The organism is Micromonospora tarensis (assembly GCF_016803395.1).
GTDB classification, from domain to species: Bacteria; Actinomycetota; Actinomycetes; order Mycobacteriales; family Micromonosporaceae; genus Micromonospora; species Micromonospora tarensis.
Genome location: NZ_JAEVHL010000005.1, coordinates 1 through 57,671 on the forward strand (window position 1 = coordinate 1; position 57,671 = coordinate 57,671).

The following is a 57,671-nucleotide window of genomic DNA, read 5'->3' on the forward strand; positions in this document are numbered from 1 at the left end:
ACTCGCGGGCGGCGCGATGATCGGCGTCGCGGACGCCGCGTTCGCGGCGCTCGGCCAGGTGCCGGACCCGGACGACGCGGCCGACCTGGCCAGGATGCGGGCCACCGCGGTCGAGGCGCTCGGCGCCGCCGCGTTCGACGTGGAGTACGCCGTGGGTCAGCTCCTCGAACCGCAGGCCGCCTTCCCGCCCGACCAGCGCTGACCGCGGGCGACCCCACCGGCCGGTCAGGTGCCGGCCGGCTTCCGGTACGCCCAGGTGGCGCGGCAGGCGACCAGCGACGCCACCAGGATCAGGCTGAGCACGGCCGCGCCGCCATCGGTCACCCACGAGGGCAACAGGCCCGGCACGCCGAAGCGTTCCCGGGTCACCTCGAACACCTCCGGCGGTATCGCCACCACGCCGCCGCCTGCGTCACGTTCACCAGCAGGACCACCCAGAACAGCCAGCCCCGCCGGCCGCGGGCCAGGAGCCCGAGGCGACGACGCCGGCGGCGGTGATCAGTCGACGATCAACCACAACGAGATGGCGGAGAGCCCTAAGCCGCGCCGGGTGAGGTCGCGGAGCGGGCGGCGGCGATCGTCCGCCCACGCTCCGACTCGGGGAAGCGGTCGAGCATGACGCGCAGCTCGTCGGCGCTCACGTTCGCGCCGAACAACTCGCTGCCCGGCTCGAGTCGTACCCCCTCGGCGAGCGGGCCGGCGACGACCGGATCGAAGCCGAGCGCGTCGACCAGGGCCGCGGCCTCGGTGAGATCGGCGGTGTCGTCCCCGGCGACCGCGATGGCCTTGCGGCCGGTCGTGCCAGCGGGTCGCGCCTCGTCCTCGAGATCGTGGTAGCCCATGTGGTTGAACGCCTTGACGACGCGGGAACCGGGCAGGAACGCCCTGACGATCTCGCTCGACGAGGTGCGTGGGTCGGTCAGGTCCGCGCGGATGCCGTCGATCTCCCACCAGTAGTTCATCGCGTCGACGACGAGCTTGCCGCGGAGCGCCTCGGCGGGGATGCTGCGGTACTTGCCCAGTGGCAGGGCGAGGATGACGATGTCGGCGTTGGCTGCCGCGTCGGCCCCGGTGGTGGCCACCGCGCCCGGCGCGAGGACCTCGACGGTGAGGGCGATCTTCGCCGGGTCGCCGGATCCGGCGACCAGCACCCGGTAGCCGGCGGCGACGGCGAGCCGGGCGAGCACGGTGCCCACCTTGCCGGCCCCGAGGATCCCGAGGGTCTGGGGCCGGCTCCGGTCGTTGTCGTTCATGTCGTCCTCTCGGTGCTAATGGGCTGATCAGGCCAGGATGTCGCGGACCATCGGGATCACCTTGGAGCCGTACAGCTCCACGGCACGCATCCGGGCGCTCGCCGGCTGCGCTCCGGCCGAGTAGATGAGGTCGAACCGGCCGACATCGAGGCTGCGGATCGCGCGGGCCATCCGGCGGGCCACGGTCTCCGGAGATCCGATGTAGAGGGAGCCGTGCTCCACCTCGGAGTCGAACTCCTGGCGGCGGATCGGTGGCCAACCCCGCAGCTTGCCGATTCGGTCTCGCATGATCCGGTAGTGCGGCCAGTAGGTCTCCTTGGCCTCCTCGTCGGTGTCGGCGATGAAGCCGGGCGAGTGCATCCCGACCGGGTGCGCGGTCGTGCCGAGTTGGTCGGCCGCCCGGCGGTACAGGTCGATGTAGGGCGCGAACCGCTCGGGGGCGCCACCGATGATGGCGAGCATGAGCGGAAGGCCGTACTGGGCGGTGCGGACGACCGACTGCGGGGAGCCGCCGACGCCCACCCAGGTGTTCAGGTGACCGGATTCGGTCTTCGGGAAGACGTCGGCGTTCTCCAGCGGGGCGCGCAGGGTGCCGCTCCAGGTGACCGGCTTCTCGTCGAGCAGCTTGACGAACAGCTCGATCTTCTCCTCGAACAGCGTGTCGTAGTCGCGCAGGTCGTAGCCGAAGAGCGGGAACGACTCGGTGAACGAGCCACGACCGAGGATGACCTCGGCCCGGCCGTTGGACAGCGCGTCGACGGTGGCGAACCGCTGGAACACCCGGACCGGGTCGTCGGAGCTGAGCACTGTCACGCCGGAGGCCAGCCGGATCCGGGAGGTGCGGGTGGCGATGCCGGCCAGCACCGTCTCCGGCGTCGACACTGAGTATTCGGGCCGGTGGTGCTCGCCCAGCGCGATGACGTCGACGCCCAGCTCGTCCGCGAGCACCGCCTCGTCGACGACCTGTCGGATCGCCGCCGCGTGCGAGACGAGCTTGCCGGCGTCGTCCTGCGGCACGTCGCCGAAGGTGTCGAGGCCGAACATGAGATCAGACATGGGTGGGCTCCTTCGCGAGCAGTTCCCGGACCCGCGGCGCCACCGCACTGCCCAGCAGTTCGATGGTGCGTGCGCGTGCCTCGCGGGGCAGGTGCATGATGTCGTACTTCAGGTCGAAGCGGCTCAGCCGCAGGTCACGGGCGACTGTGACGATCTTCTGCGCCACCGTCTCCGGTGATCCGACGAAGAGCGCGCCGTGGTCGATTTCGGCCTCGTAGCGCGCACGGTCCGGTTTGTAGAAGCCGCGCTCCTTGGCGAGCGCCGCCGCGACCGGCTGCCAGTAGCGCCACCACGTCTCCACCGCCTCCTCGTCGGTCTCCGCGACCAGGCCGAGTGAGTGCTGCCCGATCGGCTGCGGGGTATGCCCGAACTGTTCGAGCGCCTTGGTGTAGAGGTCGACGTGGCCGGCGAAGCGCTGGGGGCGCCCGCCGATGATCGCGAGCATCAGCGGTAGTCCGTGCCGGGCGGCGCGGACCACTGAGTTCGGGCTGCCCCCGACGCCGATCCAGGTCGGGATGCCGCCGGGCCGCATCCGTGGGTGCAGGCGCTGCGCGGTCAGCGGGCTCCGGACGGTCCCGGACCAGGTAACCGGTTCGTCCCGTTGGAGTCGCAGGAAGAGATCCAGCTTCTCCTCGAACAACCGCTCGTAGTCGGCCAGGTCGTAACCGAACAGCGGGAACGACTCGGTCGCCGAGGCGCGCCCGAGGACCAACTGGGCGCGGCCGTTCGAGACGGCGTCCACTGTCGCGAACTCGTGGTAGAGCCGTACCGGATCGTTGGTGCTGAGCACCGTGACCGAGGTGCCGAGGCGGATCCGCTCGGTCGCGGTCGCGGCGGCCGCGAGCAACACGGGCGTCGCGGAGTCGTTGTGGCCCTCCCGATAGTGCTCACCGACGCTGAACACGTCGAGCCCGACCGACTCGGCGAGCCGTGCCTCGTCCACCAGGAGCCGGACGGTCTCGGCGTCGCTCAACACCCGACCGCCGTCGGTCGCCACCTCCCCGAACGAGTTGAGCCCCAGTTCGAAGTCTGTAGCTGCCATGGTCTCCTCCTCGGTGCGTTCAACCGGTGACCCGCGGAGCGGACCTATCGGTTGACATGTCAATGATGCTAACTTGGCGATTGACGCGTCAATTCCCGGGAGAGTGCGATGACGGAGGCCACACCCGTCCGGCGGGCAGGGCGTCAGCTGCCGACCGCTGACGAGCTGCGGATCTGGCGGGACTTCATCGAGACGACGGCGGCGCTCGGCTCCCGCCTCGAGTCCCGCCTACAGAGCGACTCCTCGCTGTCGACCGGGGACTACGCCGTGCTGCTCGCGCTCAGCGAGGCGGAGGGGCAGGCGATGCGCTCCTCGGAGCTCGCCGCGCACATCGGCTGGGAGCGCAGCCGGCTCTCCCACCACCTGGGGCGGATGGAACGTCGCGGCCTGATCCGCCGCCAGGAGTGCCCGACCGTTCCCCGGGGGGCGGAGGTGCTGCTCACGGCGGCCGGCGCCGAGGCGTTCGGCGGAGCCACCTTCCCGCACCTGCGCGCCATCCGGGAACTGTTCGTGGACGCCCTCACGCCGGATCAGCTCGTCGCGGCCGGCGAGATCGCGGCGGCGCTGCGGACGCGTCTCGACGTCCTGCGCAGGGAGTGATCGCCCGCGCATTGATAACTGTGAGTGCGCGGGCGATTGCCGAGAGCTACAGCCGGGTGGTCCAATCCTCCAGAAAGCCGGCTCACCGCCCGGGAGGTACGTCCCATGACCGAGACCGCCACCGCCGAGACCGTCAGACCAGAGCGGGCGCACCCCGGACGGACCGAGTCGGTGCTGCCGGAACTGCGGGAGATGTGGTGGGAGACGGGGGTGCGGGCGCGGGCGGAGGCCGGCGTCTTCGCCGTCTTCGCGGAGTTGCCCAGGCTGGTCTGGACCGCCCTGGGCATCAGTTGGCGCGCGGACCGACTCCGTACCGGCGTGGTGGCCGCCGCGACGGTCGGCGCCGGGGTGATGGCGGCCTTCGGGTTGCTGGCCACCCAACGGGTGCTGGTGGAGTTGTTCGCCGGCGGGCCGACCGCCGACAAGGTACGGGCGGCGCTGCCCGCCCTGGCCGTGCTGGCGGTGACAGTCGCGCTCCGCGCCGGCATGGGCATCGCCACCGGGTACGCGCAGAACGGGCTGACGCCCCGGGTCAGCCGCGAGGTGGAGCGCGGCCTGTTCGAGGTGTCGACGGCGGTCCGGCTGGAGGCGTTCGACGCCGACGCGTTCGCCGACGACATGGAACGCGCCTCCCGGGGGACCGAGTCGACGATCGGGCTGGTGCAGGCGTCGATGAACCTGCTCGCCGGGCTGGCCGGGCTGCTCGCCGTGGCGGCGGCCGTCGTCATCATCCATCCGTTGCTGCTGGTGGCGCTCCTGGTCGCCACGGTGCCCAACGCCTGGGCGTCGCTACGCTCCGGGCACCTGCGGTACCAGACGTACACCGCCGGGTCGGTGCGCCGGCGTCGACTGTGGTTGCTGCACAAGCTGATGGCCGAACGCGCCTCGGCACCGGAGCTGCGCTCGTACGGGCTGCGCGGGTTCCTGCTCGACCAGTACGACCGGGTGATGCGGGTGGAGACCGACATCCAACTCGCGCTCGCCCGCCGGGTCACCACGACCACCACCGTCGGGGCGATCATCGGTGGCCTCGCCACCGGCACCGTCTACGTCCTGCTCGGGCTGCTGCTCCTGGACGGGCAGATCCCGCTCGCCGCCGCGGCGACCTGCGTGATCGCGGTGCAGTCCGCGCAGCGGTCGCTCTCCATCGCCACCTTCCAGGTCGACCACGTCTACACCGAGGGCCAGCACTTCGGCGACTACACGGGCTTCATGACCCGGGCCGCCGCGTACCTGCCCGACGCCACCCGGCCCGGGGCGGGCGCCCGCACCGAACGGCTGCGGGAGTTGACCGTCCGGGAGGTGCGGTTGTGCTACCCGGACCGGGACACCCCGGCCGTGGACGGCGTCACGTTGACCATCACCGCCGGGCAGACGGTCGCGTTCGTCGGGGAGAACGGCTCGGGCAAGACGACCCTGGCCGCGATGATCGCCGGCCTCCGCGCCCCCAGCGAGGGCACCATCGAATGGAACGGCCGACCGCTGTCGGACTGGGACGTCGGCGGGCTGCGCGCCCGGATCGCGGTGGTGACGCAGGAATACCACAAGTGGCCGTTCACCGCCGCCACCAACATCGCCATCGGCGACGTCGACACCGAGGCCCGGCAGGACCGCATCGAGGCCGCCGCCGCCCGCGCGGTCGCCCACCAGATGATCAACGAGCTGCCGCACGGGTACGAGACGCTGCTCGACCGCACCTTCGCGCGCGGCCAGGACCTCTCCGGTGGGCAGTGGCAGCGGATCACCGCCGCCCGCGGGTTCCTCCGCGACGCCGAACTGCTGATCATGGATGAACCGTCCTCCGCGCTCGACCCGCGCGCCGAGGACGCCCTGTTCCAGGCGATCCGGGACCGAAGGGGGCGAGGCACCACGATCCTCATCACGCACCGGCTGGCGAACGTCCGGCACGCCGACCGGATCTTCGTCCTGCACCAGGGCCGGCTGGTCGAGGCCGGAACCCACGACGGCCTCGTCGCCGCCGGCGGGCGGTACGCGGAGCTGTTCGCCCTCCAGGCCGCCGGCTACGACACCAGCCGGGCCGAGGACCGCACGCCGCCCCCGACTCCCCGTTGACGACCAACGCCAGGGCGGCCCTGTCCGTGCGCCGGCAGCGCCCGGCGCTTCGGCCGTTCGCGGCGTACCGGGGGGAGGTTAGGCTGCGGTCTATGTCGGGGGCGTGGTGGCGTGGTCGACCGGCGGACACCGCCCTGGTGCTCGCCGTCGGTCTGGTCGCCCTCGTCGGCCTGGTGGTGCAGTCACACGGCATCGACACCACCGCCGAATGGGCCGCGCTGCCGGTGGTGTTGGCCTCCTCCGGTGCGCTGCTCGTCCGCCGTGGCCATCCGGTGCCGGTGGGCGTCGTGGCGCTCGCCGCGGTCGGCGCGTACGGGGCGTTGCTGCATCGGCCCGGCCCGATCATGCTGGTCTTCGTCGTGGCGCTCTACACAGTTGTCGACGAGGGATTTCTCTGGGTCGCCATCGGGCTCGGCGTCGCCTCGGTGATCGCCTTCGCCGTCGCGGACAACGACAACCGGTCTCCGGGCAGCATGAACGGGGCGACCCTGCTGCACGCCGGTTGGCTGGTCGCGGTCATCGTCGGGGTGACCCGTAACCGCCGGGCCTATCTCGCGGAGGCGCAGGCTCGGGCGGTCGCCGCCGAGCGGCGGACGGAGGAGGAGGCCGGCGCCGGGCCACCGAGGAGCGGCTACGCATCGCCCGCGAGCTGCACGACGTCCTCGGCCATCACCTTTCGCTGATCAATGTGCAGGCCAGTGCCGCGCTGCACCGGCCGGACCCGACCCGCTCCGAGCAGGCGCTCACCGCGATCAAGCAGACCAGCAAGGAGACGCTGCGGGAGTTGCGGGCGACGCTGGGCGTGCTGCGGCAGGAGGGCGCGGCAGGTGTGGTGGCCGCACCCGGCCTGACCCGCCTGCGGGAGTTGGTCACGACGGCCGGTCGGGCCGAGCTGGAGATCCGCGCCGAACTCGCCGAAACCCGATCGCTGCCGCCGGAGGTCGACCTGGCGGTGTACCGGATCGTCCAGGAGGCCCTCACCAACGTGGCGCGGCACGCGGGCGCCACCGCCGCGGTGGTCCGGGTCCGGCCCGACCAGGACGACGTGCTCGTCGAGGTCGAGGACGACGGCACCGGCCAACCGGGCGCGCCGGGCAGCGGCATCATCGGTATGCGTGAGCGGGCACGAGCGCTCGGCGGTTCGTTGACCACGGGGCCGCAGCCGGGCGGCGGCTTCCGGGTCAGCGCCCGACTGCCGCTGCGACCCGAACCGACACCGGCGGGGGAGCAGCCGTGATCCGGCTGCTGCTCGTCGACGACCAGACGCTGGTACGCGCCGGCTTCCGGTCCATTTTGGACGGCGAGGACGGCATCGAGGTGGTCGGTGAGGCCGCCGACGGGGCCGAGGCGGTGCGGCTGGCCGGGCAGCTGCGGCCGGATGTCGTCCTGATGGACATCCGGATGCCCGTGCTGGACGGCCTCGCCGCCACCGGGCAGATCATCGCGACCTCGGCGGCCCGCGTGATCATCCTGAGCACGTTCGACCTGGACGAGTACGTCTACGGTGCGCTGCGGGCCGGGGCGAGTGGCTTCCTGGTCAAGGACACCGAACCGGCGGAGTTGATCCACGGGGTGCGGGTGGTGGCCCGGGGTGACGCGCTGATCGCACCGTCGATCACCCGCCGGTTGATCGCCGAGTTCGCGGCCCGGGCCGGGCAACCGGACCCGGGGCCGCGACTGAGCGTGCTCACCGAGCGGGAGCGCGAGGTGCTGACGTTGGTCGCCGCCGGCCTCTCCAACGACGAGATCGCCGCGCGGTTGGTGTTGAGCCCGGCCACCGCCAAGACACATGTCAGTCGGATCATGACCAAGACACAGGTGCGGGACCGGGCGCAGTTGGTGATCCTCGCCTACGAGTCCGGGCTGACCGTGCCCGGCTGGCTGGCCCGCGCCTGACCGACCCGCCCCGGGCACCGTCACATCGGCGTCACCCGGTGTCGTGGCGGATCAGGCGGCGAGCCGGCGGGCCCGCACCAGGGCCAGCCCACCGAGGACCACGCCGAGCAGACCGACGGCCAGGGCCACGAAGGCGCCGCCGCGCCCGTTGCCCGTGCCGACGCCACCGTCGGAGGTGGCCACCACCAGCCCGCCGAGCGCCATCCCGATCAACCCTGTCGCCAGGGCCAACCCGGCTCCGAGGCCGGCGCCGAACCGACCGGCGGGACGGGCCAGTGCCAGCCCACCGATGACGCTGCCGACCAGCCCCAGCAGGACGGCGCTACTGGCACCGAGCCGTCCGGAACTCATGGCGAGAGCGGCGGCAGCGTGCGGCTGGGCCGAGGCGTGTGCTGCCGGTGCGGCTACGGCGGTGACGAGCAGGTGACGGACGGACATCGTGGATCCCCTCGGTCGCTGTGACGGGTACAGGCCGCAGCGTAGGGACCGGACAGCTCGTGGGTCGTCAGGCCGGAGATGGCAACGGTTCTACCGCCCTGGAGGTACGCGCGCGTGCTGTCGTACCTCGGCAGTTGTGGCAGCCCGTCGCGGACGCCCGCGCTCGGCCCGGCATCCGGTCGTCCGGCGCACGGCGCTCGGGCCGATCGGTCGGAGCCGCTGGGTCACCGCTGCCAGGCGTCGATGGCGCGTACGCCGTCACGCACTGTCCGGTCCAGCATGGTGGGGTTGCCGCTGGTGCCCTCCCAACCCTGGTCGTCGAGGACGGTGACCACGGTGTCGACCCGGGCCACGGCGATCTGGCTGGACGCCTTACCGCCGGTGCGTTCCCCGTTCAGGCTCGTCTCGGCCCACGTCCGGGTCAGCAGCAGCGCCTCGTCGCCGACGCCGGGCAGGGTGGTGCTCCGCACGGTGACGGGACCCGACCGGTCGTAGGAGGGACAGGCCGCGACGGCGCTCCGCAGGCGGGTCAGGTACGCCGAGGCGCCGTCCCCGTCGAAGGTGAAGATGGTTTGGTGGATCATCCCCTGCGGCACGTTGCTGGCCGGCTCGTCGGCCAGCTGGTAGGTGACTGTCATCGCGGCGCTCGCGGTGACCTGTCGGCCCCCGGTGCCGAACTCGTTGCCGCACAGCTTCGGTAGGGCGTCCCCGACCGGTGTCGACCGTCGGGGAGACTTGCGCAGCTCGGTGGGGAGCTCGACGAATGCCGATGTCGGGATGGTCGCCGGCGTGCTGCCGCTCGGGGCCGGCGGGTCCGTCGGGGTCGCCGACGCCGGGGCGGAGGCCGGCACCGCGCTGGTCGGGGCCGCGGCGGGCGGATCCTCGGTAGCGGTGCAGGCGGCGAGTGCCACCGTGCCGAGCAACGGGATCAGCGCGATCAGGCGTCGCGGACGGGCGGTCCGTGTTGATCGGTCTCGGCTCATGGTCACCCCTCGGCTGTCTCCGGGCAGTTCCCTGCGACGAGCAGTCCGAAACGACCACGCACCGCCGTCGGACGCTGACCCGACCGGCGGAAAACGGGGTGTCGCCACCCCGGACAGGGCGTTAGGATCCCCGGATGACCAGCGTGATCGCCCAGTGCACCGGATCGTCGTGTGACGTCCAGGTCGGTGCGCGGCGACGCCGGCGATCCGTCGCCCGCCCGCGCTGACCATTCTCCTGCGACCGGCGGATCGAGCCGCCGGTCATCTGCTGGTCGTCCTCGGTCCGCCCGCATCTCCCCAGCCAACGGCTCGCGTGACGGCGCGGGTCCGAGCGAGATCGGCGTACTCATGGATCTTGAAAAGTTGCTGTCCGGCCGGCTGGCGCCGGCGTTCGCCGCGGTGGCCGGCGGCCCGGTCGACCCGCTCGTGCGGCGGTCTGCACGCGCGGACTTCCAGTCCGACGCGCCGCTGGCGTTGGCCCGGCGGCTGGGCCGGCCGCCGCGCGACGTCGCCGCCGCCGTGCTGGAGCATGCGACGCTCGACGACATCTGCGTGTCGGCGGAGGTCTCCGGGCCGGGTTTCCTCAATCTCACCATTGCCGACCGGGTGCTGGCCGACCTGACTCTCGGGCTGGCCGGCGACGCCCGGCTCGGCGTGCCGTCGACGGCGGCGCCGCAGACCGTGGTGGTCGACTATTCGGCGCCCAACGTGGCCAAGGAGATGCACGTGGGGCACCTTCGCTCCACCGTCATCGGGGACGCGGCGGCGCGGCTGCTCGACTGGCTCGGGCACCGGGTGGTGCGGGTCAACCACCTGGGGGACTGGGGGACACCGTTCGGCATGCTGATCGAGCACCTGGCCGACCTCGGCGAGGCCGAGGCGGCGCACGAGTTGTCGATGGGCGACCTGGACGCCTTCTATCGGGCGGCCCGGGTCAAGTTCGACGGCGACGTGGCCTTTCAGGAACGGTCCCGGCTACGGGTGGTCGCCCTCCAGGGCGGTGACGAGCGGACGCTGCGGTTGTGGCGGCTGCTGGTGGAGCAGTCCGAGCGGTACTTCCTGACCGTGTACGACCTGCTGGACGTGACGTTGTCCGAGGGCGACTTTCGGGGCGAGAGCGCCTACAACAACCTGCTCGCGGGCGTCGTCGACGACCTGGAGCGACTGGGGCTGCTGGTAGCCAGCGGCAGCGCCGACTGTGTGTTCCCGCCCGGCTTCGTCGGCCGGAACGGTGAACCCCTGCCGCTGATCGTGCGCAAGAGCGACGGTGGCTACGGTTATCCCGCCACCGACCTGGCCGCGCTGCGGCAGCGCGTCGACGACCTGGGCGCTACCCGGTTGCTGTACGTCGTCGGGCTGCCGCAGCGGCAGCACTTCGCGATGGTGTTCGCTGCCGCCCAGGCGGCCGGTTGGCTGGGCCCGCCGGCGCAGGCCGAGCATGTGGGCTTCGGTTCGATCCTCGGCGCTGACGGCCGGATGCTGCGCAGTCGGGCGGGAGAGTCGGTGAAGCTGGTCGGGCTCCTGGAGGAAGCCATCACGCGCGCCAGCGACCTGGCCCGGAGCAGGAACCCGGAGCTGGGCCCCGAGGCCGTCACGGAGATCGGTCGTGCCGTCGGGATCGGCGCGATCAAGTACGCCGACCTGTGCACGGATCGGGCCAAGGACTATGTCCTGGACTGGGAGCGGATGCTCGCCCTCGACGGCAACACCGCGCCCTACCTCCAGTACGCGTACGCCCGGTCCGGTCGGTGCTCCGGCGGGCCGGGACGGACGCGCGGCTGGATGTGCCCATCGTGCTGGCGCAGCCGGCGGAGCGGGCGCTGGCGGTCGAGTTGCTCGGCTTCGGCGCCACGGTCGTCGAGGTCGAGCGGAGCCTTGAATTCCATCAACTAGCCGGTTATCTGCACCGGCTCGCGACGGCGTTCAGCGCGTTCTACGAGCGCTGCCCGATGTTGCGGGCGCCGGACGAGCTGCGCCGGAGCCGGCTGCTGCTGGCGGAGTTGACCGCTCGGACCCTGCGGCTGGGGCTGGGCCTGCTCGGCATCCGAACCCTTGAGCGGATGTGACGAGCCGGTCGTCCGCCCGGTCAGCGGGTTCGCTTCGTCGCTCGCTTTCGAGGCGGCGTCAGCAGGTCGGCGATCTGCGCGATCGCGGCGGGCACCAGGCGGTAGTACGCCCAGACGCCGCGCTTGTCGCGTTCGAGCAGGCCGGCCTCGGTGAGGATCCGAAGGTGGTGGCTCACGGTCGGCTGGGAGAGGTTGAGCGCCGCGGTGAGGTCACTCACCGAGGCCTCACCGTCCGGTGCGGACTGGATCAGACTGAGCAGTCGCAGTCGCGCCGGGTCGGCGAAGGCCTTCAGCACCCCGGCCAGCCGCTCGGCGTCGGCCCGCTTGATCGGGTCGCCGGTGAGCGGCGAGATCGCAGGCATGGCAGTTTTCGCAGTTCCCACGCCTGCCATAGTGACACCAAAACCATCAATAAGTCGGCAGAACCGACACCAGTCCTCCGATGGCGTCCGGATGGCCGGGGCGGACAGCCGAACGTGAGTCTCACCCCGACGGTCGTGGCGGCGTAGCGGCCGTGTGGGGCTCCGCCGCGCCCCACACGGCCCTACACCGACGTACACGCCGTCGAATCAGCTGAGCCTCCGGGTCAGCGCCGGGGTTTCGGCGCGACGCGCGGCTGCACGTACGGCGGCCCAGCGAAGATCAGGTCCGACTTCAGCTCGTGGTACGCCCGCTTGGGCTGGTAGTTCTCGTCGTAGATCGTGGCCAGACCCTCCGGCGGGTCGTCGAACCAGCCCGGCACCCACGAATGGTTGTCGCTGAAACCCCAGACCGTGTACGACAGGCAGCTCCGGACGGCGAGGCACGCCTTCATCAGCACGCTGAAGTTGGCGGCCGACGCCTGTAGGCGGGGGTTGATCTCCTCCGCGTTGCCGGCCTGGACCGCCGCCGTCAGCTGGCTGCGGACGTCGACCTCGGTGAACGCGGTCGCCACGCCGAGCCCGGCGAACTTCTTCAGCGCGGCGGTCACCTGGAGGGTGTCGAAGTTGCCGTACTGGGTGCCCAGGTGGCCCTGGGAGCCGACGCCGTCGATCGGCACACCCCGGGCGCGCAGGCTCTTGGTCATGTCGTACACGAACTGGGTCTTGTCGTCGGCCGGGTTGCCCGAACCGAACGCCTCGATGTTGTAGTCGTTGTAGAACAGCAGCGCCTTGGGGTCGGCGGCGCGCGCCCAGCGGAACGCGTCGGCGATGTAGCCGGGCCCGAGGTGCTCCGCCCAGAAGCCCTTGTAGTGCAGCGTCGACGGGGTGTCCCAGGGGTCACTGACCGCCTCGTTGACCACGTCCCACTGCCAGATCTTGCCCTTGTAGCGGTTGACGACTGTGGTGATGTGCTTGCGCAGCAGCTCGCGCAGCTCCTGCTTGCTGATCGAGCCGTCGGCGACGCCACTGGTCAGCCACGCGGGCAGCTGGTTGTGCCAGACCAGCACGTGGCCCCGCACGCTCTGCCGGTTGCGCTTCGCGAAGTCGACGAGCTGGTCGGCCGGCCCCCAGTTGTAGCTGCCGCGGGTGGGCTCCAGGCTCTCCCACTTCATCACGTTCTCGGCGGTGACCGAGGAGAACTCGGACGTGACCAGCTTGCGGTACTGCGGGTCGCTGGCGTCGTTGAGGGCATCCATGTTCACCGCGGTGCCGACGTGCAGGCCGTGGCGCAGGCCGAGGGTGGCGAGGCTCTGCGCGGTGGGGTCGTACGGCCGGCTCGCGGTGGCCGGCACCGTGTTCAGCGCCGCGACGGTCGCGACGGCGACCGCGCCGACGGTCGTCCACTGTCGTAACTTCATGTGCCTTCCTCTCGATCAATAGATTGATGTCGATCTAGAAGGTGAGGGTCAGGTGCTGGCGAAGATGGGCATGGGTTGCGGCCGGGCGTCGCAAGGGCGGACGGTCGCGGGTGACGCCGGTAGTTCCGGCTGGAAACCGGAAACCTGCTCGAAACGTTAAGGGTGTCGATGTCCGGGCGTCAACGCTGAAAACTTCCGGAAATGAGTCAACTGAGCTGGGTGACCCCGACTGAGTGATCGGCGAAACTTTCGGGGGTCAGCGACGGTGGTCCACCGTCGGGGCCTGCCGCAGCGCGACGCCGGCCCACGGCGAAGTCACCGGGCGCACGCCGGCCCGGCACGGTCGACGCCATGGCCGACCGTGCCGGGCCGGGAAGTCCCGGGGAAGACCGGTCAGCGCAGACCGGCGAAGAGATCGTTCTCGGGAGTCGGCGCGTCCGTGCGGTCCCGGACCCGCAGGAAGGTCTCCACGCCCATCAGCTCGATGAACCGTTCCTGGCCGAGCTGGAGGAAGAAGATGTTCTCGGTCTGGCTGGCGTGCGCGGCCAGCGCCTCGAACTTCTGCGCGCCGTAGTCGCTGGTGTCGACCCAGGTGGTGATCTCGTCGTCCGGGAGGCCGAGCTGCGGACCCGCCTCCTCCGGCTCGGCCCACTCGACGCCGAGTTCCTTCATCACCCGGCCGAACTCCGCGAACGCCGTCCGGGGCACTGTGGTCCAGTAGACCTTCGCCGGAACGTCGGTCTGCTCGACCGCGGCCATGGTGATCCGATGGGCCTGGATGTGGTCCGGGTGGCCGTAGAAACCGTTCTCGTCGTACGTGACGATCACGTCGGGCTGGTACCGCCGGATCAGCTCCGCGAGTCGGGCCGCCGCCTCCGCCACGGGCGTGGTCCAGAACGAGCCGGGCAGGTCGTTGGTGGGCCAACCCATCATGCCGGAGTCGGCGTAACCGAGAGTCTCCAGGTGGGTGACCTTCAACGCCGCGCAGCTGGCCTCCAACTCGGTGTGGCGCATCGCCACCACGGCGGCCGGGTCGTGCCCCTCCTCGCCCGGCTTGACCCCGCCGGGGCCGTCACCGCAGCGCCCGTCGGTGCAGGTCACCAGGACGGTGGTAACCCCCTCCGCGGCGTAGCGGGCAAGGACGCCGCCGGTGCTCGTCGCCTCGTCGTCGGGGTGGGCGTGCACCGCCATCAGGGTCAGAGGTCGCTCAGCCATGCCATCACCCTACGCATCCCGCCCAGCGCGGTATGCGTCGAGTGGTTGTTGGCCGAACAGCGCTCAGCTCCGCCACCGGTGCCTAGATTCGGCTCTGGTCGGCACGTGGGGTGAATCGGGGCAGAGGAGACGTCGATGGCAAAGGCCGCTGCGGGGTTCGCTGAGGTGCGACAGATCGACGCCGGGCTGCTCAACGTGGGCTACGTGGACGCCGGCCCACCCGACGGAGAGCCGGTGATCCTGCTGCACGGTTGGCCGTACGACATCCACAGCTTCGTCGACGTCGTGCCGGCGCTCACCGCCGCCGGCTACCGGGTCGTCCTGCCATACCTGCGGGGTTACGGCTCGACCCGGTTCCTCGCCGACGACGCCATGCGCAACGGCGAACCGGCGGCCATGGCGCTCGACCTCATCGCCCTGATGGACGCGCTGAAGATCGACACCGCGAAGCTGGCCGGGTTCGACTGGGGCGCCCGAACGGCCGATGTCGTGGCCGCGCTCTGGCCCGAGCGCTGTCGAGGGCTGGTCTCGGTGAGCGGCTACCTGATCGACGGCCAGGCGTCGGGCCGGGTGCCGCTGCCGCCGAAGGCGGAATTCGCCTGGTGGTACCAGTACTACTTCGCCACCGAGCGCGGCCGGGAGGGGTACGACAAGAACCGGCGCGACTTCGCCAAGCTGATCTGGCAGACCGCGTCGCCCAGGTGGACGTTCGACGACGCGACGTTCGAGCGCAGCGCGGCGGCGTTCGACAACCCCGACCACGTCGACATCGTGATCCACAACTACCGGTGGCGACTGGCCCTCGCCGACGGCGAGCCCCGGTACGACGAGATCGAGCAGCGCCTGGCCGCGAAGCCGAAGATCAACGTGCCGAGCATCTCCCTGGAGGGGGACGCCAACGGCGCGCCGCACCTGGAGCCCACCGTCTACGGCAAGCAGTTCGCCGGTCAGTACGAGCACCGGATGGTTGGCGGCGGTGTCGGGCACAACCTGCCGCAGGAAGCGCCGCAGGCCTTCGCGGACGCGGTGATGCAGGTCTGAGTCGTCAGCCGCGGCGGCCCGGGCGCTGAGCCGTGGGGCGTTCCACGCGTACCGGATCGCCACGGACGAGGCCGTCGTGGACGCGCCACCGGGTGGTGCTGACGGCACGCCGGGTCGCCTCGTCGCCGTCCTCGACGCGGTCGCGCAGCAGGCGCAGGGCGATCCGGCGGTTCAGACCGAACTGCCGCTCCTGGTCCACCACGACGACGATGCCCGACGGGCGGTGCGTCGCGCGTACCGCCGTACTGGCCTTGTTCCGGTGCTGGCCGCCCGGCCCGCCGGTCCGGCAGGCGACGATGTCCACGTCCGCCTCCCGAAACGTCGTCGGCTGGGCGTCGGGCTGCGGTGGCTGGGCGGTGACGTACCAGTTCTTCCGCCCGGTGCTGGCCCGGTAGGGGCTCGGCGCCTGCCAGCACAGCGTGCCGGTCCACGAGCCCGCGAACGCCCCGGCGTCGGCCCCCGAGATCCGGATGAGCACCGACCGGTAGGTGCCGGAACTCTCGCCGGGCACCGCCTGAACCTGCTCGATGGTCAGACCTCGCCGGGTGCCGTCCGCCCGCAGGCGGTGCAGCAGCCGGGTCAACGCCCAGGCGCACTCCCGCGGTCCACGACCGGCCGACAGCAGCAGGAGCACGGTCACGACCGGCCCCGCCTGCCGCGGTGGCCCCGCCGGTCCGGCCGGTACGCCGACCCGGGGTCGGGCGTCTTGTAGGTGACCAGGGGGATCGTGCTGACCACCGGCGTGGCCAGTCGGTGCTGCACCAGGTCGGCGATCACCTGCTCGACGCGCTTGTACGCGGTGGGCGCCTCTTCGAAGAGCAACTGCCGGTCGCCGCAGACCACAAGCGAACCCACCGGGGTACGGCGCAGCTCCTCTACCGTGTGCTTGGCCCGGCCCCGACGCAGGGCGTCGCGCGCGACATCTTGCGACCGGCGCCGTGCGCCACCGAGTGGTTCGCCTCCGGCCCCGCGTGGGCGGCCACCAGGTAGGACGCCGTGCCTCGGGTGCCGGCGACGAGGACATCGCGGCCGTCACCCGGCGCCGCGCCCTTGCGGTGCAGGTAGCCCCCGTCGCGGACCTCGACCAGGTTGTGGCACTGGTCGACGATCGGGTCGGTGGGCGCGGTCCCCAACGCGTACGCGACCCGGGCGGCCAGCACCCGGCGGTTGAGCGATCCCCAGCGCACGGCGTCGTCGTGCATCGCCAGGTACGCGGCGGGGTCGGGAGCCGGCCCGGCGCCGTGCACCTCGGTGTGTGCCCGCAAGATCCGTTCGCCCAGGCCACGAGAGCCGCTGTGCACGATGAGCAGCAGATCGCCCGCGGTGAGCCCCAGTCGACTCGCGTGACCCGGGTCGAGGATGGTGTCGACGCGGGCCAGCTCCACGAAGTGGTTGCCCCGGCCGACCGTGCCGAGACCGTCCAGGTGGCCGGCCGGCACCGCGCCCTCCACCAGGGCCCAGGCGGGGTCGTCGGCGTCCCGCACCGGGTCGAGCGCCTGGTCGAGGTCGGGGAACCGGGTGGCGAGCCGCTCCGGTACGGCACGCTTGAGCCTGATCGGGAACACGGCGATGCCGCAGCCGATGTCGGACCCGACCAGGAACGGGTACAGCACGGCCGACGCCATGGCGGCGCCGATGGGCGCGCCCTTGCCGGGGTGCAGGTCCGGCATCGCGGCGACGTGCCGCATGCCGTCCAGGGCGGCGACCTGCCGGCACTGCGTGAGCGCCGCGGACTCGATCCAGCTCGCGGCAGAGGCGAACACCGTGACGGTGGCCGGGGTGGACGGGGGCAGGGACTCCCGAGGGAGGTGCTGCTGGGACAAGACTGCTCACTTCTCGAGCGGGACGTGGGAACGGACGGCGTCACGGCCCCCGGGAGGCGTCACCGGTGGCGCGGAAGCAGCGGAAGGTGCCCGTCAGTACGTCATGGGCGTCACTCTCGCGGAGTACGCCAGGCACGACAAGCGATTTTCCTTCGCGACATACGCTGCCGCGATGAGTAGGTGTCAGGCCGGTCTGGTCGCGCGTCCGTGCGCGCAGGGTGCGGAGGGGCTGTTGCTGGTGGCCGGGAAACGGAACCGGCGCAGCTGCTCGATCTGGAAGCCGGCCGCCCGGATGGCGCCCACGGTGTCCCGGCTGGTGTGGCAGCCGGCGAACAGCTTCGGCCACAGCGTCGCGTCGACGAGTCGTTGGGCACGGTGCAGACGGCTGGCTTCCGCCGCGGCGACGTGCTCGAAGAACCGCAACTCGCCGCCGGGCCGTAGCACCCGGCTGACCTCGGCCAGCGCGCCGGCCTGGTCGGGCACGGTGCACAGCACCAACGCCAGCACCGCCGCGTCGAACTCGCCGGTTCCGGCCGGCAGCGCCTCGGCCAGGCCGTCGACGACGGTGACCGAAACCGGCGCGGACCGGGCGGCGCGCTCGGCGGCGGCACGGAGCCGTCGTTCCGGTTCGACCGCGACGACCTCGCGCACCTCCGGCGGATAGTGCGAGAACATCCGCCCGTTGCCGGCACCGATCTCGATCACCCGGCCGGAGAGGCCGGCGACCAGGTCGCCTCGGAACGCCGCCGTGCCGGCCCGGTCCATGGCGACGCTGAGCCGTTCGTAGACCCGGGCGAACACCGGGTGGGACACCGCGGCCACGTCGACCTCCAAACAGGTGGGTGCGCTCCGTCGAACTGTTTCGTAGCGATTGTCCTGCACCGGCGCTCGGTTTCCGTCTTACTGGTGGCGAACACGATTCGGCCCGGCAGACAGGACGTGGTACGACCATGAAGATCGTCGTGATCGGGGGCAGCGGCCTCATCGGTACCAAGCTCGTGGGCATCCTCGGTGCCCAGGGCCACCAGGCGGTGCCGGCATCGCCGAAGACCGGCGTCAACACGCTGACCGGCGAGGGGGTGGCCGACGCGCTCACCGGCGCCCAGGTCGTGGTGGACGTGTCGAACTCGCCGTCGTTCGAGGACGCCGCGGTGCTGGAGTTCTTCCAGACGTCCACCCGGACGCTCCTCGCCGGCGCGTTGGACGCCGGGGTGGGCCACTACGTGGCGCTCTCCATCGTGGGGTCTGACCGGATCCGGGACAGCGGGTACATGCGGGCCAAGGCCGCCCAGGAACAGCTCATCGTCGAGTCCGAGATCCCGTACTCGGTGGTACACGCCACCCAGTTCTTCGAGTTCCTCCAGGGCATCATCGACGCCGGTACGGACGGCGACACCGTGCACCTCGCGCCGGTGCTCATCCAGCCGATGGCCGGGGACGACGTCGCGGCGGCGGTGGCCGAGGTCGCGGTGGGTACGCCGGTGAACGGCGTGGTCGAGATCGCCGGCCCGGAGCAGTTCCGCCTCGACGAACTGGGCCGATCCGTCCTCGCCGGGCAGCACGACCCGCGCCCGGTGGTGGCCGACCCCGACGCCCGGTACTTCGGCGCCAAGCTGGGCGAACGTTCGCTCGTTCCGGCCGACGGCGCCCGCCTCGCCGCGACCAACCTCGACGACTGGCGGACGCGGGCGAAGCGCGGGGCGTGAGCCGGCGCGCTACGTCGGCGGCGCGGGCGGGTCGGGTCGCCGGTCGAGGCACCGCGCCAACTCCCGCACGGCCTCGGTGAACGGCTCGTCGGACTCGCCCGGCCAGTGCCCGTGGATGGGCGGGGCGACGCTGTCGCCGGGAGGGGCCACCAGGTCGTGCGGATCGCGTTGGCGGCGGTCCACCCTGGCGGCCGGGTCGTCGGTGGTGACCGGCGCGGGTTGCGGTCGGGGGGAGAAGATCCAGCCGCCGATGGGGTCGGTGTCGCGCCACAGGTTGACCCAGCGCCAACCCACCCGGCGGCCGATCTCGCGCAGTGCCGCGTCGTTGACGAAGGCGGGAAAGAGCCGGGCGTAGAGGCGCCGCAGCGGTGATCCGTGGGTGAGCAGGGCGACCCGGTTGCCGACCCGTGGCGGCAACTGGAGCACCGTGGCGGCGAGCAGAACCGAGCCGTGGCTGTGTCCGGTGAGCAGCACCGCGTTGCCGCGCTCGACGAGATAGGTGATGCGGCGGGCCAGCTCCGGCACGGCCCGCTCCGAGTAGCAGGGCGGTGCGAACGGGTGTGCGGCGCGGGGCCAGAAGGTGCCGAGATCCCAGAGCACGCCGACGTGCCGGCGGAACGGCACGGTCCGGTAGGCGAAGACGCCCCCGAGGATCAGGCCGAGGATGATCGCCGCGATCACCCAGCTACCGAAGGCGATGCCGAAGGTGATCGCGTCCGCCGGCAGTCTGGCGTTCCGCTCGATGACGTCGCCGGGAAACTGCCCGAGCAGGGCGAGGGTGGTGGTGGCGGTGCCGAGCCCGGCGAGGCACCCGTAGACCACGGCCAGCGGCACTGTCTTCTCGGTGAAGCGGGCCTGGGCTATCGCGTCTCGGACCTGCCGTAACCGGGGCCCGGCCTCGGCCGGTGGGTCCGGGTAGTCACGCCCGACGATCGCCGCGGCGGCCCGACGCCGACCGGGGCGGGTGATCAGGATGACGAGACCGGCGACGATCGCGGTGACCAGCAACGCCCGGAAGAAGCCGTAGATCGCCCAGGTGTAGGCCCGGGGCGGACCTTCGGCGATGCCCTCCCCGGTCGACACGTCGCGATCCAGGAAGTCCGCCACCCGGTAGACCAACTCTGCGGAGTACGCCACCGCCAGGCTGATCCCGGTGGCCGCGACCACGAGTCCACCCAGCCCGAACAGCGGGGTGGAGCCGCGCTGCCGGCCCCGCCGCCAGAGCAGCACCACGCCCAGCGCGACCAGCAGCGTCGTCTGGGCGACGAACAACCCGGCCAGGGTGGTGTCGTAGCCGGGCAGCTCAGGCTCCTTCTGCCACGGCCGCGCGCTGGTCAGCACGTGCGCCACGACGACGACGGTCAGGACGATGGCGGCCGTCCGGAGCGCACGGGTGACCGCGTCGAGGCGCTCGTTGCCGGCGGACCTGTCGATCAGCGGCGGCGTGCAGAGCAGCCCGACACAGACAGTCAGGATCACGCCGGTGGTCACCGTCAGCGCGATCGTGGCCGCCGAGCCACCGCTGGCGGCACGCGCCACCAGCAGGGTGAGGTCCAGCGTCGCGAACGCCGCCGCGACGTGGATGGCGCGCATCCGACCCACCAGCGGCTCGGCGTCCCACTGACCGACAGTGCCGAGTCGAGACGCGGAGACTGTCTGATCGGGCGCCCGGAACGCCTCGAAGGTCCGGCCGGGGCGGTTGCTGATCCGCCAGATCAGGCCGATCGCGGCGGCCGGGACCAGCGCGAGCACCGTCAGCCGCGCGCCGACCGGTCGCCCACCCAGCCAGGACAACCAGCTCCGCCCGGCCAGGCAGTCGGCCGAGGCCAGGCACTTCCAGCCCACCAGGTCCAGCGCGACGCCGGCGATGGCGAGCACGTACAGCACGGTGAGCGTGAGCCCCAGCAGCCGGCACAGGGACTTGACCACCGCCTCGACGCCGGGGTTCGCCGGGCGCATCCAGATCGCGACGTTGACCAGCATGAAGGGCAGCAGGAAGACCACCGCCAGGGTGCGGGCCACCGTCCCGGAGGGCAGATCACCCCAGCGGTACGCCTCCAGCGTCACGCCGGGCACGCCCCCGGTGTCCGCGCACCGGGGGCGTGGCCGGTAGAAGCCGCCACTGCTGTCGCCCGCGACCTGCCCGGACTCATGCAGGTCCAGCATCTGTGCGGCGCTCGCGCCCGAGACCCCGTGCACCCGTAGCTCCACGACGTTCTCGGAGCTGTCCGGCCCCTTCAACCCCGCTGATCCATCCGACGTCCCCCCGAGGCGTCTCGCCGCACCCCGGGTCACGAGACCCGCCAGCAGGTGGCGGGCCGCCCTTGCGATGACGGCAGAGCGGGGTCTACCCGAACCGGACGGCCTCAATCGCGAACCCGCGCCGGGAGGACGCCGGCCCCGCGTCGGGCGCGGCGGGCGCCGGCTGTCGACGGGTCAGGACGCGACGACGTCCAGGGCCGCGGCCGTGCGGACCGACGCCTCCGGGCTCCAGAGGTACGTCCGAAGGCGAGCTGTCCGTTCACGAACGTCGGGACGAACCGCCACCGCACCGACAGCGGACCGTCCAGCAGGAACCGCCGGATCGCGGCCTGTGACGATCTTGTAGAGCCGGACGCGTAGCGCGCCTCGATCCTCGTACCGGTGTCGGTTCTGCCAGGCGCGCGTGAAGGTCGCGGTACTCGTCGATCAGCCGAGCAAGCGTCACGGTGGTGCGGCCTACCGCCGGCACGGCGGACGTCTGCCCGTCGTGCGATCGGGCTGGCGGTCGCAAGGACTGTTCCGGTCGTGGCCGGGTAGGTGCCGCCATGGTCGCTGCCGGTCGGCGCGGAGCGGACGCGGGCGCTCCGGCCGTCGTCCGACTCTGGGGTCGCCTGGTGGCGACGCTGCGCGATCGGTTCCGTCGGGTGCGGACCATCGGCGGCCTCGCCGTGCAGGCCGGGCTGGCCGCGGCGCTGTCCTGGTTCGTGGCGCACGAGCTGTTGCACGTGTCGCAGCCGGTCTTCGCGCCGATCTCGGCAGTCTCGACGCTGGCCGCCTCTGTCGGTCAGCGGCTGCGCCGCACCGTGGAGCTGATCATCGGTGTCACCGTCGGGGTGCTGATCGGTGATCTGCTGCTCGTGGTGATCGGCACCGGGTGGTGGCAACTCGCTCTGATCGTGGTGCTGGCGATCGTTGTCGCGCTGTTCCTCGCGGGCAGCGCGGCGGTGGTGATCCAGGCCGGGGCGACCGCGGTGCTGATCTCCACGCTCAGTCCGTCCATCCGCGATCTGGAGATCCCCCGCTTCGTGGACGCGCTTGTCGGGGGAGGGATGGCGCTGCTGGTCACCGCCGTGCTGCTGCCGCTGAACCCGCTGCGGGTGCTCAACCGGGCGGCACGACCGGTGTTGGAACTGCTCGTCACCCAGCTCGATGCCACTGCCGAGGCGCTCCGCGCGCGCGACGCCGCGCGGGCCCGTACCGCCCGGGGCGAGCTGCGGCAGAGCGCGGGCCCGTTGAAGGCCTTCGTGGAGGCGACCCAGGGAGCTCGGGAGGCCAGCACCCTGTCGCCGGTGTACTGGCACCAGCGGCACGGGCCGGTGGGCCGCTACGCGCAGGCCGCGGAGCCGATCGACCGGGCGATGCGCAACAGCGGAACGCTGATCCGGCGGGCGGTGACGCTGATCGAGGACGGGGAGCCGGTTCCGGAGTCGCTGCCGGGGGCGGTGGGCGATCTCGCCGAGGCCGTCCGATCGCTCAAGCGGCAGTTCGCCGCCGCCGATGAACCGCACCGGCCCGGGAGCAGGCGCTACGGGCGGTCCGGACGGCGGGCCACGCCTACCGGGCGGGGGTCGGCTTCTCGGGGGCGGTGGTGGTGGCACAGGTCCGGACCACGGTCAGCGACCTCCTGGTGGCCAGTGGGTTGACCCAGGAGGAGGCGAATCGCCTGGTCCGGAGGGCTTTCGGGGACCTTTGAGGGACTGCCGAACCGCTGCCGAGCCAGCCGGTGGCACCTTTGTGAGCCAAAGACTGTTGCAGTCTGAGCCAAAGTGGTGCCATCATGGTGCCATGGAGCTGAGGTCATACGTCGAGAACCTGCGAGACGAGTTCGCCGTGGCCGCCGAGGGCGTGGACCCGGAGGGTCGGGCACTGGCCGAACGACTCTTCACCCAGTTGGAGGCGGCCACCCGTCTCACGCTGCTGGAGGCACTGTCCGACGCCGCCGACGAGATCACCCGGGACCTCGCCCCGGGGTCGGTGCACGTTCGGTTGCGCGGGCGCGAACCCGACTTCGTGGTGACGCCGGCCAGCCCACCGGTCGAGGCGGTGCACGACGTCACCGGCCCACCCCCGCTGTCGGCGCCACTGCCCGCGCCCGAGGGTGACGACGGCGGCACCTCGCGGATCAACCTGCGCCTTCCCGACCATCTGAAAGCCAGCGTCGAGGAGGCCGCCGGCCGGGCCGGGCTGTCGGTCAACGCCTGGCTGGTGCGCGCCGTGGCCGGCGCCGTCGCCGGCGGCGAGACGGAGCGTCGTCCGCCCCGTCGGCCGGAACCGCGCTCCGGCCAGCACTTCACCGGCTGGGCGCGCTGACCCCCTCCCGGTTGACCCTTCCACCGCGCCGCTGACCAGCGGCGATCGTCGCCGACCACCTTTCGGGAGAGCACCATGCCTGTTTTCGACACACCAGAACCGATTTCCGCCCGGATCGAGATGCCGGTCGGGGACGTCTGGATCGCCGCCAGCGACCGCACCGACACGGTGGTGACGGTGCGTCCACGCGACCCGTCCAGCAAGGCCGACCTGAGCGCCGCCGAACAGACCACCGTCGAGTTCACCGCCGGGCAACTGGTGATCAGGGTGCCGAAGAGTTGGCGCCGCTACGGGTTCGGCGCCGGGCCGTCGGTCGACGTCCTGGTCGAGCTGCCGACCGGGTCGCGGCTGCACGCCGAGTCGTCGTGGGCGGCATTCCGCGGCGAGGGTCGACTCGGCGAGTGTCGGATCAAGACCGGCGGTAACGTCCGGCTCGACGAGACCGGGCCGCTGGAGATCGATTCCAGCCACGGCGAGGTCGCGGTCGAGCGCGTCCTGGGCGCCGCGCGGGTGAAGGCGTCGTCCGGCAAGGTGCGCCTCGGCGTGGTCGACGGCACGGCCGAGATAAAGAACTCCTCCGGTGACTGCTGGATCGGCAGCACCGGCGGCGACGCCCGGATCAACACCGCGTACGGCGACGTCACAGTGGACGCGTCGATGGCCTCGGTGACCGCCCGCACCGCGTACGGCAACCTCCGGCTGGGCGAGATCGTGCGCGGGGCGATCGAGTTGCAGACCTCCTACGGCGCGATCGAGGTCGGCATCCGTCGCGGCACGGCGGCCTGGCTCGACGTGAGTTCCAAACACGGTCGGGTGCACAACGCGCTCGAGTCCACCGACAGCCCGGCGCAGACCGACGAGACGGTCGAGGTCCGGGCGAACACCTCCTACGGCGACATCACCATCCGCCGGGCCTGACCCGACACCACCGAGACCACTGATGAGGAGACCATGACCAGCTCCACGAAGCCCGCGATCGTCGCCACCGACCTACGGAAGTCCTACGGCGACAAGGTCGTGCTGGACGGCATCGACCTGATGATCACCGAGGGCACGATCTTCGCGTTGCTCGGGCCCAACGGCGCCGGCAAGACCACCACAGTGCAGATCCTCTCCACCCTGGTGAACGCCGACGGCGGCACCGCCCGGGTCTTCGGCCACGACCTGACCCGGGAGCCCGACGCGGTACGCGAGCTGATCGGCGTCACCGGCCAGTTCTCCGCCGTCGACAATCTGCTCACCGGGCGGGAGAACCTCAACCTGATGGCCGATCTCTGTCACCTGGACCGGGCGGCCGGGCGGCGACGGATCACCGACCTGCTCGACCAGTTCGACCTGGTTGAGGCGGCGGGCAAGCCGGTGTCGACGTACTCCGGCGGCATGCGGCGGCGGCTCGACCTCGCGATGACCCTGGTCGGCGAGCCCCGCGTCATCTTCCTCGACGAGCCGACCACCGGCCTCGACCCGCGCAGCCGCCGAGCCATGTGGCAGATCATCCGCGCGCTCGTGGCCGAGGGCGTCACCATCCTGCTCACCACGCAGTATCTGGAGGAGGCCGACCAGCTCGCCGACCGGGTCGCCTTCCTCGACCACGGCCGACTGATCGCCGAGGGCACGCCGCGCGAACTCAAGCGGCTCATTCCGGGCGGCCACGTGGTGTTGCACTTCGCCGACCAGGAGGGGCTCGACACGGCGGCCCGCACGTTCGTGACCGCCACCCGTGACGAGGCGGCGCTCACCCTCCAGGTGCCGAGCGACGGCGGGGTCGGGTCACTGCGTGCCCTGCTCGACCAGCTGGACCGCGGCTCGATCAGCGTGGCCGGGCTCTCCGTGCACACCCCCGATCTCGACGACGTCTTCCTCGCCCTCACCGGCCAACCCGACATCCGGGCCGGCCGACCCGACCACGAAAGGTCTGCCGCGCGATGAGCACCCTCTCCCTCGCCGCCCGCGACTCGGGCACGATGCTGCGGCGCAACCTCCTGCACATGCGGCGCTACCCGTCGATGACCCTGCTGCTCATCGGCATCCCGGTCATCCTCCTGCTGCTCTTCGTGTACGTCTTCGGTGGCACGCTCGGCGCCGGCCTCGGGCCGTCCGGCGACCGCTCCGACTACGCCAACTACGTCACGCCCGGCATCCTGCTCATCACGGTGGTCAGCGCGGCGCAGGGCACCGCCATCTCGGTCGCGATGGACATGACCGAGGGCATCATCGCCCGGTTCCGGACGATGGCGATCTTTCGACCGTCGGTGCTGACCGGCCACGTACTGGGCAGCCTGATCCAGACCATGCTCGGCCTCGCGGCCGTCACCGGGGTGGCGCTGCTCATCGGCTTCCGGCCCACGGCCGGCCCGGTCGAGTGGCTCGCCGTGATCGGCGTCCTCGCCATGATCACCTTTGCGCTGACCTGGCTCTCCGTCGCTCTCGGTTTGGTGAGCGACAGTGTCGAGACGGCCAGCAACCTGCCCATGCCGCTGATCCTCCTGCCGTTTTTGGGCAGCGGCTTCGTCCCCACCGACTCCATGCCGACGCCGGTGCGCTGGTTCGCCGACTACCAGCCCTTCACGCCGGTCATGGAGACCCTTCGTGGCCTGCTGCTCGGCTCCGGCATCGGCGCGGACGGCATCATCGCGGTTGGCTGGTGCCTCGTCATCAGCGTGCTCTCCTTCCTCTGGGCCAAGAATCTCTACAACCGCAACCGCGCGGCCTGACCCGAGCGGCGTCCGACATCTCGGGTACGCCAACAACCGACAACCCGGCCCGGTGGGCCGGGTCGTCGGCGTTGTCCACCGACGAGATCGACTGGACCTCCGTGCGGTCGGGGCATTCGGTACGACGACGACGGCACCCCGACCGCACCGAAGCCGAGTTGATCAGGGGGCGGCTCGAGACGTCGAATGTTATCGATAACACGCGCTGCGGAGTCGGCAGTGCCCGATGGGCGGTGTCTCTGGTGGCGCTCGGTCATGAGCATGCGGCGCTGGAGGGTCGTTCCGTGGCGATAAGCCGGAGCGCACTGAGGCCCGATGATGTTATCGCTGACATCGCGACCGGTCCGGTGGCTGGTCGCGATCGGACGGTTGTCGCACGGTCTCGCCGGGCGCTGCTTCCTGTCACCCGCCTGCCGACGGTGTCGGTCGGGTCGGCGGGCCGCGGTAGGCCACTCCGGGCGGCCGTGTCCGGACCTGGCGCAGAATTCGTGTCTTTTGCCCCTATCCGACCTGAAATCGCCCAAGTCGGTATCCGCTTCTGCGTTCCGTTACGGAGCTGTTGCGGGTGGATGTCTTGACGAGTCTGGATGTGAGCGTTAACACTATCCCCGTTAACGGTGGAGGTGAACATGAACCGTGTGGACGGAGCTGACGACCGCTACGTCGTCGGTGTCGACTTCGGCACCCTGTCCGGGCGAGCTCTGGTGGTCCGTGTCGGTGATGGTGCCGAGTTGGGGACCGCGGTGCACGAGTACGGCGACGGCGTGATCAGCACGGCGCTTCCGGGAGGTCGATCGCTACCCCCGGACTGGGCCCTGCAGAATCCGGACGACTACCGCGACGTCCTGCGGTACGCCGTGCCGGCGGCGGTGTCCGCCGCCGGAGTGGACCCGGCGGCGGTGGTCGGCATCGGCATCGACTTCACCGCCTGCACGGTGCTGCCGACCCTCGCCGACGGCACTCCGCTCTGCGAGACGCCCGAGCTGCGGGACCGGCCGCACGCCTGGGTCAAGCTGTGGAAGCACCACGCCGCGCAGCCGCACGCCGACCGGATCAACGCGCTGGCCCACGAGCGGGCGGAGCCGTGGATCGGCCGCTACGGCGGCAAGATCTCCGCCGAGTGGCAGTTCGCCAAGGGTCTACAGATCCTGGAGGAGGACCCGGAGGTCTACGACCGGGCCGAGCGCTTCATCGAGGCGGCCGACTGGATCGTCTGGCAGCTCTGCGGCGCCGAGACCCGCAACGTCTGCACTGCCGGCTACAAGGGCATCCTGCAGGACGGCCAGTACCCGTCCGAGGAGTTCCTGACCGCGCTCAACCCCGCCTTCGGTGACTTCGTGGCCAAGCTGGACGGTCCGTTGCTGCCGCTGGGTGACCGGGCCGGCGCGCTCACCGCCCAGGCCGCCGCGTGGACCGGTCTGCCGGAGGGGATCGCGGTGGCCGTCGGCAACGTCGACGCGCACGTCACCGCGGCGTCCGCCCAGGCCGTGGAGCCCGGCCGGCTGGTCGCCATCATGGGCACCTCCACCTGTCACGTGGTCAACGGTGCCCAGGTCGCCGAGGTGGCCGGCATGTGTGGTGTCGTGGACGGTGGCATCAGCCCCGGCGCGTGGGGTTACGAGGCCGGGCAGAGCGGTGTCGGCGACATCTTCGGGTGGTTCGTCGAACACGCCGCCCCGGCCGGTGTCGCCTCGCACGAACGCCTCACCGAGTTGGCCGCGAGCCAGCCCGTCGGCGCCCACGGCCTGATCGCTCTGGACTGGTGGAACGGCAACCGCTCGTTGCTGGTCAACCACGACCTGAGCGGCATGATCGTCGGGATGACCCTGGCCACCAGGCCGCAGGACATCTACCGGGCGCTGCTGGAGTCCACCGCGTACGGCACGCGGATGATCATCGAGGCGTTCGTCGACGCCGGAGTCGCGGTGAACGACCTGGTGATCGCCGGTGGCCTCACCAACAACGCGCTGCTGATGCAGATCTACGCCGACGTGACCAGGCGGCCGCTGAACATCATCGCCTCGGCGCAGGGGCCGGCGCTGGGCTCGGCGATTCACGCCGCCGTCGCCGCCGGCGCGTACCCGTCCATCCACGAGGCCTCGCAGGCGATGGGCCGGGTGCACGAGGCCGTCTACCGTCCGGACCCCGAGCGGGCCCGCGCCTACGACGCCCTGTACGCCGAGTACCGGACACTGCACGACCACTTCGGACGCGGCGGCAACGACGTCCTGCTCCGCCTGCGGGCGATCCGCAACGCGGCGGTGGTGACCGCCGCCAGCACACCCGAGACCGCATTGGAGGTGGTCGCGTGAGCACCGAGGTGACCCGACGGATCCGTGAGCTGCGCGAGACCGTCGCCCGCCTGCACGGCGAGCTGACCCGCAACAACCTGGTCGCGTGGACGTCCGGCAACGTCTCCGCGCGCGTTCCCGGCCAGGACCTGATGGTGATCAAGCCGAGCGGGGTGAGCTACGACGACCTCACCGCCGCCACGATGGTGGTGTGCGACCTCGACGGCGTCCTCGTCGAGGGAGACTTCGCGCCGTCCAGCGACACCGCCGCCCACGCGTACGTCTACCGGGCCATGCCCGAGGTCGGTGGGGTCGTGCACACGCACAGCTCGTACGCCACCGCCTGGGCGGCGTGCGGGGAGTCGATTCCCTGCCACCTGACCGCGCAGGCCGACGAGTTCGGCGGGGAGATCCCGATCGGCCCGTTCGCGCTGATCGGCGGCGACGACATCGGCAAGGGCATCGTCGCCACGCTCGCCGGGCACCGCTCACCGGCGGTGTTGATGCGTAACCACGGCGTGTTCACCATCGGCCGGAACGCCCGCGCGGCGGTCAAGGCGGCGGTCATGTGCGAGGACGTGGCCCGCACCGCGTACCTGGCCCGCACCCTCGGGCAGCCGGTGCCGATGGCACAGGCCGACATCGACTCCCTCCACGACCGCTATCAGAACGTCTACGGTCAACACCCAGTCGCACCGGCGGGTTCCTGACTCTTCCCCGATCATCGGGACCCGCCGGTCTGCACCACGACGCACCAGCACGCACCACCCGCGTACACCGCTCTGTCGCACCTCGGCGGTTGGCGCGGTTACCCACCACATCCAGCCAAGGAGATTCGATGGGAAAGATGCGAACGCAGTCCGTTCGGTGGCGCGCTGTCGCGGTCCTCGCCAGCGCGTTGCTGGTCGGGGGCGTGGCGGCCTGCGGCAACAGTGACACGGGCGGCGGCGGGTCCAAGGATGACGGCAAGATCACGATGGGCTTCTCCCAGGTCGGTGCGGAGAGCGGGTGGCGTACGGCGAACACCACCTCGATCAAGGAGTCCGCGGCCGCGGCGGGTATCGAGCTGAAGTTCGACGACGCCCAGCAGAAGCAGGAAAACCAGATCAAGGCGATCCGCAACTACATCCAGCAGAAGGTCGACGTGATCGCCTTCTCGCCGGTGGTGGAGTCCGGCTGGGACACCGTGCTCAAGGAGGCCAAGGACGCCAAGATCCCGGTCATCCTGACCGACCGTTCGGTGGACTCGGCCGACAAGTCGCTGTACAAGACGTTCCTCGGCTCGGACTTCGTCAAGGAGGGCCGCCTCGCGGGTGAGTGGCTGGTCGAGCAGAAGAAGACCGCCTCGGGCCCGGTGAACATCGTCGAGCTACAGGGCAACACCGGTGCGGCGCCGGCCAACGACCGGAAGAAGGGCTTCGGTGAGGCGATCGCCGCCAACCCGAACCTGAAGATCATCGCTTCCCAGCCGGGTGACTTCACCCGGGCGGGTGGCAAGCAGGTCATGGAGCAGTTCCTCAAGGCCAACCCGAAGATCGACGTGCTGTTCGCGCACAACGACGACATGGGTCTGGGCGCGCTCGAGGCGATCACCGCGGCCGGCAAGGTGCCCGGCAAGGACATCACCATCATCACCGTCGACGCGGTCAAGGACGGCATGCAGGCGCTCGCCGACGGGAAGTTCAACTTCATCGCGGAGTGCAGCCCGCTGCTCGGCCCGCAGCTGATGGACCTGGCCAAGAAGGTCCACGCGGGCGAGGAGGTGCCTGCTCGGATCGAGACCGAGGAGACCACCTTCACCCAGGAGCAGGCCAAGGAGGCCCTGCCCAACCGTAAGTACTGATCGACGACGGGGTCGCCGCGCTCGCGTGGCGACCCCGCCGCGTCATTTCCTTACCCACAACGGACCGGGCCTGGCCCGCGACCATCCCGCAACACCCCCGCCGAGCGACCCGCAGGGACGAGCGGCGGAGGTCGCGGGGGCGTCGCGGCCCTTCCGTGTCGACGACCCAGAAGAGGTCTGATGGGATGACGGATAGCCGTCCGGTCCTGACGATGACCGGGATCAGCAAGTCCTTCCCCGGGGTGCGCGCACTCCACGACGTCAACTTCCGGCTCTTTCCCGGCGAGGTGCACGCCCTGATGGGCGAGAACGGCGCCGGCAAGTCCACCCTCATCAAGGTGCTGACCGGCGTCTACGACACCGACGCGGGCACGATCACCCTCGCCGACGAGCCGGTGTCGTTCACCGGGCCGATGCAGGCGACCGCCGCCGGGGTGAGCACCGTTTTCCAGGAGGTCAACCTCTGCACCAACCTCTCGGTCGCGGAGAACATCTTCATCGGCCGTGAGCCCCGGCGTCTCGGCGCCGTCCGCTGGGCTGAGGTCCGCCGCCGCGCCCGGGCCCTGCTGGCCCGCCTCGACCTCGACCTCGACGTCAGCGCGCCGCTCGGCTCGTACTCGCTGGCGATCCAGCAGATGGTCGCCATCGCCCGCGCGATCGACATCCAGGCCCGGGTGCTGATCCTGGACGAGCCGACCTCCAGCCTCGACGCCGGTGAGGTGGCGCAGTTGTTCCGCATCATGCGGCAACTGCGCGACGAGGGCATCGCCATCCTGTTCGTGACCCACTTCCTCGACCAGGTCTACGAGATCGCTGACCGGATCACCGTGCTGCGCAACGGCGGGCTCGTCGGCGAGTACCTCACCGCCGAGCTGCCCCAGCTCTCCCTGGTGGAGAAGATGATCGGCAAGGAGCTCGACGTCCTGGAGGGCATCGAGGAGCACGCCCGTCGGGACCTGGCCGCGCTGGAGGAGGGCACCCCGCTGGTGGCGGTGTCGAACTTCTCCCGCGCGGGCGCTGTCGAGCCGTTCAGTCTCACCATCCACTCCGGCGAGGTGGTGGGCCTGGCCGGCCTGCTGGGCTCCGGGCGTACCGAGGTCGCGCGGTTGTTGTTCGGCGCCGATCGGACCGACGGTGGACAGGTCGCCATCGACGGCACGGCGAGCAGCCTGCGCACCCCCGCCCAGGCCATCGACCACGGTGTCGGCTTCTGTTCCGAGAACCGCCGCGCCGAGGGCATCGTCGCCGACCTGTCGGTGCGGGAGAACATGATCCTGGCCATGCAGGCGGCCCGCGGCTGGCTGCGGCCCATTCCGCGTCGTCGTCAGGACGAGCTGGTCGACAAGTACATCAAGGCGCTCAACATCCGGCCGGCGGACCCGGAGGCGCCGGTCCGGAACCTCTCCGGCGGCAACCAGCAGAAGGTGCTCCTGGCCCGCTGGCTGATCACCGAGCCGCGGCTGCTGATCCTGGACGAGCCGACCCGGGGCATCGACATCGGCGCGAAGACCGAGATCCAGAAGCTGGTGGCGCAGCTGTCCGACGGTGGCATGGCGGTGCTGTTCATCTCCGCCGAGCTGGAGGAGGTGCTGCGGCTCAGTCACAAGGTGGCGGTGATGCGGGACCGGCAGATGGTGGCGCAGCTCGCCAACGACGACAGCCTGGACGCCGACCGCATCATGCAGACCATCGCCAGCGGATCTCACCGGGAGGAGGCAGACCGATGAGCGACACCACGAGCCGCTACCGGACGATGATCGGTCACCGGCTGTTCTGGCCCGCCGCCGTGCTGTTCGTCATGCTCGCCGCGAACACCATCTATCGGCCCGGGTTCCTGTCCATCGAGCTCAAGGACGGGCACCTGTACGGCACGCCGATCGACATCCTGCGGCTGAGCGCGCCGCTGATCCTCGTAGCACTGGGCATGACCCTGGTCATCTCCACCGGCGGCATCGACCTCTCGGTCGGCTCGCTCTGCGCGATCAGCGCGCGATCGCCTGCATGTACATCAGCAAGCAGCCCGACCAGAACAGCCTCGGCGTGGTGCTGACCGCCCTCGCGATGGCGATGGGCGTCTCGCTGGTGCTCGGCGCCTGGAACGGGGTGCTGGTGGCAGTGATCGGTATCCAACCGATTATCGCCACCCTGATCCTGATGGTGGCCGGTCGGGGCCTCGCCCAGCTGGTCACCGAGGGTCAGATCATCACCATCAACTCCGAGCCGTACCGGGCGATCGGCCTGGGTCACGCGCTGACCCTGCCGCTGGCCATCTTCATCGCCCTCGCCGCGGCCCTGCTCGTCGCCGCGTTCACCAGGCGGACCGCGCTCGGCATGATCGTCGAGTCGGTGGGCGGTAACTCCGAGGCCAGCCGGTTGGCGGGCATTCGCTCCGGCCGGGTGGTGTTCCTCGTCTACGTGGTCAGCGCCGCGTGCGCCGCGGTGGCCGGCTTCATGATGACCGCGAACGTGTCCAGCGCCGACGGCAACGCGGCCGGTCTCTGGGTGGAGCTGGACGCGATCCTCGCGGTCGTCATCGGCGGCACGTCCCTCGCGGGCGGCCGGTTCTTCCTCAGTGGCACGATCATCGGTGCGCTGATCATCCAGACCCTGACCACCACGGTGTACGCCATGAACATCTCGCCGCAGACGTCGCTGCTGTTCAAGGCGGTCGTCGTCATCGCCGTCTGCCTCATCCAGGCGCCGGCCTTCCGGGCCCGGTTCCGCCGCCGCAGGCGCGGCACCCCGCCGCCCGTCGCCATCGCCGACAAGCCGAAGGAGCAGGTGCCGGCATGACCACTGGATCGCTCACCGCCCCTCGGACCCGGTTCCGACTGCCGAGGCGGCAGATACCGGTGCTGGCGACGCTCGCGCTGCTGCTGGTGATGTACGGCATCGGTGTGTCCCAGTACACGGCGTTCTCCAACGTGCAGGTCATCTTCAACGTCTTCATCGACAACGGCTTCCTGCTCGTGGTCGCGGTGGGCATGACCTTCGTGATCCTCACCGGCGGCATCGACCTGTCGGTGGGCTCGGTGGTCGCGATGACGGCGATGGTGTCGGCCGCGCTGCTGCAGAACGGCATGCCGGCGGCGCTGGTGCTGGTCATCGCCCTGCTCATCGGCCCCACGCTCGGCCTGCTGATGGGTTGCGCCATCCATTTCTTCGAGATCCAGCCGTTCATCGTGACGCTCGCCGGGATGTTCTTCGCCCGGGGCATGTGCACGTTCATCTCCGGCGCGTCGATCCCGATCACCGACGGGTTCTGGACCTCGATGTCGCAGGAGCGGATCGGCAACCCCGCCGGCAACTTCGTGTCGATCAGCGTGCTGATCGCCTTCGCCGTGGTCGCCGTCGCCGCGTACACGCTGGCCTACACCCGGCTGGGGCGCAACGTGTACGCCATCGGCGGCAACCCGCAGTCGGCGCTGCTGATGGGTCTGCCGGTGGGTCGCACCCGGATCGCCGTCTACACGATCAGTGGTCTGTGCTCGGCGATCGGCGGCATCCTGCTGTCCTTCTACACCCTCTCCGGCGCTCCGCTGATCGCGGTGGGGATGGAGCTGGACGTCATCGCCGCCGTCGTCATCGGTGGCACGGTGCTCACCGGAGGTGCCGGCTACGTCTTCGGCACGGTGCTCGGCGTCCTGGTCCTGGGCGTGATCCAGACCCTCATCACCTTCGACGGGAGCCTCAACTCCTGGTGGACCAAGATCGTGATTGGCGGCCTGCTCTTCGCGTTCATCCTTCTCCAGCGCCTCATCGGAATTCGTTACAAGTGACCGCCCCTCTCGCGGAAGGCAACCCCATGGCACCACACACCGCACCCGAGATCTGGTTCCTCACCGGCAGCCAAGGCATGTACGGCGAGGAGACGCTCCGCCAGGTGGCCGAGCAGTCCCGTCAGATCGCGGCCGCACTCGACGACTCACCGCAGATTCCCGCCCGAGTGGTCTGGAAGCCCGTCCTGACCAACAGCGGCGAGATCCTGCAGGTCTGCCGGGACGCCGCCGCCCAGGGCGCGATCGGGGTCATCGCCTGGATGCACACGTTCTCACCGGCGAAGATGTGGATCTCGGGTCTGGACGCGCTGCAGACGCCGCTGCTGCACCTGCACACCCAGGCCAACGTTCTGTTGCCCTGGAACGACATCGACATGGACTTCATGAACCTGAACCAGGCCGCCCACGGCGACCGCGAGTTCGGGTACATCCAGACCCGTCTTGGGGTGGCCCGCAAGACGGTGGCCGGCCACGTCAGCGACCCGCGGGTGGCCGCTCGGGTCGGGGCGTGGGCGCGTGCCGCGCTGGGCTGGTCGGCGATGCGGTCGCTGCGGCTGGCCCGCTTCGGTGACAACATGCGCGACGTCGCGGTGACCGAGGGCGACAAGGTCGAGGCGGAGCTGCGCTTCGGGGTCTCGGTCAACACCTACGGCGTCAACGACCTGGTCGAGGTGGTCGGCGAGGTCACCGACGCGCAGGTGGACGACCTGGTGAAGGAGTACGAGGACACCTACCGCATCGTCGGCGAGCTGCTCTCCGGGGGCGAGCGGCACGACTCGCTGCGCTACGCCGCACGCCTGGAGCTGGGCATGCGGGCGTTCCTGGACGCGGGCGGGTTCCGGGCGTTCACCACGAACTTCGAGGACCTCGGCGGGCTGCGTCAGCTGCCGGGCATCGCCGTCCAGCGGTTGATGGCCGACGGCTACGGCTTCGGTGGTGAGGGTGACTGGAAGACCTCAGTTTTGGTGCACACCCTCAAGTCGATGTCGGTGGGCGTGGACGGCGGCACGTCGTTCATGGAGGACTACACCTACGACCTCACCCCGGGTGAGGAACTGGTGCTCGGCGCCCACATGCTCGAGGTCTGCCCGACCATCGCGTCCGACGTGCCCAAGGTGGAGATCCACCCGCTGAGCATCGGTGGCCGGGAGGACCCGGTCCGGCTGGTGTTCGACGCCGCACCCGGCCCGGCTGTGGTGCTGGGGCTGGCCGACATGGGGGAGCGCTTCCGGCTCGTCGCCAACGAGATCGACGTGGTGTCCCCGCCGCAGCCGCTGCGCCGGCTGCCGGTGGCCCGGGCGGTCTGGCGGCCGCGACCCGACCTGCCGGTGTCGGCCGAGGCGTGGATCACCGCGGGCGCACCGCACCACACCGTGCTCTCCCAGGCGGTGGGCGTGGAGGAGCTGCACGACCTGGCCGAGATGAGCCGCACCGAACTCGTGGTCATCGACGCCGACACGGAGCCCCGCCGCTTCGCCGACGAGCTGCGGTGGAACCAGGCCTACCACCGGCTGGCTCGCGGCTTCTGACCCGCGCGGCCTGATCGCGCTCGACCCGGGTGGTCCATCCCTGCCTGCGGCGGGGTGGACCACCCGTTCGCGCGTGCTACCGGCGTGCCGCGCGGCGGCCGTGTTACGGCTTGACTAACAGCATGTTATCGCTCACAGTCTATAGCCAAGATGGTCGATGTCTCTGGCTGTCCGGCCACGCGCGCGTTCCACCTCTCTCGGTTGCGGCAGCTCAGCGTCGCGACTGTCGGGCTGGCGGTGTTAGCGATCACATGGTCGGACCTCGGTCAGCTCGGTGCCCCGCCCGGTGCCGCGGACGCCGACCCAGATCGCTCGGTTCGCGTCAGCAGAGGAGGATCATGCTTTCCATCGGTCGGGTTCCCCGGGGTGCGCCACGTCGGCGCGGGTGGCTGTCGAGACTTGCTGTCGCCGCGATGACACTGGTGGTCGGTGGCGCGGCCGCAGCCGTCGCCGCGGCGCCCGCGTCAGCGGCGACTGTCGACACCAGTGCCTGGTACGTGTTGGTGAACCGCAACAGCGGCAAGGCCCTGGACGTGTACAACCTGGCGACCAACGACGGTGCGCGGATCACGCAGTGGACCCGCAACAATGGCAACCAGCAGCAGTGGCAGTTCGTCGACTCCGGTGGTGGCTACTACCGGTTGAAGTCGCGGCTGTCCGGCAAGGTGTTGGACGTCTCGGGCTTCTCGACCGCCAACGGCGCCAGCATCGTGCAGTGGAGCGACACCAACGGCACCAACCAGCAGTTCCGGTTGGCCGACTCGGACAGCGGCTACGTCCGGCTGATCAACCGGAACAGCAACAAGGTGATGGAGGTGCAGGGCGCCTCGACCGCCGACGGCGGCAACATCGTGCAGTACGACGACTGGAGCGGCACCAACCAGCAGTGGCAGCTCGTCCGCGTCGACGGCGGCACCGACCCCACCACGCCGCCCCCGTCGAACGGCACCTTCTCGAACCCGGCAATCTGGCAGGACTTCGCGGACGTCGACATCATCCGGGTCGACAACGCCTACTACCTGTCGGCGTCCACCATGCACTACTCGCCGGGCGCGCCGGTGCTGCGCTCCTACGACCTGGTGAACTGGGAGTTCGCCGGGCACTCCGTACCGCGCCTGGACTTCGGGTCGAAGTACGACATGAACGGCGGCAACGCGTACGTCGACGGGATCTGGGCGTCGACGTTGAACTACCGGCCGAGCAACCGGACGTACTACTGGGCCGGGTGCATTGACTTCGCGCAGACCCACATCTACACCGCGTCCGCCGTCGACGGCGCGTGGAGCAAGCACACCACCATCCCGAACTGCTACTACGACGCCGGGATGCTGATCGACGACAACGACACCATGTACGTGGCGTACGGCAACGGCACCATCAGCGTGGCCCAGCTGTCCGCTGACGGGAAGTCCCAGGTCCGCGCCCAGCAGGTGTACCAGACGCCGTCGAGCATCGGGACGCTGGAGGGCGCCCGCTTCTACAAGCGCAACGGCGCCTACTACATCTGGCTCACCCGCCCGGCCAACGGCCAGTACGTGCTGAAGTCGACGAACGGTCCGTTCGGCCCGTACGAGCAGCGTCAGGTCCTGCTCAACCTGCCCGGCCCGATCTCCGGCGGCGGTGTGCCACACCAGGGCGGGCTGGTGCAGACCCAGAACGGCGACTGGTACTACATGTCCTTCGTCGACGCGTACCCCGGTGGTCGGATGCCGGCCCTGGCGCCGATCACCTGGACCGGCGACGGTTGGCCCGTGTTGCAGACGGTCAACGGCACGTGGGGCAGCTCGTACCCGAAGCCGAACCTGCCGGCGCCGCCCCGGGCGGTCAAGCCGCTCACCGGCACCGACACCTTCGCCGGCACCACGCTGGGCCCGCAGTGGGAGTGGAACCACAACCCGGACAACAGCAAGTGGTCGGTCAACAACGGGCTCAACCTGCAGACCGCCACCGTCACCGGGGATCTGTACAAGGCGCGCAACACCCTGACCCACCGCATCCAGGGGCCCACCTCGACCGCCACCATCGAGCTGGACTACTCCACCATGCGCGACGGTGACCGCACCGGTCTGGCGGTGCTGCGCAACTCGTCCGCCTGGATCGGAGTTCGGCGGGACAACGGGGCCACCCGTCTGGTCATGCAGAACGGTCTCACGATGGACGGCAGTTGGAACACCACGAGCACCGGCAGCGAGGTGGCGAGCACCGCCGTCTCCGGGGGCCGGATCTGGCTGCGCGCCAACGCCGACATCAGACCCGGATCCGGCCGACAGGCCCGCTTCTCGTACAGCACGGACGGGGTCAACTTCACCTCGTTCGGCAACGCCCTGACGCTGGCGAACAACTGGCAGTTCTTCATGGGCTACCGCTTCGCCATCTTCAACCACGCCACCCAGGCGCTCGGTGGCGCGGTCACCGTGCGGCGGTTCGATCTGACCACACCGTGACACCAGTCACACAACTGTCGAGTTGACCGGTGGCGTGGGCGGCGTACGCCTGCCGTCGCCGCGAGCCCGCACCACCGGCTGCCGTCCCCGCCGGCCTGCCCCCCGCTCTGTCCAGGAGCGGGGGGTGGGCCGGTGTCGGCCCGACCGGACCGGCACTCGGCGCGGGAACTGTGTTGCACGACTCCGGCGCATTGCCCGGTCCCGGCAGTGCCGTGCCCTATTCGGGGCTGTTGCTGGCGTAGACTGTCGGCGATCCAGCGCTGGTCACCTGGGATTCAGCACCGGCGTGGTGACTGAGCGAGGGGGATCGGGCCGGGCCGCTCCAGTCGACGTCGACCGGGCCGCGGGCCGGAGACGTAGCGGGGGGAGCGAAATGGCCGTCCACGGTCCCGCGATGACGGACGTCGCCCGTCTCGCCGGTGTCTCCCATCAAACCGTGTCGCGGGTGCTCAACGGGCACCCCAACGTCCGTGAGCAGACCCGGCTTCGGGTGCGGGCGGCGATCGCCGAACTCGGCTACCGCCCCAACGGCGCGGCACGCGCGCTGGTGACCGGCCGATCGCAGGTCATCGGGGTGGTGGCGCAGAACACGACGCTCTACGGTCCGGCGTCGCTGCTGGCGGCGCTGGAGCAGACCGCCGCGGAGGAGGGCTTCGCGGTCAGCGTCGGCAGCGTGCGGAACCTGGACCACCGCTCGATCTCGGCGGCGGTTGAGCGGCACCTGTCGCACCGGGTCGCCGGCATCGTGGTCATCGCGCCGGTCGAGTCGGCCGGTGAGGCGTTGGAACGCCTGCCGAAGGACGTCCCGCTGGTCACTGTCGACGGCGACCCGAGCCGGCCGGTGCCCCTGGTGACTGTCGACCAGGTGGCGGGTGCACGGGCGGCGACGCAGCATCTGCTCGACGCCGGCCACCGCACCGTCTGGCACGTCTCCGGGCCGTCCGACTGGTTCGACAGCGTCGGGCGGATCGACGGCTGGCGGCAGGCACTGCTGGCCGCCGGGCTGGAGCCGCCGCCACCGATGCCGGGGGACTGGTCCGCGGCCTCGGGTTACCGGTCCGGGCAGATGTTGGCGCGCATGCCCGAGGTCACCGCCGTCTTCACCGCCAACGACCACCTCGCGCTCGGTGTGCTGCGGGCGTTGCACGAGTTCGGTCGGCGGGTGCCGCACGACATCAGCGTGGTCGGCTTCGACGACGTGCCGGAGGCGGCATACTTCATCCCCCCGCTGACCACCGTCCGGCCGGACTTCGACGCGGTGGCGCGGGCGAGCCTGCAGATGCTGCTGACCCAGATCGAGTCGGGCACCGGCGGGGCGCTGCGGCAGACCGTCGCGCCGGCCCTCGTCGCCCGCGAGAGCGTCGGCCCACCGCGTCGCTGACGGTCGGTCACACCGGCGACGCCGCCGGGTGTGCGAGCTGCCCGCCGCTGTCATCAGTGCATGTCGATGCTCCGTTTCCTGACTGATAAGACGCGACTCGATGGCGCGCCGGGGGCGCGATATCGACGCGTGGTGATATGACGTCGGGAAGCTATTGAACCTCGTGAAATGTCGCCGTAACATGACTGACGTCTCTGTTAACGCTAACAAAAATTGGCGTCCAGCTATCAGCCTGCTGACCAGCGATCGTCATCACGGGCGGGCGCCACCAACAAGGAGGCTCGATGAACCGCATCACCCGAGGTCGTCGATGGGGGAGCGTGCTGGCGGCCGGACTGCTGCTGGCCGGCACCCTGGTCGGCCTCCGCGCCCCGGTCGCCCAGGCGTTGGAGAACGGCGTGGCCCGCACTCCCCCGATGGGCTGGAATTCGTGGAACTCGTTCGGCTGCAACATCAACGAGGCGCTGATCCGGCAGAGCGCGGACGCGATCGTCAGCAGCGGGATGCGCGACCTGGGTTACCAGTACGTCGTCGTCGACGACTGCTGGTTCAACCCGAACCGGGACAGCTCGGGCAACATTCAGGGAGACCCGACCCGGTTCCCCAGCGGAATGAAGGCGCTCGGCGACTACCTGCACGCCCGGGGCCTGAAGTTCGGTCTGTACCAGGTGCCGGTCGACAAGACCTGCGCGCAGTACTTCGGCTCCTACCCGGGCGCGACCGGTAGCCGCGGCCACGAGGCCCAGGACGCCCGGCAGTTCGCCGCCTGGGGCGTCGACTTCCTCAAGTACGACTGGTGCTCCCCGGAGGGCAGCATCACCGACCAGGTGACCACCTTCGCCAAGATGCGGGACGCGCTGGCCGCCACCGGTCGACCGATCGTCTACAGCATCAACTCGAACAGCATCCACGCCAAGACCGGCCCGCAGCGCAACTGGGGCGATGTGGCGAACATGTGGCGCACCACCGAGGACATCACGAACAAGTGGGACACCGGCCAGACCAACGGCTACCCGATGGGGATCCAGAACATCATCAACGTCACCGTTCCGCTGACGTCGTACGCGCGGCCGGGTGGGTTCAACGACCCGGACATGATGGAGATCGGCCGCGGCGGCATGAACGACACGGAGATGCGTAGCCACTTCGCGATGTGGGCGATCATGGCGTCGCCGCTGATCGCCGGCAACGACGTCCGCAACATGGACGCCGCGACGCAGACCATTCTCAAGAACTCCCGCCTGATCGCGATCAACCAGGACTCGCTCGGGTTGCAGGCGTCGCAGGTCTCGTTCGACGGCACCCGCCGGGTGCTGGCCAAGCGGCTCGCCAACGGTGACGTCGCCGTCGCCCTGTTCAACCAGGGCTCCTCGACCACGACGATCTCGACCACCGCCGCCGCCGTCGGCAAGTCCGGCTCGTCGTTCACCCTGGTGGAGTCGTGGACCGGGGCCACCAGCTCCAGCAGCGGGGCCATCAGCGCCAGCGTCCCGGCGCACGGCACTGTGGTGTACCGGGTCAGCGGTGGCGGCACCACGACCCCGCCGCCGACCACGTCGGGCGCCCTCGCCAGCGTCGCCTCCGGCCGTTGCCTGGACGTCCCGAACAGCAACACGACAAACGGCACCCAGCCGGTGATCTGGGACTGCAACGGCGCCGCCAACCAGAGCTGGACCGCCAACGGTCAGGCCCTGCAGGCCCTCGGCAAGTGCCTGGACGCGCCCACGAACGCGACGGCCGGGTCCAAGGTGCAGATCTGGGACTGCAACGGCGCCGCCAACCAGCAGTGGACCAGCAACGCCAACGGCACGATCAGCGGCGTGCAGTCCGGCCTCTGCCTGGACGTCAACAACAACGGCACGGCCAACGGCACCACGGTGATCCTCTGGACCTGCACCGGTGCGGCGAACCAGCGGTGGTCACGACGGTAGCTGCCCGGGCTCCGCGGCCGGCCAGGTCGCGGCAGTCCACCTGAATGCTGGTGCCCGCGGATGACCGCCGTCGTCCGCGGGCACCAGCCTGTCCGGCAACGCGACGATGACGCCGAGTCGTCACCTCCCGCCCTTCCGGCGGATCGATCACATGACTACGCTCGCCTGGATGCGCCGTTACGAGACCGTGACACCGGTATTACCGGCCAGGTGTTGACGCAATCTATGTGAGCGCTAACACTACCCGAAAGATGACAGTTGGCCCCGGCAGTCGGCGGGGGAGTCCAAGAGAGGAGAACCCCGTGGGCAGGAGATTCCTGGTTGCTCTCGGCAGCGCGGCACTGGCGTTGAGCCTGGCGGCGTGCAGTGGTGAGGGAGCGGGTAGCGGTGGCAACACCGACAGTGACAAGCCCGGCGACCTGACCATCGGCGTGTCGATGCCGACCCAGACGTCGGAGCGCTGGATCGCCGACGGTAACGCGGTGAAGTCGAAGCTGGAGGCGAAGGGCTACAAGGTCGACCTCCAGTACGCCGGCGACGACATCCCCACCCAGTCGCAGCAGGTCGACCAGATGATCACCCGGGGCGCGGACGTCCTGGTCGTCGCGGCGATCGACGGCACGGCGCTCAGCAGCCAGCTGCAGGCCGCCGCTGACGCGAAGATCCCGGTCATCGCGTACGACCGGTTGATCCGGGGCAGCAAGAACGTCGACTTCTACGTCAGCTTCGACAACTACAAGGTCGGCGTCGCCCAGGCCACCGGGCTGCTCGTCGGCCTCGGCCTGCAGAACAAGGACGGCTCGAAGGGTACGGCGAAGGGCCCGTTCAACATCGAGCTGTTCGCCGGCTCGCTCGACGACAACAACACCCAGTTCTTCTTCGGTGGCGCGATGGAGACCCTGAAGCCGTTCATCGACAACGGGACCCTGCGGGTCAAGTCCAAGCAGACCACCATCGAGCAGGTGGCCACCCTGCGCTGGCAGCAGGAGACCGCGCAGAAGCGCATGGAGGACCTGCTCACCTCCAGCTACAACGACGGCTCGAAGGTCGACGGCGTGCTCTCCCCGTACGACGGCATCTCCCGGGGCATCATCACCGCCCTGCAGAACGCCGGCTACGGCAGCGCCGCCAAGAAGCTCCCGGCGGTGACCGGCCAGGACGCGGAGATCGCGTCGATCAAGCTGATCAACGACGGGGTGCAGACCTGCACCGTCTTCAAGGACACCCGGCTGCTGGCCGAGCAGGCCGTGAACGCCGCCGAGGCGTTCCTGCAGAAGAAGCAGCCGCAGGCCAACGACACGCAGACGTACAACAACGGCGTCAAGGTCGTCCCGGCGTTCCTGCTGCCGATCGTCACTGTCTACAAGGACGACATCAAGACCGCGCTGATCGACTCCGGCTACTGGACGGCGGAAGAGGTCGCCGCCGGTCAGGCCAAGAAGTAAGCCAATCGTCGCCCGGCGGTCACCGCCGGGCCCGACGTCTGGGCGGACCGCGTCCAGACCTGACCGGAGGACAGTGACCATGGATGACACCATCCTCGAGATGCGTCGCATCACCAAGACCTTCCCCGGCGTGACCGCGCTGGAGGACGTCAGCCTCGCCGTGCGCCGCGGGGAGATCCACGCCATCTGCGGGGAGAACGGCGCCGGCAAGTCCACCCTGATGAAGGTGCTGTCCGGCGTCCACCCGTCCGGCTCGTACGACGGCGAGATCCTCTTCGACGGCAAGCCGATGCAGTTCCGTGGCATCCGGGACAGCGAGGCCAACGGCATCGTCATCATCCACCAGGAGCTCGCCCTGGTGCCGTACCTGTCGATCGCGGAGAACATCTTCCTCGGCAACGAGCGGCGCGGTCGCGGCGGCCTCATCGACTGGAACCTGGCCAACGCCGAGGCGGGAAAGCTGCTGGCGTCGGTCGGGCTGCACGAGAACCCCGTCACCCCGGTCATCCAGCTCGGCGTCGGCAAGCAGCAGCTGGTCGAGATCGCCAAGGCGCTGTCGAAGAAGGTGCGTCTGCTGATCCTGGACGAGCCGACCGCCGCGCTCAACGACGTCGACTCGGCTCACCTGCTCGACCTGTTGCGGGCACTCAAGGAGCAGGGCATCACCTGCATCATGATCTCGCACAAGCTCAACGAGATCACCGCCATCGCCGACTCGACCACCGTCATCCGGGACGGACGCTCGGTCGAGACCCTCGACATGAGGTCCAACGAGGTGACCCAGCAGCGGATCATCCGGGGCATGGTCGGACGCGACCTGGACAGCTTCTATCCCGACCGCGAGTCGTCGCCGGGCGAGGAGGTCCTGCGGATCGAGGACTGGACGGTACGACACCCGGTCCAGGAGCGGATGGTCGTCGAGGGCGTCAACCTGTCCGTGCGCGCCGGTGAGGTCGTCGGCATCGCGGGTCTGATGGGCGCCGGCCGGACCGAGCTGGCGATGAGTGTGTTCGGTCGGTCCTACGGGCGCGACATCCGAGGCCGGCTCTTCGTCAAGGGACGCGAGGTGCACGCGCGCACCGTCGCCGAGGCGATCGACAACGGCATCGCCTACGTCACCGAGGACCGCAAACGCTACGGCCTCAACCTCATCGACGACGTGCGGCGCAACGTGTCCGCCGCCGCGTTGGACCGGCTGTCCCGGCTCGGCTGGGTGAACGGCAACGAGGAGATCAAGGTCGCCGAGGCGAGCCGCCAGGAGATGAACATCCGGACGCCCAGCGTCATGGCGGTGGTCGGCAAGCTCTCCGGCGGCAACCAGCAGAAGGTCGTGCTGTCGAAGTGGCTGTTCACCGACCCGGACGTGCTGATCCTCGACGAACCCACCCGGGGCATCGACGTCGGCGCCAAGTACGAGATTTACACCATCATCAATCGGCTGGTGGCCGCCGGCAAGGCGGTGATCGTCATCTCCTCCGAGCTGCCGGAGCTGCTCGGGATGTGCGACCGCATCTACACCCTCGCCGCAGGCCGGATCACCGGTGAGATGCCGGTGGCCGAGGCGACTCAGGAGAGCCTCATGGAGCTGATGACCAAGGACAAGGAGCTCGTCGGATGACAAGCATCAAGACCTCTTCGACGGAGCGTCCGACGCCCTCGGACAGCACACCCGCCGCCGCCCTGCACAGCGGGACGAGTGACCTGCGGGCGCTGGTGTTGAACAACCTGCGGCAGAGCGGGATCTACGTCGCCCTGGTCGTCATCGTCGCGCTCTTCGCGGTCCTGACCGACGGGGTGTTGCTGAGCCCCGGCAACATCACCAACATCGTTCTCCAGTACTCGTACATCCTGGTGCTCGCGATCGGGATGGTCATCCTGATCATCGGTGGGCACATCGACCTGTCGGTCGGGTCGGTGGTCGCGTTGACCGGAGCGGTCTCCGCCGTCCTGGTGATCCAGCAGGGTCACCCGTGGTGGATCGGCGTGCTGGCGGCGCTGGTCGTGGGCGTCGCGGTCGGCGCGTGGCACGGCTTCTGGGTGGCGTACGCCGGCATCCCGGCCTTCATCGTGACCCTGGCCGGCATGCTGCTGTTCCGGGGACTCACCCTGCGGGTGCTCGACAACATCTCGCTGTCGCCGTTCCCGGCCGAGTACCAGAAGGTCGCGGCGGGCTTCCTCAACGGCCTGCTCGGTGGAAACGGGTTCGACGCCTTCACGTTGCTGATCGGCGCCATCGCCGTCGCCGGGTACGCGGTCAGTGGCTTCCGCACCCGGGTGGCGCGGATCCGCTACCAGCAGCCCGTCGAGTCCTTCCCGCTGTTCGTCGCCCGGGTCGTGCTGGTCGGCGCGGTCATCATGTACTTCGCCTGGCAGTTGGCGCACGCCCGAGGGCTGCCGATCGTGCTGATCATCCTGGCGTTCCTGGTGCTGGTCTACGGCCTGCTCACCCGGCGTACCGTCTTCGGTCGCCAGGTCTACGCGATCGGCGGCAACCTGTCGGCGGCGGCGCTGTCCGGGGTCAAGGTCCGCACCGTCAACTTCTGGATGTTCGTCAACATGGGCTTCCTGGCGGCGGTGGCCGGCGTCATCTACTCGTCGCGGTCCAACGGCGCCCAGCCCGCCGCCGGCAACATGTTCGAGTTGGACGCGATCGCCGCGGCCTTCATCGGCGGGGCGGCGGTCACCGGCGGCGTGGGCACCGTGGTGGGTGCGATGGTCGGTGGTCTGATCATGGCGGTGATGAGCAACGGCATGCAGCTGATGGGCATCGACCAGTCGACCCAGTCGGTGGTGAAGGGCCTCGTCCTGCTCGTCGCGGTCGCCTTCGACGTCTACAACAAGCGCCGGGCCGGCACGGCCCGCTGACGTCCCGGCAAGCCGCCAGTGTGCCCCTGCCCGTTCGACGGGCGGGGGCACACTGGCGTTCGGCGGTGGCCCCGCGCCGCAGGCTGGGTGCCACGCTCGACTCGGACCTCACCTCTCGCGGTGCTGTAGGGCTGCCCCACATGTGGGGCAGCTCTACAGGGAGCCGCACCGGAGCCAAGGGCTCGACGCCGCGGCGCGGTGGGAAGCACCCCGCGCCGCGGCGAAGGGGAATCCCGCTGCACCCCGCAGGGTGCAGCGGGATCGATCGGGCGGTCAGTGGCAGTTGCCGGTGCCGCTGTCGGTGTAGCTCTGCCCGGCGACCGGCACGAACTGCCAGTCGTAGCTGCCGGAGTGCAGGGTGAACTTCAGCACGCCCCAGGCCGAGCTGTTACGCGCTTCGCTGTTGGGCTGGATGGTGCCGAAGCCGTAGTGGCCCGCGCCGCCCATCCCGGCCACGAAGCTGCGCAGACCCCGGCTGGCGTCGGCTCCGCCGGACGGGTTCATCGGCGCGAACCGCTCGTACACGTGGTTGTGCCCCCACACCACCACGTCGGCGTTGTAGTCGTAGAGCGCCTGGTACAGCGGGCGGGTCGAGGTCGACGGCGCGTGGTTGGAGCTGGAGGTGAAGAGCGGGTGGTGCCAGTACGCGATCGTGCACGGCTTGCTGCTGGCGGCCAGGTCGGCGCGCAGCCACTGCTCCTGCGTCGAGCCGGCCGACATGCTGATGTTCGAGTTCAGCGACACGACGTGCCAGTTGCCGAGGTCGAACGAGTAGTAGCCGCGGCCGCTCGGGCCGGCGGACGTACCGAAGTAGTTGTAGTAGCCGGTCGCGCCCGACGTGTTGTAGTCGTGGTTGCCCGGCGACGGGCGGGTGCGGCTCTTGTGCCGACCCCAGGTGGGCTCGTAGTAGCTGTTGAACTGCGAGGCGGTGCCGCTGTCGTAGACGTTGTCGCCGGTGGTGAAGACCGTCCCCGGAATGGTGTCGAGCAGCGCCGCGGTGGCGCTGTCGCCGGAGCCGGAGTCGGCGATGTCGCCCGCGCCGACGAACACCGGGTCGCCCGACGGGGGCGGCGTGGTGGTGCCGGTGGTGACCACCAGTTGCGGGGCGTCGGCGCGCTCTCGCGGGTGTCGTAGTAGGCGCCGTCGCCGCTGGCCGAGGTGGCACCGAAGCTGTACGTGCCGTTGCCGGTGACGGCGGAGGTGACGTCGACCTCGTACCAGGTGTTGCCGCTGACCGCCCCGATCGTGCCGAGTGTGGCTCCGTCGATGGCCGGCTGGTTGTTCCAGGTGGTCCCGGTCTCCGACCACGTCGTGTTGGACATCCGGCGGAACGTGCCGCCGGCGTCGCTGCCGCTGTTGCCGCTGATCGTGCGCAGCCGCAGCTTGGCGCTGGTCACGGTGCCGCTGACGCCGCTCACGGTGAAGCGCAGGAACGCGCGGCGCGCCGGTGAGTTGTCGACCACGACCTGCGTCGCGGTGCCGTAGTTGGTGGCGGCGGTGTCGTTCTGCACGTAGGTGTCGGCGACGGGCGTGAACGTCACGCTCGCCGCCGACGCCGTGCCGGCGCCGGTCACGACGGCGGCGGTCGCGGCGAGGACCACCGTGGCCACCCCCAGCGTCACCGACGGACGAGGGAATCGAATGTCCATCCAGGACTCCTTCACATCGTGGGAAGAGCGCAAGGAATGTAGGAGAGTCGACGGTCCGGCGGGCCACGGTCATATGAACAGTACGCTCAGGCAGTGAAACATCTCGATGTTTGTCACCTGTTCACCTGACGCACGCCTGCCCGCCTCCGAGGTGCCCTTGTCGCCACCGCGCCCAGTCGCCACGATGGCTGACCGTCAGCTACCGACCCGAGGAGATGCGCGTGTACCTGTCGACCGTCTCCCGGCCGGTCGCCGAGCCACCCGGACCCGGGCCACGGCGTCGACGGCTCGCCCTGGTCAGCGGCAACGTCGTCGCGCTCGGCACGGTCAGTCTGATCACCGACGTCTCGGCCGAGATGGTGGCCGCGGTCCTGCCGCTCTACCTGGTCCTGGGACTGCACCTCAGCCCGGTGGCCTTCGGGGTGCTCGACGGCGTCCACACCGGCGCGACAGCACTGCTGCGCGTCGTCGGTGGTTTCGTCGCCGACCGGTTCCGGCGGCGCAAGCTGGTCGCCGGCGTCGGCTACACGCTCTCGGCGGTCGCGAAACTCGGCCTGCTGCTCGCCGGTCGGTCGGTGCCGGCGATCGGCGCCGTCATCGCCGTCGACCGGCTCGGCAAGGGTGTCCGCAGCGCACCGCGCGACGCGCTGATCACGCTCTCCACCCCACCCGAGGCGCTGGGTCGGGCGTTCGGGGTGCACCGGGCGATGGACAGCGTCGGGGCCTTCCTCGGGCCGCTCGCGGCGTTCGCGGTCCTGCTGGTCGTCGGGCAGTCCTACGACGCGGTCTTCGTCACCAGCTTCTGCGTCGCGGCCCTGGCCGTCGTGGTGCTCGTCCTCTTCGTCCGGGAACACGCGCCCGGCGAGCCGGCGGAGCGCCCCGACGAGCCGAAGGTCTCCGTCCGCGAGGCGCTCGGCCTGTTCCGCGCCGGACCCGCCCGCCGACTGGTGCTGGCCGCGGCGATGCTCGGGCTGGCCACCATCGGCGACGGCTTCGTCTACCTGCTGCTGCAACGCCGGGAAGACCTCGGCCTGCGCTGGTTTCCGCTGCTCGCCGTCGGGACCAGCCTCGCCTACCTGGTGCTCGCCGCCCCGCTCGGCGTGCTCGCCGACCGGATCGGCCGGCTGCCCGTGGTGATCGGCGGCTACACCGCCCTCGGTGCGACGTACCTGCTGCTGGCCGGCCCGGTCGAGGGCTGGCCGCTGATCGCCCTGACCCTGACGCTGTACGGCGCGTTCTACGCGGCCACCGACGGCGTGCTCATCGCGCTCGCCGGACCGGTGCTGCCGGCGCGGGTGCGGACCACCGGTATCGCGTTGGTGCAGACCGGGCAGGCGCTGGCGTACCTCGTCTCGTCCGTCCTGTTCGGTCTCGCCTGGCAGGCGTGGGGCCCGGAGAACGCGATCCGCGCGGCGGCCGTGGCCGTGGCCGGCGTCCTGGTCGGCACCCTGCTCCTGCTGGCCCACCCCACCCGACTCACCACCCGGAAGGCGCCCCGATGACCGCGATGTCGACCCGAGCGAAGCTCGCCGTGGTGGTCACCGCAACCGTGCTGCTGGGCAGCGCGGCGGCCGGCTACGTGGCCATGGCGGCCGAACCGGACCGGACGACGCCGCCGGTCGGCGGCGAGCAGGCGGTCACCCTGGCACCCGGCCCACGCCTGCTGGCGATCACCGATCGGCACCTCTCCACCGTCGCCACGACCGACCCCGCCGGCTCGCGCACCGTCTCCGGCCTGGAATGCCTGCGGGTGTACGCGGCCGCCGGCACCGGCGTCTGCCTGAAGCCGGAGACCGCCTGGTCGTACCAGGTCGTGGTGCTCGACGCCGCGCTGCGCGAGACCCGGGCGGTGAACGTGCCCGGTCTGCCGAACCGGGCCCGGGTCTCGGCCTCCGGGCGGATGGTCTCCTGGACGACGTTCGTCGGTGGCGACTCCTACACCTCCAGTGGCTTCTCCACCCGCACCGGGATCCTCGACACCACCACCGGCGCCACGGTGGCCTCGCTGGAGGAGTTCGCGATCACCCGGGACGGCCGCGGCTACCGCAACCCGGACGTCAACTACTGGGGCGTCACCTTCACCGCCGACGACAACCGCTTCTACGCGACCATGTCGACAGCTGGGAAGCGATACCTGGTCCAAGGTGATCTCGCCGCCCGTACGGTGCGGACGCTGAAGGAGAACGTGGAGTGCCCGTCGCTGTCGCCCGACGGCACCCGGATCGCGTTCAAGGAGGCGATCGACGCCGACCCGGCAAAGGGCTGGCGGCTGTCCGTCCTCGACCTGGCGACCATGCGCGTCACCGCGACGGCCGAGACCGCAAGCGTCGACGACCAGGCCGCCTGGCTGGACGGCGGCGCGCTGGCCTACACGCTGCGTAAGGACGACGGTCAGCCCGACGTCTGGAGTGTTCCGGCGGACGGATCCGGCGCACCGAAGCTGCTGATCCCCGGCGCCGAGTCGCCGTCCCCGCTCACCTGAGGCCCACGACGCCCGGCGGCCAGGACACCTGACCGCCTTGGTGCGGCCAACATCCCGTCATGTCGGATTCCGCGCCGCACCCATCGCCGTTCATCGACGTTCCCGAGGCTGTTGACCATGACAAGGCTCAGCCGTCGCATTTTCGTCCTCAGTGGACTACTGACCGCCGGCGTCGCGGTGACACCCCGCCAGGGTGCCCGCGCCGCGACGCCGTACCCCTTCAAACTCGGTGTGGCCTCCGGTGATCCGGCGCCCGACAGCGTGGTGCTCTGGACCCGGCTGGCACCGTCGCCGCTCAACGCCGACGGGCAGGGTGGCATGGCCGACGCCGACGTGACAGTCGAGTGGCAGGTGTCCACCACCGACCGGTTCACCTCGCTGGTCGCCTCCGGCTCGGTGGTGGCCCGGTACGCCGACGCGCACTCCGTGCACGCTATCGCGGGCGGGCTCGCCGCCGACTCGGACTACTACTACCGGTTCCGGGCCCAGGGCCAGATCTCCCCGGTCGGCCGGACCCGGACCGCCCCGGCGCCCAGTTCCTTCGGCCGTGACCTGGTGATGGCCTTCGCCTCCTGCGCACACTACGAAGCCGGCTACTACACCGCGTACCGGCGGATGGCCGAGGACAACCCGGGGCTGATCCTGCACCTCGGCGACTACATCTACGAGGGTGGTGTCGGCACCTCCAGCGTGCGGCAGCACGTCGGTGCCGAGATCGTCTCGCTGGCCGACTACCGCCGCCGGTACGCGCTCTACAAGTCCGACCCGGACCTGCAGGCGGCCCACGCGGCGGCGCCCTGGCTGGTGGTGCCGGACGACCACGAGGTGGAGAACAACTACGCCAACATGGTCCGCAACGACAGCAGCCCGACGCTTACCGCCGCCCAGTGGACCGCCCGGCGGACCGCCGCGTACCGCGCCTACTACGAGAACATGCCGCTTCGGCCGGCGTCGGCGGCGAGCGGCAACAGCATCCCGCTGTACCGGCGGGTCCGGTGGGGACAGCTCGCCACCTTCCACATGCTCGACACCCGGCAGTTCCGCGACGACCAGGCGTGCGGTGACGGCTGGAAGGTCTGCGCGGACGCCGATCTGCCCTCCCGGTCGCTGACCGGCGCGACCCAGGAGGCGTGGCTGCTCGACGGGCTGGCCCAGCGCTACGGCACCTGGGACATCCTCGGCCAGCAGGTCTTCTTCGCCCAGCAGTCGGACGCGAACGGGGCGATGAGCATGGACGCGTGGGACGGCTACCGGGCCTCCCGCAGCCGGATCCAGACCGGCTGGCAGCAGCGGGGGGTGCGCAACCCGTTGGTGCTCACCGGTGACGTGCACCGGTCGTGGGCCAACGACCTCAAGGCCGACTACGCCAACCCGTCCTCGGCCACCATCGGCACCGAGCTGGTCTGCACCTCGATCACCTCGACCGGCAACGGTAGCGGCAGCACCACGGTCCCGAACGCGGCGGCCAACCCGCACCTGAAGTTCTACTCGGACCGGCGCGGCTACGTCCGTACCACGATCAGCCGCAGCCAGGTCCGCGCGGACTTCCGCGCGGTGAACACGGTGACCGAGCACGGCGCGGCGGCCTCCACACTGCGCTCGTTCGTCATCCTCGACGGCCAGCCCGGCCTCCAGGCCGGTTAGGAGAGCGCCACCATGACCGCGATCACCGCACTACTCACCGCGTCCCTGCTGGTCCCGAACGTGGTGCCGGCACCCACCGCGATGACCGCCGAGGCGGTCACCTGGACCACCGCGAACAGCGTCGCCACCGGCGACCAGGACCTGCCCGCCATCGCCATGAACCGCAACGGTCAGGTCGCGGTGGTGTGGGAGGACGACCGGGACAGCACCGCACCGGAGGACGACACGCACAGCGAGGTCTACCTGCGGCTGTTCCGCGACGGCACCCCCGCGTACGAGCTGAAGCTCTCCACCGGCGGCACCAGCGGGGCCGCCTGGCGACACATCAGCCCGGACGTCGGGCTCGACGACCGGGGCAACGCCGTGGTCGTCTGGGCCGCCGACGGCGACGGCAACGGCGTCTACAACATCCAGTACCGGGTGGTCTCGCCCACCGGCGCGGTGCTCGGCTCGGGGCAGGCCAACGCCTCCGACGCCGGGCAGCAGATCTGGCCGAAGGTCGCCGTCGACCCGGACGGCGCACCCAGCAACGCCGCCGCCGTCGGCTTCAGCGTGGTCTGGGAGGACGTGCAGGGCACCGCTCCGGCCACCGTCAAGGCCGCCGGCTTCACCGCGGCGACCACCAAGGCGTACGAGGTGACGGCCTCGCAGACGACCGGTGCGCACCACCGCCCGGACGTGGCGGTGTCGGCCTCCGGTGAGGCGCTGGTGGTCTGGGACGAGGACGCCGACGCGAACGGCTCGTACAACATCGGGCTGACCCGGCTGGCCCGGGCCAACGGCGCGGTGGTGCTGTCCCGTCGGACGGCCAACGCGCAGAGCGGCGGGCAGCAGCAGCGCGCCTCGGTCGCGGCGAACTTCGCCGGGGACTTCACCGTCGGGTGGGAATCCGACCACACCGGCACCCGGGGCGTCTGGTCCCGATCGTTCACCGCGACCGGTACGGCCCGGCACGACGAGGTCCAGGTCTCCACCGGGACCGGTGCCGGCGTACCCAGCGTCGGCATCGACGACCAGGACAACGTCGTGGTGGGCTGGACGGTGTCGGGCACCAACCCGGACGTCTGGGCGCGCGGTCTGAACCCGGACGGCACGTCCGCCGGCCGGCTGGCGGCCCAGGCGCTGAGCCAGAGCACGACGGGTCGCCAGGAGCACTTCGCGCTCGCCGCGTCGCCCTGGGGTGAGGTGAGCGTCTGTTACACCGACGACAACGACGGAAACGCCTTCGACCAGGTGCTCCTCGGCCTGGGCACGACGAACTCGACCTGGCTCATGTCCGCCGACGAGCTGCGTCGGCTCAAGGCGCGGGGCACCCCGACCCACTGAGCTGACCGGGTCCGGTCAGCGGGCGTGGCCGGGCTCGCCGCTGGCGCTGGCCACCCCGTCGTCTCCGTCGAGGGACGAGGGGGTGGCCACGGCGCGCAGAGTGATCGACTGGTCGTCCTGGTCGACCTCGAACAACGTCCCGGCCGGGAAGGCCGCCGACGTCTCGGGTGGCAACTGGATCGTGCCGTCACCGGCCACCACCGCGAAGTCCCGTCCGTCACGCCCCTCGGCGCCGACCCGGCCGTCGCGGATGGTGACCGCTCGGCCCAGCCGGGCACCCACCTCGCCGTCATGGGTCACCACGACCACGGTGGTGCCCCGCCTCGCGTTGACGGTGTCCAGCGCCGCGAGCACCTCGTCGCGACCGGCCACGTCGAGCTGACTCGTCGGCTCGTCGACCAGGAGCAGGCCGGGCCCGGCGGCGAGCCCCTGCGCCAGAGCGGCCCGCTGGCGCTGCCCCGGGGTCAGGTCGCTCACCCGCCGCGCGCCGGCGCCGCCGAGACCGACCAGATCCAGGATCGCCTCCGGTGGGTCGAGCCGGCGTCCGGCGAGGCGTGCCGCGGGTCGCTGCGCCAACCAGATGTTGCGGGACAGCGACAGGTACGGCAGCAGGTTGCGTTCGGCGCCCTGGAGCACCGTGCCGACCGTGGCCCCGCGGAGGGCGGCCAGGCCCTTGGCGGAGAGTCGGGACAGCTCGTCGTCGCCCACGTAGACCCGCCCGGCGGAGGGTCGCATGAGCCCACCGAGGATCGCCACCAACGTGGACTTGCCGGAGCCGGACGGACCCACCAGCGCCAGCATCTCGCCGGCCGCGATGTTCAGGTCCACGCCGGAGAGAGCGACGACGTCGCCGGTGGCGGTGGGGTAGATGTGGATCAGCCGGTGGCAGGTGACGGCCACGCCCCCGGCCGGCTGTGCGGCGGTCTCCGCCGCGTCCTGCCGCGCGGCGGTCATCGACCGCTCCGGCGGCGCACCGAGGCGGCGACGATCCGGCCGAGCACGGCCGCCGTGAGGGCGAACAGAATGACGGCTGGCACCGCGAACAACAGCAGCCGGTCGACGTCCGGCCAGTCGGGTAACGGGACCGGTGAGCGGCCGTCACTGAACAGCCGCTGCCCGCCCCGGGTGAGGAGCCAGATCACCACTGTGACGAGTGCACCCGACCCCACCGCGAACACGACCGGCCACCCGTAACCGCCACGCACGGCGCGTGGTGGCAACCCCTGCCGACGGAGCGCCACCAGCATGGCCACCCGGGCACGGTGCTCGGCGGAAGCCGTCGCCACCATGCCGGCCGCCCCGATCAGCACCCCGGCCAGCGCGGCAAACACGTTGAAACGCAGCGCCAGAGCCGCTCCCTGCCGATCGAAATCCTCTCGTACCTGGGTGGCCGTCCGGTCACTCCGCACGACCAGACCCTCTGCGCGAAGCCGGTCGAGGACGTTTGCGGGAGCCGAACGCGCCAACCAGACCTCCTCGTTGCCGTTCTGGCTGGCGACGGCGAGTCGGTCCGCGTACTCCAGGTCGACGATGAGACCGGAGCCACCGAGCCGCGGCAGGCGGTCGACCAAGCCTCGGACGGACCCGTTGGTCGGTGTCCCGTCGACACCGTCGTACGGGTGAAGACCGCCGAGCCCCGTCCCCTTCGACCGGGTCAGGTAGCTGGGCAGCGGGAACGGCGCGTCGGCGACACTGACGCCGGCCGGCCTTGCCCGCCGGGCTTCCGGGAGCTCGAGGACCAGCGCCGCTTTCGTTCCGCTCGCGGCGCTGACAGACGTGTTAACCGGATCGAGCAGCCGCCACCGTTGCAGATCGGCGAGCTGTGCGCCGGTCAGCACGACCGTCTCGCCAGCGCCGTCGACGTCGGCAACGCGCAGCTCCTCGAACTGGACCTTGAGTTGCCGGGACACCACGGGAGCGTCGATCTCGATCTTGACCAGCCGGCATTCCTGCGCGCACTCGGGCACCTGGAGGTCGTAATCCTTCCGGCCGGGCTTGATGTCGTCGCGGGGAGGGAGGACCACCCGGGTTCCGTTCCGGCCGGAGATCGTGATCGCGAGGCGGACCCGATTCCCGGCGAAGACCTCGGCGTCGAAGTCGGCGGAGAGCGCCACGGTGAGCTGTCGGCCCCGCAGCCGCACCGGTGTCCCCGGTGCGGCGGGGTGGATGTCTCGGGCGATGTCCGCCAGAGACGCGCCGTACGACGGATGCGGCGCGGCCACCGTCGCCAGCCGGTCCGAGTCCACGGCCAACAGCGGTGTGCCGGCTGCGGCGGGCGAATTCGACACCACCGCGGCCATCGCGAAGTTGCCCTCGGGGTCGACCGCCCGCACGGCCGTCAACAGGTGTGCACGCGACGTCGCGTCGACCTCGACGACGCGGGGCGCGCCGACCTCGACGACCGCCCGGTCGCGGTAGGCGGCCGAAGCGACAGCAGTCGTCGCGACGGTGAAGGCGAGCATCGCGACGACCACGGTGAGCAGGGCGATCAGGGGCCGGAACCGTGGTTGTCGGGCCACCTGCACCAGGGCGAGGCCGACCGCTGTCCGGCCGCGTGCGAGCAGCGCCGCACCCACCGCGGCGCCGGCGATCATCGCGACCCGCGCCAGCAGCACACCCGCGGCGAGCGCTCCGACGACAGGTGCCACCAACGCCAGGCCACTGGGCGATCCGCCAGAGCGCAACTGCACCACGGCGGCCACGGCGACGGACACCGCGACGACGTCGCCGATGGTCGCCCGCCACCCTCGTACCCGCGCCGGCACCCGGCGTAGCAGGTCGACGACCGGCGCGGACATCATCCGAGCCTGGGCCAGCAGCACCGCGGCGAGCGCGCCGACGGCACCGATGGTGGCGAATCCGACGGTGGTCGCGTCCATCCTGACGTCGGCGTGGGTCGGGAGGGTGTGCGCGGCGAGCAGTTTGGCGGCGGCCAGACCGGCCAGGCAGCCGAGGGGAATCGCGACCAGGACGGGCACGGCGTGCTCGCCGATGGCCAGCGCCCACAGTCGTCGGCGCTGCACGCCACGGAGCAGGAGCAGGCCCTGCTCTGGTCGCCGCTGGTCCGCCGCCGAACCGACCGCGACGAAGAGGACCAGCCAGCAGAGCAGGACGAGCAGCCCCGCGCCCAGTGCCACGCCGTCGGCCAGTTGCCCGCGTTGCAGCGTGACGCGATCCAACAGACCGGGCAGGCTTGTGCCGGCCCCGTAACCCGCACGGCCCCCGTCGCGCTTCAGCACCGCGAGCGCCGCCTGCAGGTCCGGTACCGATCGGCTGTCCAACAACTGCTCGGTGGCATAGAGATCGGCCGTCGACCGGAACAGGATCACCCGATCGTCGACGAGGGGTGCGGACTCGGCGCTGAAGATGGCGTCCTCGGCGCTACCCGGGATCGATGTGCTGGCCGAATCCGCCGCTGGGGGCCGAATGAACTCCTGGCCAAGCCAGAACGGATCCTGCACGTCCAGCGGTTGGTAGACGCCGGCCACCCGCACCGGCACCGCGCCGAACGTGAACTGATCCCCGACGACGACACCGAGCCGCGCCGCGGTGTGCGTGCTGACCATGACCTCGGGGAGCTGACCCCTCGAGGTGGCCCGGGGGCAGGCGCCGGTCACGGTGACCCGTTCGCAGACCCCCGCCCGATAGGTCAGGTTCGAGGTCACCGTGCCGGCACGGCCGGCGGCGACACCTCCACTCTGGGCGCCCAGGACGACGTCGAACCCGGCCGGCGTCAACTGCCGGACCTCGCCGGCGAACAGCGTTTTGGTGGGGTCGCCGGGCATCCCCGGATATTCGACGGGCTCGGCGAGTCGCACCCGCAGCTCGTTCGGCTGCGCGGTGGACAGTTCGTAGCGCCACAGGGCCTGCCCGGCCGCGGCGACGTAACTCGGTGCGGCCGCGGCGGCGGCACTGGCGAGCACCGCGAGCAGAAGCACCGCCAGGGCCTGTGCCCGGCGGGCCACGAGCGCTGCCCAGATGATGATCAGCATTGATGGTGATGCTACTGATCTGGTCCGTCGCTCACCGCCCCGTGCGGACGGACCGAGACCTACCGGTTATGGCACGTCCCTCAATCGCGGACGAGCTCTGCCCGGCCCTCGGCGAGGTGCAGCTCCGCTCCGCAGGCGGCGGCGACCTCCGGGTCGTGGGTGGCGAACACGACGGCGGCGCCCCGGCGTGCCTCGTCGTGCAGCAGATCCAGAACCCGCTGCCGATTGCCCGCGTCCAGTTCGCTGGTCACCTCGTCGCCAGCAGCACGCCGCCGCGCAGCGCCAGTCCGCGAGCGAGGGCCGTGCGCTGCTGCTGGCCGCCGGACAGCTCCTCGACCAACTGGTCAGCCTGGCCGGAGAGGCCCAGTCGACCCAACATCGCGGCGGTCTGCTGGCGGGCCTCGGGCGCTGCCACGCCGCTGGCGACCAGTGCCACCTGCAGGTTCTCGGTCGCGGTCAGGATCGGGGCCAGACCGTTGTCCTGCGGGACGAGGACGATCCGGTGCTCGACCGCGTGGTCACGGTCGCGTAGCTCCTGCCCGTCGACTGTCACCGTGCCGTTTCGCGGGCGCAGCAGGCCGGCCATCGCGTGCAGCAGGGTGGTCTTGCCGGCACCTGACGAACCGGTCAACGCCAGCACCCGACCCGGGTGGACCGTCACCGACACGTCCCGGAGGACGGCCGGCGCGTCCCCGTAGCCGACCGACACCCTTTGCACAGTCAACATCTCTACCCGCCCCCTCCGGTACCGGCGTTCCGCAGAGTGCCACGCCCGACCGGATCGCACAATGCTCGTCCAGGGGCGATGCGCG

46 protein-coding genes and 6 pseudogenes (1 of these 52 running past the window's edge) are annotated in these 57,671 nt (G+C 70.7%); 33 read left to right on the forward strand and 19 right to left on the reverse strand.

What is annotated here, in order from left to right; genetic code table 11:
- A pseudogene (locus JM949_RS02080) lies at positions 1-202 on the forward strand (hypothetical protein); the annotation flags it as partial.
- A 23-nt stretch (positions 203-225) separates the two neighbouring features.
- Here JM949_RS02080 and JM949_RS02085 read toward each other — a convergent pair.
- The 4 genes from JM949_RS02085 to JM949_RS02100 all read right to left on the reverse strand — a co-directional run bounded on the left by JM949_RS02085 (position 226) and on the right by JM949_RS02100 (position 3,351).
- A complete protein-coding gene (locus JM949_RS02085; protein WP_203146763.1) occupies positions 226-399 on the reverse strand; it encodes a hypothetical protein in 174 nt (57 codons plus the stop codon).
- 137 nt (positions 400-536) lie between these two features.
- Entirely contained in the window at positions 537-1,253 is a 717-nt protein-coding gene (locus JM949_RS02090; protein WP_203146764.1) for an NADPH-dependent F420 reductase, read from the reverse strand.
- Between the two features lie 27 nt (positions 1,254-1,280).
- Positions 1,281-2,309 (reverse strand): LLM class flavin-dependent oxidoreductase, encoded by a 1,029-nt coding sequence (locus tag JM949_RS02095; protein ID WP_203146765.1) that lies wholly within the window; start codon positions 2,307-2,309, stop codon positions 1,281-1,283.
- The gene (locus tag JM949_RS02100; protein ID WP_203146766.1) at positions 2,302-3,351 is read right to left on the reverse strand and encodes an LLM class flavin-dependent oxidoreductase; all 1,050 of its coding nucleotides are present in this window, start codon (positions 3,349-3,351) and stop codon (positions 2,302-2,304) included. The genes JM949_RS02095 and JM949_RS02100 overlap by 8 nt, the downstream gene beginning before the upstream one ends.
- Before the next feature lie 108 nt (positions 3,352-3,459).
- Between JM949_RS02100 and JM949_RS02105 the strand changes: the two genes are divergently transcribed.
- The 5 genes from JM949_RS02105 (at position 3,460) to JM949_RS02120 (ending at position 7,920) form a co-directional block, all read left to right on the forward strand.
- Positions 3,460-3,951 (forward strand): MarR family winged helix-turn-helix transcriptional regulator, encoded by a 492-nt coding sequence (locus JM949_RS02105; RefSeq protein WP_203146767.1) that lies wholly within the window; start codon positions 3,460-3,462, stop codon positions 3,949-3,951.
- A 105-nt stretch (positions 3,952-4,056) separates the two neighbouring features.
- Positions 4,057-6,024: an ABC transporter ATP-binding protein gene (locus tag JM949_RS02110; RefSeq protein ID WP_203146768.1), complete on the forward strand. Its 1,968-nt coding sequence runs from the start codon at positions 4,057-4,059 to the stop codon at positions 6,022-6,024.
- Between the two features lie 92 nt (positions 6,025-6,116).
- Positions 6,117-6,707: a hypothetical protein gene (locus tag JM949_RS36265; RefSeq protein ID WP_238432428.1), complete on the forward strand. Its 591-nt coding sequence runs from the start codon at positions 6,117-6,119 to the stop codon at positions 6,705-6,707.
- Positions 6,707-7,261 (forward strand): sensor histidine kinase, encoded by a 555-nt coding sequence (locus JM949_RS36270; protein WP_309231966.1) that lies wholly within the window; start codon positions 6,707-6,709, stop codon positions 7,259-7,261. Before JM949_RS36265 ends, JM949_RS36270 begins: the two co-directional genes overlap by 1 nt.
- Positions 7,258-7,920, forward strand: coding sequence for a response regulator (locus JM949_RS02120; RefSeq protein ID WP_203146769.1), 663 nt, complete (start codon positions 7,258-7,260; stop codon positions 7,918-7,920). The genes JM949_RS36270 and JM949_RS02120 overlap by 4 nt, the downstream gene beginning before the upstream one ends.
- A 51-nt stretch (positions 7,921-7,971) precedes the next feature.
- Here the strand turns inward: JM949_RS02120 and JM949_RS02125 are convergent, their stop codons facing one another.
- Entirely contained in the window at positions 7,972-8,358 is a 387-nt protein-coding gene (locus JM949_RS02125; RefSeq protein WP_203146770.1) for a DUF6223 family protein, read from the reverse strand.
- Between the two features lie 224 nt (positions 8,359-8,582).
- Complete coding sequence (locus tag JM949_RS02130) at positions 8,583-9,341, reverse strand: hypothetical protein (RefSeq protein WP_203146771.1); 759 nt, start codon at positions 9,339-9,341, stop codon at positions 8,583-8,585.
- 348 nt (positions 9,342-9,689) lie between these two features.
- On the opposite strand from JM949_RS02130, the pseudogene argS reads away from it, so the two are divergent.
- Positions 9,690-11,407: pseudogene (gene argS / locus JM949_RS02135) on the forward strand (arginine--tRNA ligase).
- 20 nt (positions 11,408-11,427) lie between these two features.
- Here the strand turns inward: argS and JM949_RS02140 are convergent.
- The 3 genes from JM949_RS02140 to JM949_RS02150 form a co-directional block, all read right to left on the reverse strand.
- Positions 11,428-11,769 (reverse strand): ArsR/SmtB family transcription factor, encoded by a 342-nt coding sequence (locus JM949_RS02140; protein ID WP_203146772.1) that lies wholly within the window; start codon positions 11,767-11,769, stop codon positions 11,428-11,430.
- A 224-nt stretch (positions 11,770-11,993) separates the two neighbouring features.
- Entirely contained in the window at positions 11,994-13,187 is a 1,194-nt protein-coding gene (locus JM949_RS02145; protein ID WP_203146773.1) for an endo-1,4-beta-xylanase, read from the reverse strand.
- A gap of 393 nt (positions 13,188-13,580) precedes the next feature.
- Complete coding sequence (locus tag JM949_RS02150; RefSeq protein ID WP_203146774.1) at positions 13,581-14,402, reverse strand: PIG-L family deacetylase; 822 nt, start codon at positions 14,400-14,402, stop codon at positions 13,581-13,583.
- A gap of 135 nt (positions 14,403-14,537) precedes the next feature.
- Here JM949_RS02150 and JM949_RS02155 point away from each other — a divergent pair, with 135 nt between their 5' ends.
- Complete coding sequence (locus tag JM949_RS02155) at positions 14,538-15,443, forward strand: alpha/beta fold hydrolase (protein ID WP_203146775.1); 906 nt, start codon at positions 14,538-14,540, stop codon at positions 15,441-15,443.
- Between the two features lie 4 nt (positions 15,444-15,447).
- Here JM949_RS02155 and prfH read toward each other — a convergent pair whose 3' ends face one another.
- The 3 genes and pseudogenes from prfH to JM949_RS02170 all read right to left on the reverse strand — a co-directional run bounded on the left by prfH (position 15,448) and on the right by JM949_RS02170 (position 18,088).
- Entirely contained in the window at positions 15,448-16,083 is a 636-nt protein-coding gene (gene prfH, locus JM949_RS02160) for a peptide chain release factor H (protein ID WP_203146776.1), read from the reverse strand.
- Positions 16,080-17,266 (reverse strand): annotated as a pseudogene (locus tag JM949_RS02165) (RNA ligase RtcB family protein). The gene prfH and the pseudogene JM949_RS02165 overlap by 4 nt, the downstream one beginning before the upstream one ends.
- Positions 17,267-17,449: 183 nt before the next feature.
- Positions 17,450-18,088, reverse strand: coding sequence for a class I SAM-dependent methyltransferase (locus tag JM949_RS02170; protein WP_309231959.1), 639 nt, complete (start codon positions 18,086-18,088; stop codon positions 17,450-17,452).
- Positions 18,089-18,216: 128 nt separating this feature from the next.
- Here JM949_RS02170 and JM949_RS02175 point away from each other — a divergent pair, with 128 nt between their 5' ends.
- Positions 18,217-18,972: an SDR family oxidoreductase gene (locus tag JM949_RS02175; RefSeq protein WP_203146777.1), complete on the forward strand. Its 756-nt coding sequence runs from the start codon at positions 18,217-18,219 to the stop codon at positions 18,970-18,972.
- A gap of 9 nt (positions 18,973-18,981) precedes the next feature.
- Here JM949_RS02175 and JM949_RS02180 read toward each other — a convergent pair whose 3' ends face one another.
- Positions 18,982-21,213 (reverse strand): hypothetical protein, encoded by a 2,232-nt coding sequence (locus JM949_RS02180; RefSeq protein ID WP_203146778.1) that lies wholly within the window; start codon positions 21,211-21,213, stop codon positions 18,982-18,984.
- A 566-nt stretch (positions 21,214-21,779) separates the two neighbouring features.
- Between JM949_RS02180 and JM949_RS02185 the strand changes: the two are divergent.
- From JM949_RS02185 to mmsB, 18 genes and pseudogenes are all read left to right on the forward strand, one after another.
- Positions 21,780-22,927, forward strand: a pseudogene (locus tag JM949_RS02185) (FUSC family protein).
- A gap of 92 nt (positions 22,928-23,019) precedes the next feature.
- Entirely contained in the window at positions 23,020-23,544 is a 525-nt protein-coding gene (locus JM949_RS02190) for a hypothetical protein (protein WP_203146779.1), read from the forward strand.
- 75 nt (positions 23,545-23,619) lie between these two features.
- Entirely contained in the window at positions 23,620-24,462 is an 843-nt protein-coding gene (locus tag JM949_RS02195) for a DUF4097 family beta strand repeat-containing protein (protein WP_203146780.1), read from the forward strand.
- A gap of 33 nt (positions 24,463-24,495) precedes the next feature.
- Positions 24,496-25,473: an ATP-binding cassette domain-containing protein gene (locus tag JM949_RS02200; RefSeq protein WP_203146781.1), complete on the forward strand. Its 978-nt coding sequence runs from the start codon at positions 24,496-24,498 to the stop codon at positions 25,471-25,473.
- Positions 25,470-26,258, forward strand: a complete 789-nt coding sequence (locus JM949_RS02205) for an ABC transporter permease (protein WP_203146782.1) — start codon at positions 25,470-25,472, stop codon at positions 26,256-26,258. Before JM949_RS02200 ends, JM949_RS02205 begins: the two co-directional genes overlap by 4 nt.
- Positions 26,259-26,887: 629 nt before the next feature.
- Positions 26,888-28,570 carry a ribulokinase gene (araB, locus tag JM949_RS02210; protein ID WP_203146783.1) on the forward strand — a complete coding sequence of 561 codons (1,683 nt, stop codon included), beginning with the start codon at positions 26,888-26,890 and terminating at the stop codon, positions 28,568-28,570.
- Positions 28,567-29,259: an L-ribulose-5-phosphate 4-epimerase gene (locus tag JM949_RS02215; protein WP_309231960.1), complete on the forward strand. Its 693-nt coding sequence runs from the start codon at positions 28,567-28,569 to the stop codon at positions 29,257-29,259. The genes araB and JM949_RS02215 overlap by 4 nt, the downstream gene beginning before the upstream one ends.
- A 137-nt stretch (positions 29,260-29,396) precedes the next feature.
- Positions 29,397-30,392, forward strand: a complete 996-nt coding sequence (locus tag JM949_RS02220) for an ABC transporter substrate-binding protein (protein ID WP_203146829.1) — start codon at positions 29,397-29,399, stop codon at positions 30,390-30,392.
- A gap of 185 nt (positions 30,393-30,577) precedes the next feature.
- On the forward strand, positions 30,578-32,119 hold the full coding sequence (locus JM949_RS02225) for a sugar ABC transporter ATP-binding protein (RefSeq protein WP_203146784.1): 1,542 nt from the start codon (positions 30,578-30,580) through the stop codon (positions 32,117-32,119).
- Positions 32,116-33,185 (forward strand): annotated as a pseudogene (locus JM949_RS02230) (ABC transporter permease). Before JM949_RS02225 ends, JM949_RS02230 begins: the two are co-directional and overlap by 4 nt.
- Positions 33,182-34,171 carry a galactofuranose ABC transporter, permease protein YjfF gene (yjfF, locus tag JM949_RS02235; RefSeq protein ID WP_203146785.1) on the forward strand — a complete coding sequence of 330 codons (990 nt, stop codon included), beginning with the start codon at positions 33,182-33,184 and terminating at the stop codon, positions 34,169-34,171. The pseudogene JM949_RS02230 and the gene yjfF overlap by 4 nt, the downstream one beginning before the upstream one ends.
- 26 nt (positions 34,172-34,197) lie before the next feature.
- Positions 34,198-35,700 carry an L-arabinose isomerase gene (gene araA / locus JM949_RS02240; protein WP_203146786.1) on the forward strand — a complete coding sequence of 501 codons (1,503 nt, stop codon included), beginning with the start codon at positions 34,198-34,200 and terminating at the stop codon, positions 35,698-35,700.
- Positions 35,701-36,038: 338 nt separating this feature from the next.
- Positions 36,039-38,144: a family 43 glycosylhydrolase gene (locus JM949_RS02245; RefSeq protein ID WP_203146787.1), complete on the forward strand. Its 2,106-nt coding sequence runs from the start codon at positions 36,039-36,041 to the stop codon at positions 38,142-38,144.
- A 394-nt stretch (positions 38,145-38,538) separates the two neighbouring features.
- Positions 38,539-39,525 (forward strand): LacI family DNA-binding transcriptional regulator, encoded by a 987-nt coding sequence (locus tag JM949_RS02250; protein WP_203146788.1) that lies wholly within the window; start codon positions 38,539-38,541, stop codon positions 39,523-39,525.
- Positions 39,526-39,809: 284 nt separating this feature from the next.
- On the forward strand, positions 39,810-41,456 hold the full coding sequence (locus JM949_RS02255; protein ID WP_203146789.1) for a glycoside hydrolase family 27 protein: 1,647 nt from the start codon (positions 39,810-39,812) through the stop codon (positions 41,454-41,456).
- A 302-nt stretch (positions 41,457-41,758) separates the two neighbouring features.
- The gene (chvE, locus tag JM949_RS02260; protein ID WP_203146790.1) at positions 41,759-42,901 is read left to right on the forward strand and encodes a multiple monosaccharide ABC transporter substrate-binding protein; all 1,143 of its coding nucleotides are present in this window, start codon (positions 41,759-41,761) and stop codon (positions 42,899-42,901) included.
- A gap of 79 nt (positions 42,902-42,980) precedes the next feature.
- The gene (mmsA, locus tag JM949_RS02265; protein WP_203146791.1) at positions 42,981-44,519 is read left to right on the forward strand and encodes a multiple monosaccharide ABC transporter ATP-binding protein; all 1,539 of its coding nucleotides are present in this window, start codon (positions 42,981-42,983) and stop codon (positions 44,517-44,519) included.
- The gene (gene mmsB / locus JM949_RS02270) at positions 44,516-45,766 is read left to right on the forward strand and encodes a multiple monosaccharide ABC transporter permease (RefSeq protein WP_203146792.1); all 1,251 of its coding nucleotides are present in this window, start codon (positions 44,516-44,518) and stop codon (positions 45,764-45,766) included. Before mmsA ends, mmsB begins: the two co-directional genes overlap by 4 nt.
- 273 nt (positions 45,767-46,039) lie before the next feature.
- Here mmsB and JM949_RS02275 read toward each other — a convergent pair whose 3' ends face one another.
- Both JM949_RS02275 and JM949_RS36275 read right to left on the reverse strand, forming a co-directional pair.
- Complete coding sequence (locus tag JM949_RS02275; RefSeq protein ID WP_309231961.1) at positions 46,040-46,861, reverse strand: metallophosphoesterase family protein; 822 nt, start codon at positions 46,859-46,861, stop codon at positions 46,040-46,042.
- Between the two features lie 71 nt (positions 46,862-46,932).
- Positions 46,933-47,388, reverse strand: a pseudogene (locus JM949_RS36275) (CBM96 family carbohydrate-binding protein); the annotation flags it as partial.
- Here JM949_RS36275 and JM949_RS38930 point away from each other — a divergent pair.
- The 5 genes from JM949_RS38930 to JM949_RS02295 all read left to right on the forward strand — a co-directional run bounded on the left by JM949_RS38930 (position 47,297) and on the right by JM949_RS02295 (position 52,867).
- Positions 47,297-47,512, forward strand: a complete 216-nt coding sequence (locus JM949_RS38930; protein WP_309231962.1) for a hypothetical protein — start codon at positions 47,297-47,299, stop codon at positions 47,510-47,512. The pseudogene JM949_RS36275 and the gene JM949_RS38930 overlap by 92 nt on opposite strands.
- Before the next feature lie 118 nt (positions 47,513-47,630).
- Positions 47,631-48,917 (forward strand): MFS transporter, encoded by a 1,287-nt coding sequence (locus JM949_RS02280; RefSeq protein ID WP_203146793.1) that lies wholly within the window; start codon positions 47,631-47,633, stop codon positions 48,915-48,917.
- Entirely contained in the window at positions 48,914-49,897 is a 984-nt protein-coding gene (locus JM949_RS02285) for a TolB-like translocation protein (RefSeq protein WP_203146794.1), read from the forward strand. Before JM949_RS02280 ends, JM949_RS02285 begins: the two co-directional genes overlap by 4 nt.
- Before the next feature lie 117 nt (positions 49,898-50,014).
- On the forward strand, positions 50,015-51,541 hold the full coding sequence (locus JM949_RS02290; RefSeq protein ID WP_203146795.1) for an alkaline phosphatase D family protein: 1,527 nt from the start codon (positions 50,015-50,017) through the stop codon (positions 51,539-51,541).
- 12 nt (positions 51,542-51,553) lie between these two features.
- On the forward strand, positions 51,554-52,867 hold the full coding sequence (locus JM949_RS02295; RefSeq protein WP_203146796.1) for a hypothetical protein: 1,314 nt from the start codon (positions 51,554-51,556) through the stop codon (positions 52,865-52,867).
- Between the two features lie 15 nt (positions 52,868-52,882).
- Here JM949_RS02295 and JM949_RS02300 read toward each other — a convergent pair whose 3' ends face one another.
- The 4 genes from JM949_RS02300 to JM949_RS02310 form a co-directional block, all read right to left on the reverse strand.
- Positions 52,883-53,821 carry an ABC transporter ATP-binding protein gene (locus tag JM949_RS02300; protein WP_203146797.1) on the reverse strand — a complete coding sequence of 313 codons (939 nt, stop codon included), beginning with the start codon at positions 53,819-53,821 and terminating at the stop codon, positions 52,883-52,885.
- Positions 53,818-56,859: an FtsX-like permease family protein gene (locus tag JM949_RS02305; protein WP_203146798.1), complete on the reverse strand. Its 3,042-nt coding sequence runs from the start codon at positions 56,857-56,859 to the stop codon at positions 53,818-53,820. Before JM949_RS02305 ends, JM949_RS02300 begins: the two co-directional genes overlap by 4 nt.
- An 80-nt stretch (positions 56,860-56,939) precedes the next feature.
- Positions 56,940-57,110 carry an ATP-binding cassette domain-containing protein gene (locus JM949_RS38935; RefSeq protein WP_309231963.1) on the reverse strand — a complete coding sequence of 57 codons (171 nt, stop codon included), beginning with the start codon at positions 57,108-57,110 and terminating at the stop codon, positions 56,940-56,942.
- Entirely contained in the window at positions 57,107-57,568 is a 462-nt protein-coding gene (locus JM949_RS02310; RefSeq protein WP_309231964.1) for an ATP-binding cassette domain-containing protein, read from the reverse strand. The genes JM949_RS38935 and JM949_RS02310 overlap by 4 nt, the downstream gene beginning before the upstream one ends.
- Positions 57,569-57,664: 96 nt before the next feature.
- Between JM949_RS02310 and JM949_RS36280 the strand changes: the two genes are divergently transcribed.
- Positions 57,665-57,671 carry the start of a hypothetical protein gene (locus JM949_RS36280; protein ID WP_238432430.1) on the forward strand. The gene runs 179 nt beyond the window's last position, so the window shows 7 of its 186 coding nt (coding positions 1-7); its start codon is at positions 57,665-57,667; the stop codon falls past the right edge of the window.

Bases quoted from the DNA above. Each gene is read 5' to 3' on its own strand.
- JM949_RS02090 (WP_203146764.1), bottom strand. From the start codon at position 1,253: ATGAACGACAACGACCGGAGCCGGCCCCAGACCCTCGGGATCCTCGGG.
- JM949_RS02095 (WP_203146765.1), bottom strand. From the start codon at position 2,309: ATGTCTGATCTCATGTTCGGCCTCGACACCTTCGGCGACGTGCCGCAG.
- JM949_RS02100 (WP_203146766.1), bottom strand. From the start codon at position 3,351: ATGGCAGCTACAGACTTCGAACTGGGGCTCAACTCGTTCGGGGAGGTG.
- JM949_RS02105 (WP_203146767.1), top strand. From the start codon at position 3,460: ATGACGGAGGCCACACCCGTCCGGCGGGCAGGGCGTCAGCTGCCGACC.
- JM949_RS02110 (WP_203146768.1), top strand. From the start codon at position 4,057: ATGACCGAGACCGCCACCGCCGAGACCGTCAGACCAGAGCGGGCGCAC.
- JM949_RS36265 (WP_238432428.1), top strand. From the start codon at position 6,117: ATGTCGGGGGCGTGGTGGCGTGGTCGACCGGCGGACACCGCCCTGGTG.
- JM949_RS02125 (WP_203146770.1), bottom strand. From the start codon at position 8,358: ATGTCCGTCCGTCACCTGCTCGTCACCGCCGTAGCCGCACCGGCAGCA.
- JM949_RS02130 (WP_203146771.1), bottom strand. From the start codon at position 9,341: ATGAGCCGAGACCGATCAACACGGACCGCCCGTCCGCGACGCCTGATC.
- JM949_RS02140 (WP_203146772.1), bottom strand. From the start codon at position 11,769: ATGCCTGCGATCTCGCCGCTCACCGGCGACCCGATCAAGCGGGCCGAC.
- JM949_RS02145 (WP_203146773.1), bottom strand. From the start codon at position 13,187: ATGAAGTTACGACAGTGGACGACCGTCGGCGCGGTCGCCGTCGCGACC.
- JM949_RS02150 (WP_203146774.1), bottom strand. From the start codon at position 14,402: ATGGCTGAGCGACCTCTGACCCTGATGGCGGTGCACGCCCACCCCGAC.
- JM949_RS02155 (WP_203146775.1), top strand. From the start codon at position 14,538: ATGGCAAAGGCCGCTGCGGGGTTCGCTGAGGTGCGACAGATCGACGCC.
- JM949_RS02175 (WP_203146777.1), top strand. From the start codon at position 18,217: ATGAAGATCGTCGTGATCGGGGGCAGCGGCCTCATCGGTACCAAGCTC.
- JM949_RS02190 (WP_203146779.1), top strand. From the start codon at position 23,020: ATGGAGCTGAGGTCATACGTCGAGAACCTGCGAGACGAGTTCGCCGTG.
- JM949_RS02195 (WP_203146780.1), top strand. From the start codon at position 23,620: ATGCCTGTTTTCGACACACCAGAACCGATTTCCGCCCGGATCGAGATG.
- JM949_RS02200 (WP_203146781.1), top strand. From the start codon at position 24,496: ATGACCAGCTCCACGAAGCCCGCGATCGTCGCCACCGACCTACGGAAG.
- JM949_RS02205 (WP_203146782.1), top strand. From the start codon at position 25,470: ATGAGCACCCTCTCCCTCGCCGCCCGCGACTCGGGCACGATGCTGCGG.
- araB (WP_203146783.1), top strand. From the start codon at position 26,888: ATGAACCGTGTGGACGGAGCTGACGACCGCTACGTCGTCGGTGTCGAC.
- JM949_RS02220 (WP_203146829.1), top strand. From the start codon at position 29,397: ATGCGAACGCAGTCCGTTCGGTGGCGCGCTGTCGCGGTCCTCGCCAGC.
- JM949_RS02225 (WP_203146784.1), top strand. From the start codon at position 30,578: ATGACGGATAGCCGTCCGGTCCTGACGATGACCGGGATCAGCAAGTCC.
- yjfF (WP_203146785.1), top strand. From the start codon at position 33,182: ATGACCACTGGATCGCTCACCGCCCCTCGGACCCGGTTCCGACTGCCG.
- araA (WP_203146786.1), top strand. From the start codon at position 34,198: ATGGCACCACACACCGCACCCGAGATCTGGTTCCTCACCGGCAGCCAA.
- JM949_RS02245 (WP_203146787.1), top strand. From the start codon at position 36,039: ATGCTTTCCATCGGTCGGGTTCCCCGGGGTGCGCCACGTCGGCGCGGG.
- JM949_RS02250 (WP_203146788.1), top strand. From the start codon at position 38,539: ATGACGGACGTCGCCCGTCTCGCCGGTGTCTCCCATCAAACCGTGTCG.
- JM949_RS02255 (WP_203146789.1), top strand. From the start codon at position 39,810: ATGAACCGCATCACCCGAGGTCGTCGATGGGGGAGCGTGCTGGCGGCC.
- mmsA (WP_203146791.1), top strand. From the start codon at position 42,981: ATGGATGACACCATCCTCGAGATGCGTCGCATCACCAAGACCTTCCCC.
- mmsB (WP_203146792.1), top strand. From the start codon at position 44,516: ATGACAAGCATCAAGACCTCTTCGACGGAGCGTCCGACGCCCTCGGAC.
- JM949_RS02280 (WP_203146793.1), top strand. From the start codon at position 47,631: ATGCGCGTGTACCTGTCGACCGTCTCCCGGCCGGTCGCCGAGCCACCC.
- JM949_RS02285 (WP_203146794.1), top strand. From the start codon at position 48,914: ATGACCGCGATGTCGACCCGAGCGAAGCTCGCCGTGGTGGTCACCGCA.
- JM949_RS02290 (WP_203146795.1), top strand. From the start codon at position 50,015: ATGACAAGGCTCAGCCGTCGCATTTTCGTCCTCAGTGGACTACTGACC.
- JM949_RS02295 (WP_203146796.1), top strand. From the start codon at position 51,554: ATGACCGCGATCACCGCACTACTCACCGCGTCCCTGCTGGTCCCGAAC.
- JM949_RS02300 (WP_203146797.1), bottom strand. From the start codon at position 53,821: ATGACCGCCGCGCGGCAGGACGCGGCGGAGACCGCCGCACAGCCGGCC.
- JM949_RS02305 (WP_203146798.1), bottom strand. From the start codon at position 56,859: ATGCTGATCATCATCTGGGCAGCGCTCGTGGCCCGCCGGGCACAGGCC.